51 protein-coding genes (1 of these 51 running past the window's edge) are annotated in these 57671 nt (G+C 62.3%); 27 read left to right on the top strand and 24 right to left on the bottom strand.

What is annotated here, in order from left to right:
• The 7 genes from infB to NKI01_RS12660 form a co-directional block, all read left to right on the top strand.
• Positions 1 to 2175 carry the 3' portion of a translation initiation factor IF-2 gene (gene infB, locus NKI01_RS12690; protein WP_023719561.1) on the top strand. Its footprint begins 393 nt before the window's first position, so 2175 of the gene's 2568 nt are visible here — the last part of the coding sequence; the start codon falls outside the window, past its left edge; it ends in the stop codon at positions 2173 to 2175.
• Positions 2176 to 2299: 124 nt separating this feature from the next.
• Entirely contained in the window at positions 2300 to 2725 is a 426-nt protein-coding gene (gene rbfA, locus NKI01_RS12685; RefSeq protein ID WP_292653998.1) for a 30S ribosome-binding factor RbfA, read from the top strand.
• On the top strand, positions 2725 to 3684 hold the full coding sequence (truB, locus tag NKI01_RS12680; protein WP_352716714.1) for a tRNA pseudouridine(55) synthase TruB: 960 nt from the start codon (positions 2725 to 2727) through the stop codon (positions 3682 to 3684). The genes rbfA and truB overlap by 1 nt, the downstream gene beginning before the upstream one ends.
• A gap of 146 nt (positions 3685 to 3830) precedes the next feature.
• On the top strand, positions 3831 to 4925 hold the full coding sequence (gene corA, locus NKI01_RS12675) for a magnesium/cobalt transporter CorA (protein ID WP_023719558.1): 1095 nt from the start codon (positions 3831 to 3833) through the stop codon (positions 4923 to 4925).
• Between the two features lie 140 nt (positions 4926 to 5065).
• Positions 5066 to 5377, top strand: coding sequence for a 30S ribosomal protein S15 (gene rpsO, locus NKI01_RS12670; protein WP_280940423.1), 312 nt, complete (start codon positions 5066 to 5068; stop codon positions 5375 to 5377).
• 409 nt (positions 5378 to 5786) lie between these two features.
• Positions 5787 to 7934 carry a polyribonucleotide nucleotidyltransferase gene (gene pnp / locus NKI01_RS12665; RefSeq protein ID WP_023719557.1) on the top strand — a complete coding sequence of 716 codons (2148 nt, stop codon included), beginning with the start codon at positions 5787 to 5789 and terminating at the stop codon, positions 7932 to 7934.
• Between the two features lie 104 nt (positions 7935 to 8038).
• Positions 8039 to 9052, top strand: coding sequence for a class I SAM-dependent methyltransferase (locus tag NKI01_RS12660; protein ID WP_352493775.1), 1014 nt, complete (start codon positions 8039 to 8041; stop codon positions 9050 to 9052).
• Positions 9053 to 9088: 36 nt separating this feature from the next.
• Here NKI01_RS12660 and fabI read toward each other — a convergent pair whose 3' ends face one another.
• The 3 genes from fabI to fabA form a co-directional block, all read right to left on the bottom strand.
• Positions 9089 to 9901: an enoyl-ACP reductase FabI gene (fabI, locus tag NKI01_RS12655; protein WP_023719555.1), complete on the bottom strand. Its 813-nt coding sequence runs from the start codon at positions 9899 to 9901 to the stop codon at positions 9089 to 9091.
• Positions 9902 to 9914: 13 nt separating this feature from the next.
• Positions 9915 to 11135, bottom strand: coding sequence for a beta-ketoacyl-ACP synthase I (gene fabB, locus NKI01_RS12650; protein ID WP_352856717.1), 1221 nt, complete (start codon positions 11133 to 11135; stop codon positions 9915 to 9917).
• Positions 11136 to 11256: 121 nt separating this feature from the next.
• Entirely contained in the window at positions 11257 to 11775 is a 519-nt protein-coding gene (fabA, locus tag NKI01_RS12645) for a 3-hydroxyacyl-[acyl-carrier-protein] dehydratase FabA (protein WP_352856715.1), read from the bottom strand.
• A 240-nt stretch (positions 11776 to 12015) separates the two neighbouring features.
• On the opposite strand from fabA, the gene irrA reads away from it, so the two are divergent.
• The gene (irrA, locus tag NKI01_RS12640) at positions 12016 to 12447 is read left to right on the top strand and encodes an iron response transcriptional regulator IrrA (RefSeq protein WP_023676913.1); all 432 of its coding nucleotides are present in this window, start codon (positions 12016 to 12018) and stop codon (positions 12445 to 12447) included.
• Between the two features lie 10 nt (positions 12448 to 12457).
• Positions 12458 to 12817 (top strand): DUF4260 domain-containing protein, encoded by a 360-nt coding sequence (locus NKI01_RS12635; RefSeq protein WP_023719552.1) that lies wholly within the window; start codon positions 12458 to 12460, stop codon positions 12815 to 12817.
• An 82-nt stretch (positions 12818 to 12899) separates the two neighbouring features.
• Here the strand turns inward: NKI01_RS12635 and NKI01_RS12630 are convergent, their stop codons facing one another.
• A complete protein-coding gene (locus NKI01_RS12630) occupies positions 12900 to 13457 on the bottom strand; it encodes an SH3 domain-containing protein (protein WP_023719551.1) in 558 nt (185 codons plus the stop codon).
• Positions 13458 to 13614: 157 nt separating this feature from the next.
• On the opposite strand from NKI01_RS12630, the gene NKI01_RS12625 reads away from it, so the two are divergent.
• Complete coding sequence (locus NKI01_RS12625; RefSeq protein ID WP_352963324.1) at positions 13615 to 14616, top strand: 2-hydroxyacid dehydrogenase; 1002 nt, start codon at positions 13615 to 13617, stop codon at positions 14614 to 14616.
• A gap of 64 nt (positions 14617 to 14680) precedes the next feature.
• Here NKI01_RS12625 and NKI01_RS12620 read toward each other — a convergent pair whose 3' ends face one another.
• The 9 genes from NKI01_RS12620 to NKI01_RS12580 form a co-directional block, all read right to left on the bottom strand.
• Entirely contained in the window at positions 14681 to 15169 is a 489-nt protein-coding gene (locus NKI01_RS12620; protein ID WP_352549140.1) for a GNAT family N-acetyltransferase, read from the bottom strand.
• Positions 15166 to 15927, bottom strand: coding sequence for a molybdopterin-synthase adenylyltransferase MoeB (locus tag NKI01_RS12615; RefSeq protein WP_031194176.1), 762 nt, complete (start codon positions 15925 to 15927; stop codon positions 15166 to 15168). Before NKI01_RS12615 ends, NKI01_RS12620 begins: the two co-directional genes overlap by 4 nt.
• A 76-nt stretch (positions 15928 to 16003) precedes the next feature.
• Positions 16004 to 17152, bottom strand: a complete 1149-nt coding sequence (gene recF, locus NKI01_RS12610) for a DNA replication/repair protein RecF (RefSeq protein WP_352908607.1) — start codon at positions 17150 to 17152, stop codon at positions 16004 to 16006.
• Between the two features lie 25 nt (positions 17153 to 17177).
• A complete protein-coding gene (gene dnaN / locus NKI01_RS12605) occupies positions 17178 to 18296 on the bottom strand; it encodes a DNA polymerase III subunit beta (RefSeq protein WP_023719546.1) in 1119 nt (372 codons plus the stop codon).
• A gap of 199 nt (positions 18297 to 18495) precedes the next feature.
• Complete coding sequence (gene dnaA, locus NKI01_RS12600; RefSeq protein ID WP_031194174.1) at positions 18496 to 20043, bottom strand: chromosomal replication initiator protein DnaA; 1548 nt, start codon at positions 20041 to 20043, stop codon at positions 18496 to 18498.
• An 838-nt stretch (positions 20044 to 20881) separates the two neighbouring features.
• A complete protein-coding gene (gene rpsT, locus NKI01_RS12595) occupies positions 20882 to 21148 on the bottom strand; it encodes a 30S ribosomal protein S20 (protein WP_023676922.1) in 267 nt (88 codons plus the stop codon).
• Positions 21149 to 21308: 160 nt separating this feature from the next.
• Positions 21309 to 22082 (bottom strand): enoyl-CoA hydratase, encoded by a 774-nt coding sequence (locus tag NKI01_RS12590; RefSeq protein WP_352908606.1) that lies wholly within the window; start codon positions 22080 to 22082, stop codon positions 21309 to 21311.
• Positions 22083 to 22105: 23 nt separating this feature from the next.
• The gene (gene mutM / locus NKI01_RS12585; RefSeq protein ID WP_352963321.1) at positions 22106 to 22996 is read right to left on the bottom strand and encodes a bifunctional DNA-formamidopyrimidine glycosylase/DNA-(apurinic or apyrimidinic site) lyase; all 891 of its coding nucleotides are present in this window, start codon (positions 22994 to 22996) and stop codon (positions 22106 to 22108) included.
• The gene (locus NKI01_RS12580) at positions 22989 to 24230 is read right to left on the bottom strand and encodes a phosphopentomutase (protein ID WP_352483230.1); all 1242 of its coding nucleotides are present in this window, start codon (positions 24228 to 24230) and stop codon (positions 22989 to 22991) included. The genes mutM and NKI01_RS12580 overlap by 8 nt, the downstream gene beginning before the upstream one ends.
• A gap of 159 nt (positions 24231 to 24389) precedes the next feature.
• Between NKI01_RS12580 and NKI01_RS12575 the strand changes: the two genes are divergently transcribed.
• Positions 24390 to 25316, top strand: coding sequence for a phosphate/phosphite/phosphonate ABC transporter substrate-binding protein (locus NKI01_RS12575; protein ID WP_023719541.1), 927 nt, complete (start codon positions 24390 to 24392; stop codon positions 25314 to 25316).
• A 28-nt stretch (positions 25317 to 25344) separates the two neighbouring features.
• On the opposite strand, the gene NKI01_RS12570 is transcribed toward NKI01_RS12575, so the two are convergent.
• From NKI01_RS12570 to NKI01_RS12560, 3 genes are all read right to left on the bottom strand, one after another.
• Positions 25345 to 25965, bottom strand: a complete 621-nt coding sequence (locus tag NKI01_RS12570) for a TadE/TadG family type IV pilus assembly protein (RefSeq protein WP_023719540.1) — start codon at positions 25963 to 25965, stop codon at positions 25345 to 25347.
• A gap of 30 nt (positions 25966 to 25995) precedes the next feature.
• On the bottom strand, positions 25996 to 26556 hold the full coding sequence (locus NKI01_RS12565; RefSeq protein ID WP_031194173.1) for a TadE/TadG family type IV pilus assembly protein: 561 nt from the start codon (positions 26554 to 26556) through the stop codon (positions 25996 to 25998).
• 150 nt (positions 26557 to 26706) lie between these two features.
• Positions 26707 to 27129 (bottom strand): pilus assembly protein N-terminal domain-containing protein, encoded by a 423-nt coding sequence (locus tag NKI01_RS12560; RefSeq protein WP_023719538.1) that lies wholly within the window; start codon positions 27127 to 27129, stop codon positions 26707 to 26709.
• A 345-nt stretch (positions 27130 to 27474) separates the two neighbouring features.
• On the opposite strand from NKI01_RS12560, the gene NKI01_RS12555 reads away from it, so the two are divergent.
• From NKI01_RS12555 to NKI01_RS12515, 9 genes are all read left to right on the top strand, one after another.
• Complete coding sequence (locus NKI01_RS12555) at positions 27475 to 27648, top strand: Flp family type IVb pilin (RefSeq protein WP_023719537.1); 174 nt, start codon at positions 27475 to 27477, stop codon at positions 27646 to 27648.
• Positions 27649 to 27797: 149 nt separating this feature from the next.
• Positions 27798 to 28316: an A24 family peptidase gene (locus tag NKI01_RS12550; protein WP_023719536.1), complete on the top strand. Its 519-nt coding sequence runs from the start codon at positions 27798 to 27800 to the stop codon at positions 28314 to 28316.
• Between the two features lie 191 nt (positions 28317 to 28507).
• Positions 28508 to 29323, top strand: coding sequence for a Flp pilus assembly protein CpaB (gene cpaB / locus NKI01_RS12545; RefSeq protein ID WP_023719535.1), 816 nt, complete (start codon positions 28508 to 28510; stop codon positions 29321 to 29323).
• On the top strand, positions 29320 to 30846 hold the full coding sequence (locus NKI01_RS12540; protein WP_023719534.1) for a type II and III secretion system protein family protein: 1527 nt from the start codon (positions 29320 to 29322) through the stop codon (positions 30844 to 30846). Before cpaB ends, NKI01_RS12540 begins: the two co-directional genes overlap by 4 nt.
• Positions 30847 to 30860: 14 nt before the next feature.
• Complete coding sequence (locus NKI01_RS12535; RefSeq protein WP_023719533.1) at positions 30861 to 31595, top strand: CpaD family pilus assembly protein; 735 nt, start codon at positions 30861 to 30863, stop codon at positions 31593 to 31595.
• A gap of 54 nt (positions 31596 to 31649) precedes the next feature.
• The gene (locus tag NKI01_RS12530) at positions 31650 to 32933 is read left to right on the top strand and encodes a CpaE/TadZ family protein (protein ID WP_023719532.1); all 1284 of its coding nucleotides are present in this window, start codon (positions 31650 to 31652) and stop codon (positions 32931 to 32933) included.
• A 29-nt stretch (positions 32934 to 32962) separates the two neighbouring features.
• Positions 32963 to 34471 (top strand): TadA family conjugal transfer-associated ATPase, encoded by a 1509-nt coding sequence (locus tag NKI01_RS12525; protein WP_023719531.1) that lies wholly within the window; start codon positions 32963 to 32965, stop codon positions 34469 to 34471.
• 29 nt (positions 34472 to 34500) lie between these two features.
• The gene (locus tag NKI01_RS12520; protein ID WP_023719530.1) at positions 34501 to 35514 is read left to right on the top strand and encodes a type II secretion system F family protein; all 1014 of its coding nucleotides are present in this window, start codon (positions 34501 to 34503) and stop codon (positions 35512 to 35514) included.
• Between the two features lie 11 nt (positions 35515 to 35525).
• Positions 35526 to 36542 (top strand): type II secretion system F family protein, encoded by a 1017-nt coding sequence (locus tag NKI01_RS12515; protein WP_352483228.1) that lies wholly within the window; start codon positions 35526 to 35528, stop codon positions 36540 to 36542.
• Between the two features lie 116 nt (positions 36543 to 36658).
• Here NKI01_RS12515 and NKI01_RS12510 read toward each other — a convergent pair whose 3' ends face one another.
• Complete coding sequence (locus NKI01_RS12510) at positions 36659 to 37480, bottom strand: tetratricopeptide repeat protein (protein WP_023719528.1); 822 nt, start codon at positions 37478 to 37480, stop codon at positions 36659 to 36661.
• Positions 37481 to 37602: 122 nt separating this feature from the next.
• Here NKI01_RS12510 and NKI01_RS12505 point away from each other — a divergent pair, with 122 nt between their 5' ends.
• From NKI01_RS12505 to pdeM, 5 genes are all read left to right on the top strand, one after another.
• Positions 37603 to 38970 (top strand): leucyl aminopeptidase family protein, encoded by a 1368-nt coding sequence (locus NKI01_RS12505; RefSeq protein ID WP_352963319.1) that lies wholly within the window; start codon positions 37603 to 37605, stop codon positions 38968 to 38970.
• Between the two features lie 69 nt (positions 38971 to 39039).
• Positions 39040 to 39390: a MarR family winged helix-turn-helix transcriptional regulator gene (locus NKI01_RS12500; RefSeq protein ID WP_023719526.1), complete on the top strand. Its 351-nt coding sequence runs from the start codon at positions 39040 to 39042 to the stop codon at positions 39388 to 39390.
• Between the two features lie 30 nt (positions 39391 to 39420).
• On the top strand, positions 39421 to 40281 hold the full coding sequence (locus NKI01_RS12495; protein ID WP_352483226.1) for a C40 family peptidase: 861 nt from the start codon (positions 39421 to 39423) through the stop codon (positions 40279 to 40281).
• Positions 40282 to 40348: 67 nt separating this feature from the next.
• The gene (locus NKI01_RS12490) at positions 40349 to 42871 is read left to right on the top strand and encodes a ligase-associated DNA damage response DEXH box helicase (protein ID WP_352963317.1); all 2523 of its coding nucleotides are present in this window, start codon (positions 40349 to 40351) and stop codon (positions 42869 to 42871) included.
• Positions 42872 to 42885: 14 nt separating this feature from the next.
• Complete coding sequence (gene pdeM, locus NKI01_RS12485) at positions 42886 to 43584, top strand: ligase-associated DNA damage response endonuclease PdeM (protein WP_502895892.1); 699 nt, start codon at positions 42886 to 42888, stop codon at positions 43582 to 43584.
• 6 nt (positions 43585 to 43590) lie between these two features.
• Here pdeM and NKI01_RS12480 read toward each other — a convergent pair whose 3' ends face one another.
• From NKI01_RS12480 to NKI01_RS12470, 3 genes are read right to left on the bottom strand one after another with little or no spacing between them, the layout of a single operon-like run.
• On the bottom strand, positions 43591 to 44526 hold the full coding sequence (locus NKI01_RS12480; protein ID WP_023719522.1) for a dimethyl sulfoxide reductase anchor subunit family protein: 936 nt from the start codon (positions 44524 to 44526) through the stop codon (positions 43591 to 43593).
• Between the two features lie 11 nt (positions 44527 to 44537).
• The gene (locus NKI01_RS12475) at positions 44538 to 45272 is read right to left on the bottom strand and encodes a 4Fe-4S dicluster domain-containing protein (RefSeq protein WP_023719521.1); all 735 of its coding nucleotides are present in this window, start codon (positions 45270 to 45272) and stop codon (positions 44538 to 44540) included.
• Positions 45269 to 48199 carry a molybdopterin oxidoreductase family protein gene (locus NKI01_RS12470; RefSeq protein WP_352963315.1) on the bottom strand — a complete coding sequence of 977 codons (2931 nt, stop codon included), beginning with the start codon at positions 48197 to 48199 and terminating at the stop codon, positions 45269 to 45271. Before NKI01_RS12470 ends, NKI01_RS12475 begins: the two co-directional genes overlap by 4 nt.
• 280 nt (positions 48200 to 48479) lie before the next feature.
• On the opposite strand from NKI01_RS12470, the gene NKI01_RS12465 reads away from it, so the two are divergent.
• On the top strand, positions 48480 to 49382 hold the full coding sequence (locus tag NKI01_RS12465) for a LysR substrate-binding domain-containing protein (RefSeq protein WP_023719518.1): 903 nt from the start codon (positions 48480 to 48482) through the stop codon (positions 49380 to 49382).
• 5 nt (positions 49383 to 49387) lie between these two features.
• Here the strand turns inward: NKI01_RS12465 and NKI01_RS12460 are convergent, their stop codons facing one another.
• From NKI01_RS12460 to NKI01_RS12445, 4 genes are all read right to left on the bottom strand, one after another.
• Positions 49388 to 50644, bottom strand: coding sequence for an Hsp70 family protein (locus tag NKI01_RS12460; protein WP_352963313.1), 1257 nt, complete (start codon positions 50642 to 50644; stop codon positions 49388 to 49390).
• Between the two features lie 107 nt (positions 50645 to 50751).
• Entirely contained in the window at positions 50752 to 51543 is a 792-nt protein-coding gene (locus tag NKI01_RS12455) for a TIGR02186 family protein (protein ID WP_023719516.1), read from the bottom strand.
• Positions 51543 to 52466: a sulfite exporter TauE/SafE family protein gene (locus NKI01_RS12450; protein WP_023719515.1), complete on the bottom strand. Its 924-nt coding sequence runs from the start codon at positions 52464 to 52466 to the stop codon at positions 51543 to 51545. Before NKI01_RS12450 ends, NKI01_RS12455 begins: the two co-directional genes overlap by 1 nt.
• Positions 52467 to 52657: 191 nt before the next feature.
• Positions 52658 to 56512 carry a peptidoglycan-binding protein gene (locus NKI01_RS12445; RefSeq protein WP_352815750.1) on the bottom strand — a complete coding sequence of 1285 codons (3855 nt, stop codon included), beginning with the start codon at positions 56510 to 56512 and terminating at the stop codon, positions 52658 to 52660.
• Between the two features lie 550 nt (positions 56513 to 57062).
• On the opposite strand from NKI01_RS12445, the gene NKI01_RS12440 reads away from it, so the two are divergent.
• Entirely contained in the window at positions 57063 to 57524 is a 462-nt protein-coding gene (locus tag NKI01_RS12440) for a MerR family transcriptional regulator (RefSeq protein WP_023719513.1), read from the top strand.
• The last annotated feature ends 147 nt before the right edge of the window (positions 57525 to 57671 follow it).

Here is a 57671-nt window from a genome sequence, read left to right as displayed (position 1 = left end):
GAGGAGGCCAAGCGCCGCAGCGAGGACGAGGAGCGCCGCCGCCGCGAGCGCGAGGAATCGGCTCGCCGTCAGGCCGAGGAAGAGGCACGGCTGCAAGCCGAGGCTGAATCCCGCCGCCGTGCCGAGGAAGAGGCACGCCGCCGTGCGCCGCTGGCCGCCGAACTGGCGACAGTCGATGACGAGGAAGAGGTCAAGCCGAAGCGGACCGGTGCCGGCGCACCAGTGCGCCGTCTGGTCACGCCCGAAGTGGCGCGTCCGGCCAAACCGACCAAGGGCGAGGAAGACCGCCGCCGCGGCAAGCTGACGCTGAATTCGGCGCTTTCCGACGAGGATGCGCGCGCCCGCTCGCTGTCGTCGATGCGCCGCCGTCAGGAGAAATTCAAGCGCGCGTTGCATAATGAGCCACGCGAGAAAGTCATGCGTGAAGTGATCCTGCCCGAAACCATCACCATCCAGGAGCTGGCGCAGCGCATGTCCGAGCGCGCTGTCGACGTGGTCAAGTTCTTCATGAAGCAGGGCCAGATCCTGAAGCCTGGCGACGTCATCGACGCCGACACGGCCGAACTCGTCGCGACCGAATTTGGCCACACGGTCCGCCGCGTCGCCGAGTCCGACATCGAAGAGGGCTTGTTCAACATCGCCGATCGTCCCGAGGACCTGCAGCCGCGTCCGCCGGTGGTAACCATCATGGGCCATGTCGATCACGGCAAGACCTCGTTGCTCGATGCCATCCGAAATGCCAACGTGGTGTCCGGCGAAGCCGGTGGCATTACGCAGCATATCGGCGCCTATCAGGTCGAGAAGAACGGTAACAAGATTACCTTCATCGACACGCCCGGCCACGCCGCCTTCACGGCGATGCGTGCCCGCGGTGCCCAGGCGACCGATATCGCCATCCTGGTGGTGGCGGCCGACGACAGCGTGATGCCGCAGACGATCGAATCGATCAACCACGCCAAGGCGGCCGGCGTTCCGATCATCGTGGCGATCAACAAGATCGACAAGCACGACGCCGACCCGCAGAAGGTGCGCTCGGAACTGCTGCGCCATGAGGTGTTCGTCGAATCCATGGGCGGCGAGGTGCTGGATGTCGAGGTGTCGGCGACCAAGGGCATCAATCTCGACAAGTTGCTCGAAGCGATCCTGCTGCAGGCCGAAATCCTCGACCTGAAGGCCAATCCGGACCGCACCGCCGAAGGCGTTGTCATCGAAGCCCAGCTCGACAAGGGCCGCGGCCCAGTCGCAACCGTGCTGGTGCAGACCGGCACGCTGATGCCGGGCGACATTCTCGTCGCCGGCAACGAGTGGGGCCGGGTGCGCGCGCTGGTCAACGATCGCGGCGATCAGGTCAAGGAAGCGCCGCCGGCAATGCCGGTGGAAGTCCTCGGTCTGCAAGGTACGCCGCTGGCCGGCGACCGCTTCGCCGTTGTCAACAACGAAGCCCGCGCCCGCGAGATCACCGAATATCGCCAACGTCTGGCGCGCGAGAAGGCGGTGGCCAGGCATGCCGGCCAGCGCGGCTCGCTTGAACAGATGATGTCGCAATTGCAGACCAGCGGATTGAAGGAATTCCCGCTGGTCATCAAGGGCGACGTGCAGGGTTCGATCGAGGCGATCAACGCGGCGCTCGACAATCTCGGCACCGACGAGGTGCGCGCCCGCATCGTCCATGCGGGCGCCGGCGGCATCACCGAAAGCGACGTGTCGCTGGCGGAGACCTCGGGGGCTGCGATCATCGGCTTCAACGTTCGTGCCAATGTGCAGGCGCGTGCGGCCGCGGCTGCGGCAGGCATCGAGATCCGCTACTATTCGATCATCTACAATCTCGTCGATGACGTTAAGGCGGCGCTCTCCGGCCTGCTATCACCGGAGCGTCGCGAGACCTTCATCGGCAATGCCGAGATCCTCGAGATCTTCGACATCACCAAGGTCGGCAAGATCGCCGGCTGCCGTGTCACCGAAGGCAAGGTCGAGCGTGGTGCGGGCGTGCGCCTGATCCGCGACAACGTCGTCATCCACGAAGGCACGCTGAAGACCCTAAAGCGCTTCAAGGACGAGGTTTCGGAAGTTCCGGGCGGTCAGGAATGCGGCATGGCCTTCCAGAACTACGAGGACATGCGCGTCGGTGACGTCATCGAGTGCTTCCGCGTCGAGATGGTAACCAGGACGCTCTGAGTTCGAGCGTCTTGAGTTCGAGCATCTATTGAGACCGGGCGGTGGTCGAAAGGCCGCCGCCCAAACCATATGAGACATGCGGCGCGGTTCCATCCCGCGCTTCACGATTTCAGGACCGAGGAAAATGCCCCGTTCGACCCCGTCAGGCCCATCCCAGCGCATGCTGCGCGTCGGCGAGCAGGTGCGCCATGCGCTATCCGAAACCTTGCAGCGCGGCGAGATCCTCGATCCGCTGATCGAGAACACAGTGGTCTCGGTCTCCGAAGTGCGCATGTCGCCCGATCTGAAGATCGCCACCGCCTTCGTCTCGCCGCTCGGCGCCAAGGATGCCGGTGCGGTGGTCGAAGCGCTCAACAAGCATGCGAAGTTCGTCCGCGGCCGCGTCTCCGGCGCCCTTCGGCAGATGAAGTACATGCCGGAATTCCGCTTCCGGCTCGATACCAGCTACGACAATTTCCAGAAGATCAACGAATTGCTGCACTCGCCCGAAGTGGCGCGCGATCTCAGCGCCGACGACAAAGACAAAGACGACCGGAAGGATAGCGAATAGTGGCGCGCCGCGGCAAGAAGAAGGGCCGGCCGATCTCGGGCTGGCTGGTACTGGACAAGCCGGTCGGCATGGGCTCGACCGAAGCCGTCTCCAAGATCAAATGGCTGTTCCAGGCGGAAAAGGCCGGCCATGCCGGCACGCTCGACCCGCTGGCGTCGGGCATGCTGCCGATCGCGCTTGGCGAGGCGACGAAGACTGTGCCTTACGTCCAGGACGGCGCCAAGGTCTACCGCTTCACCGTCGCCTGGGGCGAGGAGCGTTCGACCGACGACCTCGAAGGCGCGGCGACCAAAAGCTCAGACCTCCGTCCGGCGGAATCCGAAGTGCTGGCGCTGCTTTCGAAATATACCGGCGTGATCATGCAGACACCGCCGCAATTCTCAGCGATCAAGATCGCCGGCGAGCGCGCCTACGACCTTGCCCGCGACGGCGAGACGGTCGACATTCCGGCACGCGAGGTCGAGATCGGCCGGCTCGACCTGGTCGAGCACATGGCCGATCGCACCATCTTCGAGGTCGAATGCGGCAAGGGCACCTATGTCCGCTCGCTGGCGCGCGACATGGGGCGCGACCTTGGCTGTTTTGGTCACATCGCCGAGCTGCGGCGGGTCGAGGTCGAGCCGTTCACGCAGGAAGATTTCGTCACCTTGGCCGAGCTGGAGGCCGCCCGCTTCGGCGAACAGAGCGAGGACGCTTCGCAAGCAGCGGACGCGCCGATCGACTTCGGTGCCATCGATGCACTTCTGGTCGACACCGCCGCGGCGCTCGAATGCTTGCCGCAGGTTGCGATCAGCGACGATGCGGCAACCAAAATCCGCCTCGGCAATCCGGTCATCATTCGCGGCCGTGACGCGCCGGTAGAAGCTGAGGAGGCCTGCGCCACCGCGCGCGGCAAGCTGGTCGCCATCGGCGCCATCGAGCAAGGCATGTTCAAGCCAAAGCGGGTCTTTGTCGGGTAACAGCTGTCGCCCGGCGCATGATCTCCAAACCGGATTCTATTTTGGGAAAGGATCATGCGCTAAATCAACAGGGCTACGGCGTCGTTTGTCGTCCGAAAAGATGCGCTGTGCTGTAGTGCCGTTCGACGCTGCACTCGAGGGGGCACATGGCAAAGGCTGACACGGTCAACAAGCGAGCGGCGCTCAAAACACGGCGGCCACCGGTCGGGGCTTCGCCGGGCACGCTGATCGCCGACCCGGCGGCGCGCCGCTCCGAGCTCAGGCTGACATTGATCTCGCCTGAGAAGTTCAAGACGATCGACAATGCCAGCATCGACGACGTCAACACCCATTGCCACAATTGGCCGATCATCTGGCTCGACTGCACCGGCCTCGCCAACATCCAGCTGATCGAGGAGATCGGCGGGATCTTCAACCTGCATCCGCTGGCGCTGGAAGATGTCGTCAACACCGGTCAGCGGCCCAAGGTGGATTTCTTCGAGGACCATGCCTTTGTCGTCGTCAGGATGATCGACGATGTCACCGCCCATCGTTACGAACAGATCGCCGTCTTCTTCGGCAAGAACTTCGTCGTCACCTTCCAGGAGCGCGAAGGCGACCCGTTCGATCCCGTGCGCAAGCGGATCGCGAGCTCGGTGCCCAACCGCTTGCGCTCGCGCGGCGCCGACTATCTCGCCTATGCTTTGATCGACGCCATCGTCGACAGCTATTTCCCGCCGATCGAGGCTGCCGGCGAATTGGTCGACAGCATCGAGGACCAGATGCTGAACCAGGCGCACAAGCACCAGATGCGGCAGCTTCACGAATTGCGGCGCGACGCCAATGTGCTGAAGGGCGTGCTTTGGCCGATGCGCGACGCGCTGGCGACCATGATCCGCAACGACGTCTCTTATGTGAAGGCCGAAACCAAATTATTCCTGAACGACACGCTGGATCATTCGCTGCGATTGATCGAACTGGTCGAAACCCAGCGCGATATGCTGACCGGCCTGATCGAGATGCACCTGTCGCTCAGCCAGGCGCGCACCAACGACGTCATCAGCTATTTGACCATCGTCTCGGTGATCTTCATGCCGCTCACCTTTCTCGTCGGCGTATGGGGCATGAATTTCGACCCCGACACCTCGCCCTGGAACATGCCGGAGCTGAAAGCCTATTACGGCTATCCCCTGTCGCTCGTCTTCATGGCGATTGTTGCGGTCGGGCTCTACGCATACTTCAAATGGAAGAAATGGCTCTGACCATGCGGAAGTGCCCGTTTATGCAGCAAAAAGCCGGCTTGTGAATTGGGCTGGCCTTTTTGTCGGAATTGCACTATATGCGCCGCAGCTTCGCGCTTTGACGCGTTGCTTGCACCGGCCCCTGCTGGACGACATCCCGGCTGAGGGCGTCCCGTTTCCTCAAACAGACAAGGAAAAACACGATGTCGATTACTGCCGAACGCAAGAAGGAATTGATGGGCGAATTCGCAACCGCCAAGGGCGATACCGGGTCTCCGGAAGTCCAGGTGGCCATCCTTTCCGAGCGCATCAAGAACCTGACCGATCATTTCAAGGACCACAAGAAGGATAACCATTCCCGCCGTGGCCTGCTCGCTCTCGTTTCCCAGCGCCGCAGCCTGCTTGATTATCTCAAGCGCAAGGACGACGCGCGCTATCAGACGCTGATCGAGAAGCTCGGTCTGCGCCGTTGACGAATTGACCGGCGGGTTCTTTCGAGAGCCCGCCGGTCGCGCATTGGAGCATCGGATCATCCAAGGCTCCAATGAAGAAAGCAGAGCGCCGCGCACCGGTTTGGATGCGCAAAGGACGCTCTGAAGTTTTAGATTTGCGCAGGATACTTTCCGAAAACCTGGTTTTCGGGTTCACGCGCAAGGCCAGTCGGATCGATTGGCCAACCCGGTTTCGAAACAGCAGAGGGCCACTCGAAACCGCCCATGGACGGTCATGGGGCAGGATTGCAGGACGCTCGCGCGGCAAATGCGCCGAATAGCCGAGCTTCCCGTTGTCTTGCCCGTGGCTGCCCGAGAAAGGAAGCCAAGGGAAAGGGGCATCCGCGCACGCTGCAACGGCGCGGCCCTTTCCGCATACGAAGGACAAGATATGTTCAATTACCACAAAGTGGAAATCGAATGGGGCGGCCGTCCGCTCATTCTCGAAACCGGCAAGATCGCACGTCAGGCTGACGGCGCGGTGCTGGCCACCTATGGCGAAACCAAGGTTCTCGCCACCGTCGTCTCGATGAAAGAGCCGAAGCCCGGCCTCGATTTCTTTCCCCTGACGGTCAACTACCAGGAAAAGACTTACGCCGCCGGCAAGATCCCGGGTGGCTATTTCAAGCGTGAAGGCCGTCCGAGCGAGAAGGAAACGCTGGTTTCCCGCCTGATTGACCGCCCGATCCGCCCGCTCTTCGCCGAAGGCTACAAGAACGACACCCAGATCGTTGTCACCGTCGTCCAGCACGATCTCGAAAATGATCCGGACATCCTGTCGATCGTCGCCACCTCCGCCGCACTGACCTTGTCCGGCGTGCCGTTCATGGGCCCGGTTGGTGGCGCCCGCGTTGGCTACATTAACGGCGAATACGTGCTCAACCCGCATGTCGACGAGATGCAGGAATCGAAGCTCGACCTGGTCGTCGCCGGCACCGCCGACGCCGTGCTGATGGTCGAGTCCGAAGCCAAGGAACTCGGCGAGGATCTGATGCTCGGCGCCGTCATGTTCGGCCACAGGGGCTTCCAGCCGGTGATCGACGCGATCATCAAGCTGGCCGAAGTCGCCGCCAAGGACCCGCGCGATTTCACCGCGCCGGACTATTCCGCGCTTGAAGCCGAGATGCTCAAGATCGTCGAAGGCGAGCTTCGCGATGCCTACAAGATCACCGACAAGCAGAAGCGCTATGCCGCCGTCGACGCCGTCAAGGCGAAGGTCAAGGCCGCGTTTGCGCCGGCAGAAGGCGAAGAGGCCAAATACACGTCCGAACAGATCGGCACCGTGTTCAAGGAACTCCAGGCCAAGGTCGTGCGCTGGAACATCCTCGACACCGGCTCGCGCATCGACGGCCGCGACCTGAAGACGGTCCGCAAGATCGTCTCGGAAGTCGGCGTCCTGCCGCGCACACACGGCTCGGCGCTGTTCACTCGCGGCGAGACCCAGGCGCTGGTCGTCGCCACGCTCGGCACCGGCGAGGACGAGCAGTATGTCGATTCGCTGACCGGCATGTACAAGGAGAAGTTCCTCCTGCACTACAATTTCCCTCCCTATTCGGTCGGTGAAACGGGCCGTATGGGTTCGCCCGGCCGCCGCGAAATCGGCCACGGCAAGCTCGCCTGGCGCGCCATCCGGCCGATGCTGCCGACCGCCGACCAGTTCCCCTATACGTTGCGCGTCGTTTCGGAGATCACCGAGTCCAACGGCTCGTCCTCGATGGCTACCGTCTGCGGCACCTCGCTGGCGCTGATGGATGCCGGTGTGCCGCTGGCCAAGCCGGTCGCCGGCATTGCGATGGGCCTGATCAAGGAAGGCGAGCGCTTCGCCGTGCTCTCCGATATCCTCGGCGACGAGGACCACCTCGGCGACATGGATTTCAAGGTTGCCGGCACCGCCTACGGCATCACCTCGCTGCAGATGGACATCAAGATCGAGGGCATCACCGAAGAGATCATGAAGATCGCCCTCGACCAGGCCAAGGATGGCCGTCAGCACATTCTCGGCGAAATGGCCCATGCGCTGTCCGGCGCGCGTGCCGAGCTCGGCGAGTTCGCGCCGCGCATCGAGGTCATGCACATCCCGACCGACAAGATCCGCGACGTGATCGGCTCGGGCGGCAAGGTCATCCGCGAGATCGTCGAAAAGACCGGCGCCAAGATCAACATCGAGGATGACGGCACGGTCAAGATCGCTTCGGCCAACGCCAAGGAAATCGAGGCGGCGAAGAAGTGGATCCACACCATCGTCGCCGAGCCGGAAGTCGGTGAAATCTACGAAGGCACGGTCGTCAAGACCGCCGACTTCGGCGCTTTCGTCAACTTCTTCGGTCCGCGTGACGGCCTCGTCCACATCTCGCAGCTCGCCAATGATCGCGTCGCCAAGACCTCCGATGTGGTCAAGGAAGGCGACAAGGTCTGGGTCAAGCTGATGGGCTTCGACGAGCGCGGCAAGGTCCGCCTGTCGATGAAGGTCGTCGACCAGGCCACCGGCAAGGAAATCGCCCGCGATAAGAAGAGCGAAGGCGAAGAAAACGCCGCCTAAGCGGGGTTGCGTTCCGTCGAACGCATAAAGCAATCGAAGCGGGCGCGCCGGAAGGTCGCGCCCGTTTGCATTTCAACAACAGCCTTGCAGTTCAAGAGTGGTGAATGTCCGCCGAGCCGCTGAAGACGCTTTTCCATCCTTTCGAGGCCGGGACCGTTTCCCTGCCGCGAAAGGATGAACGTATTCTTTTTCTCGGTGCCGAGCCCGGCTTTCGCTTGCTCGAAGGCTTCGATGCCAAGCTTCATCTCGTCCAAGGCTTCAGGCCGCATTTTCGCGCCTTGCAGGCGTCCGGCTTCACCGTCACGCCGCAAGTGGAAGGCAAGGCTTTCGACGCGGCGCTAGTGCTCGCTGGCCGCCATCGCGGACAAAACGAGGTGCGCGTCGCAGAAGCGATCGAGCACGTGGCATCAGGCGGGTTGATCGTCGTCGCCGGCGGTAAGGACGATGGTATCGCCAGCCTGCGCAAGCATGTCGGCGCCCTTGTGCCGCCCGAAGGCCACCTGCCGAAGCATCACGGCATTGCCTTCTGGTTTCGCCGGCCGGCCGATACCGTTGCCGCGGCAACGCTTCGCGCCGCCAATCCGGACTTGGTGGTCGAGGACCGCTTCCGCACGGCCCCAGGCATGTTTTCGTTCGACAAGATCGATGCCGGATCGAAGCTGCTGGTCGAAAATCTGCCCAACGATCTGCGTGGCAGCGTTGCGGATTTCTGTGCCGGTTGGGGCTATGTCGCCGCCGAAGTCGCCGCCCGCTCACCCGGCATATCGGCGCTTGACCTTTACGAAGCGGATTTCGAGGCGCTGGAGGCGGCGAAGGTCAATGTCGGCAACACAGGCCTGGAGCCACGTTTCTTCTGGATAGATCTTTTGAGCGAGCCGGTCGAGCACCGCTACGATGTGATCGCCATGAACCCGCCCTTTCACCGCAGCCGGGCGACTGAGCCCGAAATCGGTGCCGGCATGATCCGCGCGGCAGGCAAGGCGCTGAAGCCGGGCGGCCGGCTGTTCATGGTGGCGAACCGTCAGCTTCCCTACGAACCGGTGCTGGCGGCCGCCTTCTCCAGCCATGCGGAGCTCGCCCGCGACGGCATGTTCAAGGTCTTCTCGGCGCGACGCTGAAACGCTGCGGGGCAAGCCGGCGACACGTCGCTCGCGCTATTCCCGCCCGCCGTCGGTTTGCTTCAACTCGTCAAGCGTCGGCATGGACACGATGTGATAGCCGGAATCGACATAGTGGATTTCGCCGGTGACGCCGGAGGACAGATCGGACAGCAGATAGAGCGCTGAGCCGCCGACTTCGTCGATTGTCACCGTGCGGCGTAGCGGCGAGTTGCGCTGCTGGTAGGAGAACATGTGGCGTGCGTCGGAAATCCCGGCGCCGGCAAGCGTCCGCACCGGTCCAGCCGATATGCCGTTCACCCTGATGCCGCGCGGGCCGTAGTCGTTGGCTAGATAGCGGACGCTGGCCTCCAGCCCGGCCTTGGCGACGCCCATGACGTTGTAGTTCGGCATGACGCGGACCGAACCGGCATAGGTCAGCGTGATCATCGAACCGCTATCCTTCATCAACGTGGCGGCGTGACGGGCGACCTCGGTGAAGGAGTAGCAGGAGATCACCATGGTGCGGATGAAGTTGTCGCGGCTGGTGTCGGCGTAGAGGCCTTTCAGCTCGTTCTTGTCGGAAAAGCCGATGGCATGGACGACGAAATCCAGCCCGCCCCACGCCTTGCCCAAAGTCTCGAAAGTCGCGGCGACCGATGCGCTGTCCTCGACGTCGCAAGGCACCACCAGCGATGCGCCCAGTTTCTCGGCGAGCGGCTTGACGCGGCGCCCGAAGGCCTCACCCTGATAGGTGAAGGCGAGATCCGCGCCATGTTCGGACAGTTTGCGGGCGATGCCCCAGGCGATCGAATGATCGTTGGCGACGCCCATGACAAGCCCGCGCTTGCCCTTCATCAATCCGTCCATGGTCGGCAAATCCTTATGCGGAATAGCGCTGGAAAATCAGCGTAGCGTTGGTGCCACCGAAACCGAACGAATTGGACAAAACGGTGTCGATCCTGGCTTCGTCGATGCGCTTGCGCACGATCGGCATGCCTTCGAATTCCGGATCGAGGTTGTCAATGTGGGCGCTCTCGCCGATAAAGCCGCCTTGCATCATCAGGATCGAGTAGATCGATTCCTGCACGCCGGCCGCACCCAGCGAATGACCGGTCAGCGATTTGGTCGACGTGATGAAAGGCATCTTCTCGCCGAACACCTCGCGGATGGCGCCCATTTCCTTGGAGTCGCCAACCGGCGTCGAGGTGCCGTGCGTATTGATGTAGTCGACCGGCGAGGACACCGTTGCGAGCGCCTGCTTCATGCAGCGAGCCGCGCCTTCGCCCGACGGCGCCACCATGTCGTAGCCGTCGGAGGTGGCGCCATAGCCGGTGATCTCGGCATAGATCTTGGCGCCGCGTGCCTTGGCATGCTCGAGCTCTTCAAGAATCAGCACGCCGGCGCCGCCGGCAATGACGAAACCGTCGCGATCGACGTCGTAGGCGCGCGAGGCGACTGATGCCCTGTCGTTGAACTTGGACGACATGGCGCCCATGGCATCGAACAGATCCGACATCGTCCAGTCGAGATCCTCATGACCGCCGGCGAAGACGATGTCCTGCTTCCCCCACTGGATCAGCTCGTAGCCATTGCCGATGCAATGCGCTGACGTCGAGCAGGCCGATGAGATCGAATAGTTGACGCCGTGGATCTTGAACCAAGTGGCAAGCGTCGCTGAAGCGGTCGACGACATCGCCTTTGGCACCGCGAAGGGACCGATCCGCTTGGGACTGCCGTTCTTGATCGTCGTCTCGGCCGCTTCGACGATTGCACGGGTCGACGGTCCGCCGGAGCCCATCACGATGCCGGTGCGCTCGTTGGTGATGTCGGTCTCGTCGAGGCCGGCGTCTGCGATCGCCTGGTCCATCGCGACATGGTTCCAGGCAGCACCTTGCGACAGGAAGCGCATAGCGCGACGGTCGATCATTCCCGACGGATCCAGCGTCGGCGCTCCCCACACCCGGCAACGGAAGCCATGCTCGGCGAAAGAGTCGGAAAAGCTGATGCCGGACCTGGCATCATGCAAGGAGGCCTGCACCTCGTTGGCATTGTTGCCGATCGACGACACGATGCCGAGACCTGTGACTACGACCCGTCTCATTCGCAACTCCTTCCAGCACGGACCTCCGAAACCTGATTAAGTTTCCGGAACGGAACCATGCGCAAATTAAAGTGCTACAGCGTCCTTTAGATGTCCAAGACGTGGCACCGTTGGTCTTCGCTCAGCCGGCGGCCGATTGCTTGGACAGACCGACCTTCAGATCCGTTGCCGCGTATATGGGCTCGCCATCTGCCTTCAGCCAGCCATCGGCGATGCCAAGCACAAGCCGACCGCGCATCACTCGCTTGAAGTCGACGCCATACTCCACCTTCTTGACCGAAGGCGTGACCATGCCTTTGAATCTCACCTCACCTGTCGACAGCGCCATTCCCTTGCCTGGTTCGCCGAGCCATCCAAGGTAGAAACCCGTCAACTGCCACATGGCGTCCAGGCCCAGGCATCCCGGCATGATCGGATTGCCGATGAAATGGCAGGCGAAAAACCACAAATCCGGCTTGATATCGAGTTCTGCGCGGATGAAACCCTTGTCGAACGCACCGCCGGTTTCGCTGATCTCGGTGATGCGGTCGAACATCAGCATCGGCGGATAGGGCAGTTGCGCATTTCCCGGTCCGAACAGCTCGCCGCGGGCGCAGGCAAGCAATTCCTCGTAACCGTAGCTGGATTTCGAACCCGCCATCAATCTCGTCCCCGTGATCGTCCCGGGCGATAGGCGCCCATGCTGGTGGTTTCCTAACACAATCTGTTTCAGGCCGGAAACCGGCGTTTGCGCTTAACCTGCCCGTCTGCCCGGGTCAATGCGCGCTATTGATCGCATTCGGCCGACAGAATATATGTCAGGACACGTCCAATTTCGGCAGATGCTCTATTTCTGCCATTTTGGACGTGTCTGAGACGGAACTGTGGGCGCGACGGATAGATGGATCTGGGTTGCCGGAAGGATAATGTCGCTGTGGACAAGCGGGTTCGCGAAGCCGGTCTGAGGCCGACACGCCAGCGTATCGCGCTGGCCGATCTGCTTTTCGCCAAGGGCGACCGCCACCTTTCGGCCGAGGAACTGCACGAGGAAGCGCTTGCCGCCGGCGTGCCGGTGTCTCTGGCCACCGTCTACAATGCTCTGCACCAGTTCACCCAGGCTGGCCTTTTGCGCATCCTTGCCGTCGAGGGATCGAAGACCTATTTCGACACCAACACCTCCGATCACCATCATTTCTATATCGAGGGCGAAAACAGGATCTTCGATATCGACAGCGGCCCGGTGACGGTTTCCAACCTGCCGGAACCGCCGGAAGGCATGGAGATCGCCAATGTCGATATCGTGGTGAGACTGCGTCCGAAACGCTGCGACTGACCGGCGCCTTATGAATTTCCTGGATTTGACGCTCCGGCTCGAATGGGTCGCCGTCGCGGTGGCGGCTCTTGTCTTCTATGCAATGGCCGGTGCTTCCTGGTGGCTATTTGCAGTGCTCGTCCTGGCGCCCGACCTGTCGATCCTGGGTTACATGGCCGGGCCGCGCGTCGGGGCCGTCGCCTACAACACCTTGCACATACTGGTCTTGCCCGTTCTGCTGGCGCTTTTCGGCAGCGTCTTTGACAATGCATTGGCGACATCCGTTGCGCTGATCTGGATCGCCCACATCGCCATCGACCGCGCCCTGGGCTATGGCTTGAAGCTGTCGAGCAGTTTCCAGGATACCCATCTCGGCCGCATCGGCGGCTAGATCATCCCCGAATTGAAGAACAGCGAAACAAAATGCCGGATCCGGTGCTTGCAGCGCTGGCCTGACCTCCGGTTCGGAAGCGTCAGTTCTTGACCTTTTCGCCGGGATAGGCGCCCCAGACGAGCGACTGGGCGAGCCAGCCGGTATGGCCGTCGAAGGTCATTTCGCACCATTGGCCATCGCAGGACTTGATCGTGCCCATCACCCCCGGTTCGAGGATCGCGATGACGCTTGCATCTTTTGCCGGGTCGTCGAGGAGGTTGATGCGGGCGTCCTTGCCGCGCTGCCAGGGGGCGACGATCGCCGTGCGGCGGCCCGAAAGCAGCGACTGATTGATCCAGCCTTCCGAGCCGTCGGCATCGCGCACGCGGCGCCATGTATCGAACTCCTGGATGATCTCCATCGGCAGGCCTGGTTTCATGTACATCCAATCGACGGAATAGTTGACGCCCGGCCCGACGCGCGAGTTGACGCGGCCGGATTTCAGGCTGACGAAGCGCGGCAGCGGCAAGCCGCTTGGTCCGAGCGTGACGCTCTGGGCGGGGGCCGCGGCACTTTGCGCCATCACCAGTGGGCTATGGATGAGAGCGCCGAGGAATGCTGCACTGAGGGTCAGGCGGAGCGACGCGAAACCAGACACTTTCGTTCCTTTCGGCGCCGGCCCATCGGCCTTCGCGCCCCTTTTTCTTTGTCTTCGGCGGAACCACTTGTTACATGGATGACCGGTACCGCGATCGGCTCTCAGTTTCGCCGTTCTTGGTTAAAGAGGTCTCAACGAGATCGAGTTCGAGGAAACAATGGTAGGCAAAAAGAAGCCCCTCGTCGTCATCACGCGCAAGTTGCCCGACCCGGTCGAGACCCGCATGCGCGAGTTGTTCGACGCCCGGTTGAATGTCGAGGACAGGCCGATGACGCAGCCGGAACTGGTGGCGGCGGTCAAGGAGGCTGACGTGCTGGTGCCGACCGTGACCGATAATATCGACGCGGCGCTGATTGCCCAAGCCGGCGACAAGCTCAAGCTGATCGCCAATTTCGGCAATGGCGTCGACAAGATCGACGTTGCGGCAGCGGCCAAGAAAGGCATCACCGTCACCAATACGCCGAACGTGCTGACCGAAGATACGGCCGACATGACCATGGCGCTGATGCTGGCCGTGCCGCGACGGCTGGCCGAAGGCGCCAACGTGCTGACCGGGGACAAGAAATGGGCGGGCTGGTCGCCGACCTGGATGCTCGGCCGTCGCATCTGGGGCAAACGGCTCGGCATTGTCGGCATGGGTCGCATCGGCACCGCCGTCGCCAGGCGCGCCAAGGCCTTTGGCCTCTCGATCCACTACCACAACCGCCACCGCGTGCTGCCGGCAATCGAGGACGAGTTGGAAGCCACATATTGGGAAAGCCTCGACCAGATGCTTGCCCGTATGGACATTATCTCGGTCAATTGCCCATCGACACCGGCAACCTTCCACCTGCTTTCGGCACGGCGGCTGGCGCTTCTGCAACCGTCCGCTTACATAGTCAACACCGCGCGCGGCGATATCATCGATGAGGAATCGCTGGTCAAGCTCATCCATGACGGCAAGATCGCCGGCGCCGGCCTCGACGTCTACGAGCACGAGCCGGCGCTGAACAGCAAGCTTCTGAAGCTCGCCCACAAAGGCAAGGTCGTGCTGTTGCCGCATATGGGCTCGGCGACGCTCGAAGGCCGCATCGACATGGGTGAGAAGGTGATCATCAACATCCGCGCCTTCTTCGATGGCCATCGTCCGCCCGACCGCGTGCTGCCGCTGCGGGCGTGACCTGCCATCATGCCGGCATGGCCTTGCCGCGGCAACCACGCGTTCGTCTTTGGATAGTGTTGGCTTACGAAAGCGCCTTGCGCATGGTGATTGAGGTCGGCCGGTCGTAGCCCTTGTGCGCTGTCCGTTCGGTTTCGCGAAAGCCGAGGCGGGCGAAGGCAGCGTGGTTTCCGGTCAGTTCGACCCGGGTCTGGAGCTCGATGGCGGCCCGGTTGTGGCTACGGGCAAGATCTTCGACAGCCTGCATCAGCCGCTTTCCGATGCCTTGTCCCTGAAGAGCCGGCACAACCGCGAGCTTTCCGACATAGAGGTCGTCTGCCCGCTCCAGGATGAAGACGCAACCGACGATCTCGCTTTCCTTCAGCGCCAGGAATCCTGTCTCCTCCAGCGCTTTAGCCCTAAGATTTTCGACAGTGAGCCGATGCGCCGAGGACGGCGGATCAATAACGTCTTCCATGAAGGCGAAGGCGCGCATGACCAGTGCCAAGACCTCGTCCCAACGATCGAAGTCGGCCGCAAGCTGCACAATGGAAACGTCGGCAGGCAGGCTCACCGGCTAGTTCGCTTGTAGCGGATCGTGTCGAAGCGTGCCGCCAGTGCATCATAGAGCAGCAGTCGCCCGACCAGCGGCTCGCCAATCCCGGTGATCAGCTTGATTGCCTCCATGGCTTGCAGCGTGCCGATGACCCCGCTCAGCGCGCCGACAATGCCGGCCACCGCGCAGGACGGCACCAGTCCCGGCGGCGGCGCTTCGGGAAAAAGATCGCGGTAGCTTGGGTTCAACGTGCCGTCCGGACCGGTTTCGAACGGCTTCAGCACCGTGACCGAGCCGTCGAAGCGGCCAACGGCGGCATGGACGAGCGGCCGGCTTTCGGCGGCGCAGGCGTCGGCCACGGCGTAGCGCGTCTCGAAATTGTCGGAGCCGTCAACGACGATGTCATAATCGGCGATGAGGGCAGGGGCGTTGTCCGCGGTCAGCCTGAAATTGTGCTCTTCCACGACGACGTTTGGATTGATGCGGATGATCGCCGCCTTGGCGCTGTCGGTTTTCGCCATGCCGACATCGCCCGTGGCGTGGATCACTTGTCGTTGCAGGTTGGAAAGCGAAACGATGTCGTCGTCGACGATACCGAGTGTGCCAATCCCTGCGGCGGCGAGATATTCGAGCACCGGCGCTCCCAACCCGCCGGCGCCGATGACCAGCACCCGCGCCCGCTTTAGCCGCTGCTGGCCGGCGCCGCCGATTTCGGGCAGCACGATGTGGCGGGCGTAGCGTTCGAGCTCTTCGTCGGTGAGGGCGGCTGTGATCATCGCCGGACCATATAACGGAGGAAAAAACTTGTCAGGCGTCAATGCATGCGGCTCAGAAATGCGTCATGGACGAAGTTCAGATGGTCGGCCTGACCTTGCCGTGATCGACGGTCAGGAACTGCGCGCGTCCCTTGAGGCTGTCAAACAACGCGGCATCGGTCCCGGTCATGAAAGCCTGGCAGTTCAGTTCCTCCAGGATCGAGAACAAGGCCGCGCGCCGGCCGCCGTCGAGGTGGGCGGCGATCTCGTCGAGCAGCAGGATCGGCGTCATGCCCGACATCTCGCCGGTTAGCCGCGCATGCGACAAGACAATGCCGACCAGCAGCGCCTTCTGTTCACCGGTCGAGCAGAGTTCGGCCGGCATTGCCTTGGGCCCGTGGCGCACCACGAGATCGGAACGGTGCGGGCCGTCGAGCGTGCGTCCGGCGGTGCGGTCACGGTCGCGCCCTTGGGCAAGCGCACGACGGAACCGTTCCTCGACGTCGACGGCCGGCGAAATGCCGACTTCGCCTTCCAGTTCCCCCGAGATGCCGATGTCGGCTTGCGGAAACGGTCCGTCGCCGGGCAGACGGTCGATCATGGCGGCGAGCAGACGCACCAGTTCGGCACGCGCCGCGGCAATTGCCACGCCGGTCTCGGCCATTTGCATCTCGATCGCATCGAACCAGGCACCGTCGCGCGAACCGTCGGCGAGCAGCCTGTTGCGGCCGCGCATTGCCTTTTCGTAGTCAAGCGCGCGCTGGCCGTGGCCAGGATCGATCGCCAGCACCAGTCGGTCGAGGAAGCGCCGACGATCGGCCGCCGGCCCGGGGAACAGGCCGTCCATGGCCGGTGTCAGCCAGACCACACGCAGCCATTCCAGCATGTCTTCGGCTGAGCGCGCCGCCGCGCCGTTGATCCGCACCCGCCTGCCGCCTTCGCTGTCGCTGCCTGCAATCCCGGTACCGATCTCGACCTGGCCGTCCGGCCCGTCAAGCCGGGCATGCAGCGCAAAGCCACCGTCGCCGCCTTCGCGCGCCACCTCGGCATAGGGTGCGCGGCGCAGGCCGCGGCCTGGCGTGAGCAGCGAGATCGCTTCAAGCAGATTGGTCTTGCCGGCGCCATTGTCGCCGGAGAAAACCACAGCGCCGGGATCAACGTCGATTGCCAACGCCGCATAATTGCGGAAATTCGTAAGTGTAAGCTTACTTATGTAAGTCTGCCGCGGGTTTGCAAATCTGGTCACGACAGCAGATGGCCTCGTTCGGGCCCTACACCCGCATCGGCATCAACACGTAGAGCGCGGTCTCGTCGGCCATGTCGTGGATCAGTGTCGGGGATCCGGCATCCGCCAGCATGAACTTCGCCTCCGTGCCGGTCAGTTGCGCGGCAACGTCGAGCAGGTATTTGGCGTTGAAGCCGATTTCGATCGGATCGGACGAATAGTCGGCTGCCAGTTCTTCGGTGGCGCTGCCTGAATCCGGATTGTTGACTGCAAGCGTGACCTGGCCTTCGGCGATCGAAAGCTTTACAGCCCGGCCGCGTTCGGACGAAATGGTCGAAACGCGATCGACGGCAGCGGCGAAACTCTGACGATCGATGATCAGCTTCTTGTCGTTGCCGGTCGGAATGACGCGCTGGTAGTCCGGGAAAGTGCCGTCGATCAGCTTGGAGGTCAAGATGACGCTGCCGATGGTGAAACGGATCTTGGTGTCCGACAGCTCGGTGGTCACCGCAATGTCGGGGTCGTCGACCAGCTTCTGCAACTCGCTGACCGTCTTTCGCGGGATGATGACGCCAGGCATGCCCTCGGAGCCCGCTGGTGCGTCGATCTCGGCGCGCGCCAGCCGATGGCCGTCGGTCGCGACCGAGCGCAGCTTCAGCTTGCCGCCAGCCTCGTGCGTGTGCAGATAGATGCCGTTCAGATAATAGCGCGTCTCCTCGGTCGAGATGGCGAACTGGGTCTTCTCGATGAGGCCCTTTAGCCCGAGGGAATCGAGCCGGAAAATATGCGAGAACGACCCGGCTGAAAGCTCGGGAAAGTCGGACTGCGGCAGGCACTGCAGGCGGAAGCTCGAGCGCCCCGACGTCACCGTCATGGCGTTGCCGTCTTCGTCGGTCTTCAGCGCCACCTCCGCGCCGTCGGCAAGCTTGCGCACGATGTCGTAGAGCAGATGCGCCGGAACCGTCGTCGCCCCGCCACGCTCGACCTTTGCCGGCGTTGCTTCGGTCACCTCCAGGTCGAGGTCGGTCGCCTTCATTTCAAGGCTGGCCCCCTCGGCGCTGAGCAGCACGTTCGACAGGATCGGAATGGTGTTGCGCCGCTCGACCACGCGGTGAACATGGTTAAGCGACTTCAGGAGATTTGACCGTTCCAGGATAACACGCATGACGAAACAGGCTCGCTTGAATGAATGAACGGGTCTCCGGCAAGCGGCGCCCCGCGAAAGGTCTGAACAGGCTCAGAATCTGCGTAAACTGACAGGAAAAACCCGGCAAACGCAAGCCCGCGCCACCGGTTCGGGCCGGCTGCACGGGCTTTCTGGGGATAAAAAGGCCGAAGTCCGCGAGCCGGCGTTTTTCGCGCCGTCAGGCCTGGTCGTTGATCAGCCTTCTCAGCAATTCGAGTTCCTGCGCCAGTGTGTTGTCGACGCCTGAAAGATCCTCGATCTTGCGCACGGCATGCAGCACCGTCGTATGGTCACGGCCGCCGAAACGCCGCCCGATCTCCGGCAGCGAGCGCGGCGTCATCACCTTCGACAGGTACATGGCGACCTGCCGTGGCTTGACGATGGTGCGTGTGCGCCGGTTGGACAGAAGTTCAGTCTTCGACACGTTGTAATGGCGTGCGACGATGCGCTGAATGTCCTCGATACGCACCCGCTTCGGCTCGCCGGAACGATAGATGTGGCCGAGGATCTCGTCGATGCGGTCGATGGTGATCTGCGGTTCGAAGGATTGGCGAAACAAAAGCTGGTTGAAGGCACCTTCGAGCTCGCGCCCGCTGCCGGTCACCGTGCGGGCAACGTGATTGAGGATCTCTTCGGAAATATCGAGCGACACATCGTCGAGCTTGGCGGTGGCAAGCCTGAGCTTGAGCATACCGATGCGCATGGCGAAATCCGGGGCCGACATTTCCAGCGCGACGCCGCCGTTGAGGCGCGAGCGGACGCGCGGCTCCAGCGACTCCAATTCCGACGGCGGCCGGTCGGCAGCGACCACCACTTGCTTGGCGCTGTCGAGCAGCATGTTGATCAAATGGCAGAATTCATGCTGGATCGACTTGCCCTGCAGGAACTGCATGTCGTCGATGATGAGAAGGTCGATGTCGCGAAGCTGTTCTTTCAGCGTCAGTGCGTTGTTGTCGCGAATCGCGGTGGCGAACCGCCACATGAAATATTCAGCCGTCAGATAGACGACCCGCGATTTCGGGTTCTGCTTCAGCGATTCTGCGGCGATCGCCTGCAACAGATGCGTCTTGCCCAGCCCAACCGTCGCGTGAAGAAAGAGCGGATTGAAGCGCACCGCGCTCGACTGTGATTCCGCGACCGCCTTGGCAGCGGCAAAAGCCACTCGGTTCGATGGTCCCTCGATGAAGGAGGTGAAAGTGTAGCGTGGATCGAGCGGCGAACCGAGCACATTGTGCCGGAACTCTGTCTCTGCCGGCATTCCTGGGCGGGGTGCCGGGACCCGCTCGACCCTGCTGGGGCTCGCCGTGCCCGCAGAGAGAGCGGTTTGCGTCTGCCTGGTCATCTTGCGTGCCGGGGCCACTTCCGGCTCGACGCTGTTGCGGCCCTGGCGTGTGGCGGTGCGAACGACGATCTCGATCTTGAGGATCTCCGGATCCTCGTGCTTCCACAACTCGGCGATGAGATCGAGATAGTGGCCGTTGATCCATGAACGCAGGAATGCGGTTGGCACCGAGATGCGGACAATGCCCTTGGAGGATTCAGCGACCTTCATGCGCCCGAACCAGCTCGAATAGACCTCGGTTCCCAGACGCGCCTTCAGCTGGGCCTTGACCCGATCGAACTTCTGTTCAGCTTCATTGGAAGCCGCCATGTCGTTCCTTCCGATTAACGTTCCAGGAAATGGGAGGTCGCCCGTAAGCTCCCTTTCGATGCCGCCGCTCTGCATGATCGAGTTCCTTGTCTCTTGTACCTGTTTTCCGCCGGGGATGCGCCTCCTGCATCCATGTTTCCGGCGACCGTGTCTTCGCTGCGACACCATCGCCACCGCCGGCTGATGAATCGCCTCGTTATCGGTCCGGCGCCGAAGTGCCGATCCGCCTTGGTCATGTCAGGGCAATAAAATGCCGTCCGGCGAAAAACGCCGGCGCACCGTCGACCTGCCATGTACAATTACGCCAGTCCCCTACCGTATCAAAAAGACAAACCAACCCCGTCCGCGGAGTTGAATCCGCGTTGTAAACTCTGCCAATTTGAGCTGGCCGGTTTCAGGCTGGTCAAGGGCCAAGGGCCCGTCCCTTCGATGGACAGACATTACCGAAATCGCTGTGGATAGGGCAAGGCCACCCCTAACGGATTTTTAAGGAATCTGACTAGCAAGGGACGGTTCGGACGCCATGCAGCAACAGTTGATTTTGACAAAGCCATTGTGATTCAAACCCTTTTCCGGCGAATATGAAAAAGGCCACACAACGCGAAATTTTCTGAAATAATTCACTTGACAGCCAATTGTCGCCTATCGACCGCAGCCGATGTGAACAAGCTGTGGATCACCATCTGTAAACTGCTGAAAAGAAACGGTAATCTGTGACGCTCGGAAATTTTCGCATTGGCGGTTTCGAAGGCTGCGAATATCAGCGGGCATGTATATGCCGGCAAAGCATTTCGAACTTTGAAATGCACGCGGAGCGCCGTTTTGCGGGCTTTCTTTTAAGTACTTGCCGGCAAACGAAAAAACCCGGCGCGATCGGCCGGGTTTGAAGAAGCGCAGTTCAGGAAAAGGTATATTAGGCCGACAGCACCTTGACCCGTTGGGCCAGCCGCGACACCTTGCGCGATGCAGTGTTCTTGTGCACCACGCCCTTGGTCGCGGCCCGCATCAATTCCGGCTCGGCCACCTTGAAGGCAGCCTGTGCGGCCGCCTTGTCGCCAGCCGCGAGCGCCTCTTCGACCTGGCGGATGTAGGTCCGGACGCGGGAGCGACGGTTCTTGTTGATCGCTGCGCGACGGGCGATCTTGCGCGTTGCCTTTTTGGCCGAGGAGGTATTGGCCATGGTGCCTCTCTTCTGATCTGGTGGGCGCTTGCGGGATACCGCGGGGCGCAAAAAACAAACGGGCAGCCACAGGGCCGCCTCGGTTGGTGCGGCTTATAGTTCAGCTTTTCCGGCGCGTCAACGCTGCGGCGCTTTCTTTTTGGCCGGTGCCTTCGTCATCTCATCGGTTCGTGAAATTCGGCTTCCGCTTGCCGGTGAAGGCCGCCATGCCTTCCTTCTGGTCGTCCAGCGCAAACAGCGAATGAAACAGCCGGCGCTCGAACCGCAGGCCCTCGGTGAGCGTCGTCTCATAGGCGCGGTTGACGGCCTCCTTCGCCATCATCACCGATGGCAAGGAAAAACCGGCGATCTTGGCCGCTGCCTTAAGCGCTTCCTCGATCAACTCGCCGGCTGGCACGACGCGCGAGACCAGGCCGGAACGCTCGGCCTCGGCTGCGTCCATCATTCGCCCCGTCAGGCACATATCCATCGCCTTCGACTTGCCGACGAAGCGGGTCAGGCGCTGCGATCCGCCCATGCCGGGCATGACACCCAGCGTGATCTCGGGTTGGCCAAACTTGGCGGTATCGGCGGCGATGATGAAATCGCACATCATCGCCAGTTCGCAGCCGCCGCCCAGAGCGTAGCCCGCCACCGCCGCGATGATCGGCTTTCGTGCCCGCGTAAATTCTTCCCAGCCGACGAAGAAATCCTGCAGATAGGCATCCACATAGGAGATCGACTGCATTTCCTTGATATCGGCACCTGCGGCGAAAGCCTTTTCCGAACCAGTGATGACCATAGCGCCGATGTCGGCATTTGCGCCCATGCTGTTCACCGACGCAACCAGTTCCGCCAGCACTTGTGAATTCAGCGCATTGAGCGCTTGCGGCCGGTTCAGCGTAATCAGCCCGATCTTGCCGCGGGTCTCGACGATGATGGTTTCATAGCCCATGCTTGCTCCTCCTCGCTTGTGTTTCAAGCCTGACAGGTCCGGCAGTGGAAGGTTGAGCGACCGCTTTGCACGATACGCTCGATGTGCCCGCCACAACCAGGCTTGGAGCAGGCCTCGCCCTCGCGACCATAAACCGCGAAGGAATGCTGGAAGTAGCCCAGCGATCCATCGGTCTGCATATAATCGCGCAACGACGAGCCGCCGGCGGCGATCGCGTCGGCGACGACCGAGCGGATTGCTTCGGCCAGGCGTTCGCTCTGTTCTCTGGCTTTCTTGCCGGCTCTCGCGAGCGTGCCCGCTTTGCGCAGCGGTGACAGGCCGGCCCGCCAAAGCGCTTCCGAGACGTAGATATTGCCTAGCCCGGCGATCAGCCGTTGGTCGAGAAGTGCCGCCTTCAGCGGTGACTTGCGACCTTTCAGCAGCGAAGCGAGCAGAGCGCCGTCCAGTGCATTGCCTGTAGGCTCGACACCTAATCCCGCCAGCATCGGATGCATGTCTGGCTCGTCTTCCGAAAACAGCATGAACCCGAAGCGGCGCGGGTCGTTGAAGATCACGCGAGAGCGGACGCCGGCAGGTGATGTGATGTCGAAGACGACGTGATCGTGAGCGGTGTTTTTCGAACGTTCATAGTGGAACGCGCCGAGTGTTGCACTCTCGTCGGCCGTTTCGACGCGAAACGAACCCGACATGCCGAGATGGCAGATCAGCACCGGGCCGTTGTCCAGGTGCATCGTCAGATATTTGGCGCGGCGGCCGAGCGCTGCAATCGTCTTGCCGGTCAGCCGCTCCGAAAATCTCTCGGGGAATGGAAACCGCAAATCGGGCCGGCGTGCCTCGACACCGACGATGCGGGCACCTTCAAGGACCGGCTGCAGACCGCGCCTGACTGTCTCGACCTCCGGCAGCTCAGGCATGGCCGCTTATCGTGGCATGGAAGGAGGTGCCGTATGGGCCGGGCGCCAGCCCGAGATGTTCGGCCACGGTTTCGCCGATGTCGGCAAATGTCGTCCTCAGTCCAATGTCCGCGCCTTTGAAACCCGGCCGTGTGCCGATAACCGGAATACGCTCGCGTGTGTGGTCGGTGCCGCGCCACGTCGGATCGTTGCCGTGATCGGCGGTCAAAATGAGCAGATCGCCTGGCCTCAGCCGCGCGAATGCCTCCGGCAGGCGCCGGTCGAAAGCTTCGAGTGCGGCGGCATACCCCGCGACGTCGCGCCGATGTCCGAACTCGGTATCAAAGTCGACAAAGTTCGCGAAGACGAAGTCGCCGTCGCGGGCATCTTCCATGGCGCCAAGCGCTTTGTCGAACATCGCCATGTTGCCGGCAGCCTTGCGGACTTCCGAGATCCCCCGATGGGCGAAGATGTCGCCGATCTTGCCGATTGCGATAACCCGGCTGCCGCGCGCCGTCAGCCGGTCGAGCAGCGTCGGTTCCGGCGGCGGTACGGCATAGTCGCGACGATTATGCGTTCGCGCGAACGTGGCGGCGGTTTCACCGATAAACGGTCGTGCGATGACGCGCCCGATATTCAGCGGATCGACCAGCCCGCGCACTATCTTGCAGAAGTCGTAAAGCCGTTCCAGGCCGAAATGAACCTCATGCGCGGCGATCTGCAGGACGGAGTCGACCGAGGTGTAGCAAATCGGCTTGCCGGTGCGGATATGGTCTTCGCCGAACCGTTCGATGATCTCGGTGCCGGGGGCATGACAATTGCCGAGAATGCCGGGCACCTTCCCTTCACGCACCATTGCTTCGGTCAACTCGGCTGGAAAGGCGGGAATCGTGTCGGGGAAGTAACCCCAGTCGAAACGGACCGGCAGGCCGGCTATTTCCCAATGGCCCGATGGCGTGTCCTTGCCGCTCGAAACCTCCTGTGCCGCGCCGTGAAAGGCGGCGGCAAACTCGACGCTGCCGCCATTCTCGAACCTGAAACCCGTCGCCGTTGCCGCGGCATGGCCGAGGCCGAGCGATAGCATGTTTGGTACAAGAAGCGGTCCGCCACGCAGGCCTCCGCGATCGGCGCGGCCTTCCGCGCAGGCCTGCGCGATGTGTGCGAACGTGTTGGAGCCAGTGTCGCCATAGCGTTCGGCGTCGGCCGCGCCGCCGATGCCGAAGGAGTCAAGGACAAAAAGGGAGGCGCGTGCCATCAAAGGTTCATCATTGCCTGGGTGTTGACTCAGACATAGGGTTCCGCGCTGCCGTTGGCAATTCGGAAACCCGAACGGCACGGCTTGGCGTGCTGGTCCGGGAGAAACGAATCGCGGCATGGTCGATCTGCCGATCGAAATGCGCGGCATGGAGCTCGCATGAGGCCTGCCCTGAAAGCATTCGCTGCCGTACTGGCCTTGCTGCTGGATGCATCTTGCGCGAACCTGGCGCGTGCCGATTGGCGCGATGATATCGGAACGTTCCGTATCGGTATCGTCGCCGAGCCTGGCGCCGGCAACACCGTTCCAGGTCTGGCGCTGCTGACCGACGCCTATACCAAAGCGCTCGGCATGAAGGTGGAGTTTGTCGTTGCCCGCGACTATACGTCGTTGATCGAGGCGCAGGCCAATGCGCGGATCGAATATGCAATCTATTCGGCAACCGCCTACGCCGCCGCCTCCGAACGGTGCGGATGTGTCGAACCTCTCGCGGCGCCGCTCGATTCCGGCGGCGCCATCGGCATCCGCTCCGTACTGCTGACGCGCGACGGGAGGGTTCCCGATCTGATGGCCATGGCAGTCCATCGGGTCGTCATGGCGCCTTTCGACAGCGTCGGTGGTGCTTTGTTGCCGCTTGCCGGGCTGGCTGCAGACGGGGTCAACGTGGCGGAAGATGCGCCGTTTTTGACCCACGCCAATTCGGCTGCCGCAGCTGAAGCAATGCTGGTCGAGGGCGAGGCCGATGCCATATTCGGCTGGATCCCGGCTGTGGCAGAGGGACGGCCAAATCCTCCTGGCGGCACGGTGGCGAGGCTCGAGGCCGCAGGGCTCTCGAAATCGTCGCTTCAGGTCGTATGGACCTCAGGCCTGCTGCGGTATGGTCCGCACGCCGTCCGCAGCGATCTGGACCCCGAAGCCAAGCGCCGGCTCACCGTCTTTCTCACCAATCTCAGATCAGCCGCGCCGGACATTTACGATCTTCTGGAGCCGAGACACTCCGGCGGGTTCGCCGTTGCCGGTCCGAGGGATTATGTGCTGGCTGCGGCCATCGTGCACCTGGTCTCGGCCCGCGGCCGCACGCAATAGCTACAGCCCGGTTAGCGGGCTTCAGGCGTCAGCAATCGCTGCACGGAATGGTCGGGCTCCTTCGCGGCCGTAGATAATAAGTTTCCGCCATCGATATCGAATTGAAGGCCGAGCTCAACCCGAACCGGCTTTGGCCATCCGCCGACCAGGTGATGATTGGCTTGTAGGCGAGATCGCTTTCGACCCGAATGAGGAAAGTGCCTTTGATCTTGAGCGCGCTCGGGACCGTTGTGGCGGAATCCTTGATGGCGTCGACGCTAGAGACACCATCGACTACTTTGCGCGACCACACGACCAAGACTTTCGGCGTCGTCTCGTCCGTGACCTGTATCGCCGTAATGATGATCTTCGGTTTCGAACGATTATAGGGCTGAAGCGTGGAACTGCCGATCGCGATGATGGCATCGAGATCGGCCGCCTTGATGGTCTGCTGCTGCGTGACAAGGTCCGCTACCATGCTGCCGATGCGGCTGACCTTCTTGCTGGTCTCGATGGCTTGCGAGGCTTCCATGGTCATAAAGTACATGATCAACAGGACAGGCACGATGAGGGCAAACTCGACAGCCGCAATACCGCGGCGGTCCGAGCAAAGCCGGACTGCTCTTGTACAAATCTCTGCGATGCCCAGCTGTGCCCCCGCACGAATCATGGCTTTGCCCTTTTCAAGCGACTAGGTGGTTCAGTTGTCGAACGGCTCGTTCTGCCAAGTGATCGAAGCGAAATGCAGCGTTTTGCCGTCCTTCAGATTGGCCATCGACTTGGCCATGAAGTCGGTCATCACCGGCCATTTGTAAAAAACCCGCAGCATGTTTCTCGACTCTGCCAGGCCTGGTGCGACGGTGAAGGTCTGTGTGCTCGTGCCCTTGGTCAACACGACGTCGCCATCCTGGATCTTGAAACCGGCCAGCGCCGCATCGGCGAAGGTCGGATATTCGCGCAAATCCACCAGCAATCCGGGACAGGTCTTGGCGACCATGATCTCCAACTTGGTGCAGATCATATCCCGCAGCTTGGTCCCGGACACATCGGCCGGTCTTAATTGGCCGGTACGCAGTTGGCGCGCGATGTCGTCTGTGGCGTTTGCCATCACTTCTTGTGCGGCAAATGAAATACAGCTCTCCAGGATGGCGAAGACAAGAAGCGCGAATGGAATTGCAAGCATGGCGAATTCGATCGCCGTGCTTCCGCGTCGGTCGCCCAAAAACCTTCCGGGAAAACCTGCTCGTCCTGCCTTGCTCATGTCCTCTACCCGCCGATTCCAGTTCTGCATCGGATCCCACCATTAGTCGGAACCGATTGAAGTCCGGTTGGAATGACCGTTAAATTCGGCGGAAAGGCCTTAACCAGGCAATAACCGAAGCGTTCCCGCAAAGGTGGAGAAGTCGGCTAGCTAATGCCCGGCGCTCATCTCGGCCTCAGAGGCCTTCTCGGCATCGCTCTTGTACGAGCTTTCGCAATATGGCGCGCAGGACATGGTCTGTACTTCGGCACGCCGATAGATGCGCACCGACGACGCTGCCTGGCGCACGACCGTTATTTGCTCATCGACGATCGGGTTGCCCTCCTGATCGAGGACGACAAGATTGGTGACGCCAAATCCCTTGCCGGTCAGTACGATCGTCGATGCGTCCTGCACGGAGGCGTCAGCGATCGCCGGATTGCCGACGACAATCGTATCGGCGGCGCGCGACAATTTGACGATCTTTGCCTGGTTCATCGTGACCTCGATGCCGGCGCCTGCCTTGGCTGGAACGGCGAAAGCCGCTGCGGCAAGAACCACGGCAATTGGAAATGACGATCTCGGCCCGGCCATTGAGGCGCTCCCCGGCAACAAACTGTTCAACAGAACATGAACGAGATTGGTGAACCAACCGTTAAGCGGCTGGAGTTCAGGATTAAGCCGGAACCGGCATTGGGCTAGCAGGCACGGCTCAAACCTCTTTGCCGAATTGCGCCTTTTGCGCCCTTTGTTAGCCTGTGGACCCAGTGGCCGGTATTTTAGTCCTGGGTTAACTACGCAATGTCATCGAAGCGGGAAAGGAATCGGTAAGCCTGTTTATTAAGCCGATCGAAACAGCTTCCGCTTACATTCGCAGCATCCGATCAGCCATCAAGAGAAGTTGACGGAAGTGCTGTAACAATTGGAGTAGGAGCTCGAATGTCTAACCTCATCGCACGTTTTGTGAAGGACGAATCCGGCGCGACCGCTATCGAATACGGTCTGATCGCCGCCCTCATCGCGCTCGCCATCATGGTTGGCGCCGGCTCGCTCGGCAACGCGCTGAACGCCAAGTTCGACAAGATCGCCAGCAAGGTCAACGGCGTCAATTAAGCTACGCGGCCAGTCACTTTTCAAGAACAGGGGCCGCTCCGTTGCGGCCCTTGTTGCATTATAGTAACAAAACACTTTGAAGTCTCATCAGTCGTTAATAGAATGTGCCTAGGTTAGGCCAGGTACAATTTGACCACAGGCGCGCGTCCATGCTTGAAGCCGTGATCTTCGTCGTCTTTCCGTTCTGCATGCTTTTTGCCGCGATCTCCGACATGCTGTCGATGACGATCGCCAATCGCGTGCCTGTGCTGCTTGTGGTTGTCTTCGCCTTGGTAGCGCCTTTGACCGGCATGGATTGGGCCACCTATGGCTGGCATTTCGCCGCCGCCGGCCTGGTTCTCGCGGTGACGTTCGGCCTGTTCGCGCTTGGCGGCATGGGCGGCGGCGACGCGAAGCTTCTGGCCGCCACTGCCATGTGGATGGGACTGAATGTCCATCTCATCGAATATCTCGTCGCCTCGACATTCATAGGCGGCTTGCTGACGCTTGCCATTCTCGCCTATCGAAAATCGCTGCTTGCCGCCGTCACAAGCCACAATCCGTTCCTGCGCCATTTCGCCGATGACGCGACCGGTGTTCCGTACGGCATTGCGCTTGGCATTGGCGGTCTGCTTACCTATCCGGACTCGCCGTTAATGGCCTGGGCTCTCGCCAGGCTGGCGGGCTGATTTGCGTTACTCCGTTTGCGCCGGGCCTGGCGAGTTGGCGACGTCTTTCCTTCGGGCCGCGCTTGGTCGCTCTAATTTATGTAAACGTTAAATTAATCACGATCGTAAGTATAACATTAACCTTGTTTTGACGATTGCCGCTGCAAAGTCCGGCTTGGCCAGGTGGTTTGCCAAGGGCGAGGTTCGGACAGATGCCAGCATCCCGATTGATTATTCTAGGCGTGGCGATAGCCGCGGCCGGAGGTGCAGGCTATGTCGCGAAGAACATGGTCGCGCCTCCGCCGCCTCCGGTTGTCGATTCCGGCCCCCAAGCGCCGGCGATCGCGCTGCAGGACGTGCTTGTCCTTTCCGGCGATGTTCCGATGGGCAGTCCGCTAGAGAACAACATTTCCTGGGAGTCATGGCCGTCCGCCGGCATCAACGCAAATTTCATCACCCGCGCCGCCGAGCCTGAAGCGCTGGATAAGCTGAAGGGCGGCGTCGCGCGCGTGGCGCTGTATGCCGGCGAGCCGTTGCGGCGCTCGAAGTTGATCGGTGAGGGGCAAAGCTTCATGTCGTCGATCCTGCCCTCCGGCATGCGGGCTGTCGCCACAAGCATCTCGGCCGACACTTCGGCCGGTGGCTTTATTCTTCCCAACGATTTCGTCGACGTCATCATGACCCGCAGAGCCGATACCGCCAATGGCGGTAGTCCGGGCTTCACGACCGAGACTATCCTCAAGAACATTCGCGTCCTGGCGATCGACCAGACCATTCAGGAGGATGAGGAAGGCAAGAAGACCAGGGTCGGCCAGACCGCCACCCTGGAACTGACGCCGCAGCAGTCCGAGATCATCACCGTCGCTCAGCAGATGGCGGATCGCCTGACATTGGCACTGCGCTCAATCAAGGACAGCCAGGACAAGAATGTGGGGGAGGCCGACTACCTGGTTTCCGGCAATGGTCGGCGCGGAACGGTGCGGTTGATCAAGTCGGGCGAAGTTTCCGAAGTGGGGGCGAGGAAATGAAGCTAAAAACCAAACTGCCGGTCACCTTGGCTGCGGCGATCGGCCTGTTTCTCCTTGGAACGAATGCGTATGGCACTCTCGATGCCCATGCGGCGAACAATGCCAGGGTCACAGCCTCGACGGCCACCCAGCGAGTGAAGCTCGGGCTCAACAAATCGGTGGTCATCGACCTGCCGAGCGATGCCTACGATATTCTCGTTGCCAACCCCGCGGTAGCCGATGCGGTGACCCGCACCGCCAGGCGCATCTATCTATTCGGAAAGGCGGTCGGCGAGACCAACATCTTCGTCTTTGGCCCGAATGGCGAACAGATCGTCAGCCTTGATCTGGCGGTCGAACGCGATGTTGCCGGGCTGGAGGACTATATCAAGCGCTTCATCCCGTCATCGGAGATCAAGGTCGAGTTGCTGAACGACAATGTCGTTCTGACCGGAACCGTTGACACTCCGCTGGACGCCAAGCGTGCGCAAGACCTGGCGGAGATCTTCGTCTCAGGCGGCGAAGCGACCACGGGTCAATATTCGCAGACCGCTGCCGGCGGCTCCGCCGATGCCGGCGTCGACATCAACAATCCGGACACCGAGCGCCGCGTCAGCAAGATCGTCAACCTGCTGCAGATTATCGGCGACGACCAGGTGACGCTCAAGGTGACGGTTGCCGAAGTCAGCCGCTCGGTGATGAAGCAGCTCGGCGTCAACATGATCGGCAGCGGCAGCAGCAACGGCATCAGCTGGAGCGCGTTAAGCGACAATTTCACCGGTTTAGGCAAGTCGCTGTCGAACTCGGGCCTCTCTATCAGCAGCTCGACGCTGCAGGCCTATATCAACGCCATGGAACAGTCCGGCGTCATGAAGACTCTCGCCGAGCCAACATTGACGGCCGTATCCGGCGAGAAGGCGACCTTCAAGGTCGGCGGTGAATATAACATGGTGACCGGCGTTTCCGAAGCCGTCTCCAACGACAACCAGACAGGTCTGAAAACCTATTCAGTCGAGAAGATCGAATATGGTATTGGCCTGGAATTTCAGCCGGTGGTGCTGTCTCCCGGCCGCATCAGCCTGAAAGTCAGGACGTCGGTCTCCGAGCCGACAACGGAAGGGTCAGTATCTTATTCCGAAGGCGTAAAAAGCCTTGGCATGAACGCCCTGTCGCTTCGCAAACGCTTGGCCGACACGACGGTGGAACTGCCTTCGGGCGGCTCGATGATGATTGCCGGGCTCGTCCGCGACGATGTCAGGCAAGCCGTCAACGGCTTGCCTGGCCTGACAAAGATTCCAGTGCTCGGCGCGCTCTTCCGCAGCAGGGATTTCGTTCGCAACGAGACCGAGCTCGTCATCATCATCACGCCCTATCTGGTGAAGCCGGTGGCGCGCAACGACCTTGCCAAGCCTGACGACAATTTCAACGCCGCCAGCGACGGGGCCGCCATGTTCCTTGGACGCGTCAACCGCGTCTACGGCACCATGCAGACCGACAAGCCCAACGGCCGTTATCACGGCGTTGTCGGCTTCATCTACAAGTAAGCGGGGAAGCGGACATGTCTCAGTCAGCATCGAAGACAAAGGCGATCACCGCGATGCGGTCGGTCCATTTGCGAATCTGGCGGCCCGCCGTTCCCATCATGGCGGTCGTGATGGCGGCATCACTGGCCGGCTGCGCCAATCGCGACAGCGTCACGGTCGGTGCCATACCGGACGACTATCGCACCACCCATCCGATCGTCATCGCCGAGAAGATCCAGAAGATCGATCTTCCGGTCGGCGCCGGCGACCGTGGCATGACCAGATTCCAGCGCGACACGCTCCTGGGCTTTCTGGACGGATACGACAGGAGCGCGGCTCCGGTGCTGACGATTGAGGTCCCGAGCGGCTCGGCTAACGAAATCGCAGCGGCCGCGGCCGGCCGCGATTTCGCCAGGCTTGCCATAGCCAGCGGCATCAGCCGGAAGCGGATCGCCGTGCGGTCCTATCAATCCGTTTCGGCCGAAGCGTCCGCCCCGGTCCGTGTCGCCTACGTCTCGGTGAAGGCTCAGACGGACAAATGCGGGCGCTGGCCGGAAGACCTTCTGGAGACTTCGGAAAACAAGCATTATGCCGATTTCGGCTGTTCGTACCAAAACAACCTTGCCGCCCAGATGGCCAATCCGGCCGATCTGATCGGGCCGCGCAAACAGACTCCCATCGACGCGGCAAATCGGAGCGCGGTGATCGACGTCTATCGCGACCGAGGAATTTCGGACGAACTCCTCGGCAATTCGGAAGTCGAATATTAACGAGTGTTGAGGCTCAACAGACCTAAGCCGCGCAAGTCACTGAAAGAGATGACAATGAGCAATCTTGCCTATGACACAGAGGTAGCAGGCGGCGAAACCTCGGAGCAGGATATTGCCGCGATGCAGGCGTTGCGGCCGATCCCGCGCATTTCGATCCAGGCGTTCTGCGAGACCGAAGGCGTAGCCAATCCGGTCGAGCGCGCTGGCGAGGATCGCCGTATGGCCAAGGCCCATCTGAAGGTGCATATGGGGGGCATCCCCACCGCTATCGAATTCTACCAGTCTGCGCCGACACCGAACCTGATCCTGCTTGAATCGCGCAGCGAGCCGAAGCTGTTGCTGGAACAACTCGCCCAGCTCTCCGAGCACTGCGATCCGACCTCCAAGGTGGTGGTTGTCGGCCATTACAACGATGTCGGCCTGTATCGCGAACTCATCCGTTCGGGCATTTCCGAATATGTCATCGCCCCGGTATCGATGGCCGACATCGTCAGCGTGGTGTCCTCGATCTTCGTTGATCCGGAAGCTGAGCCGATCGGCCGCTCGATCGCCTTCATCGGCGCCAAGGGCGGCGTCGGCTCCTCGACAATAGCCCATAATGTGGCTTGGGCCATGTCGTCCCTTTTCAAGTCCGAAGTGGTTGTCGCCGATCTCGACCTCGCCTTCGGAACGGCCAACATCAATTTCGACCAGGACCCGGCGCAGGGCATTGCCGAGGCGGTCTTCTCGCCGGAACGCGTCGACGAGGTCTATCTCGACCGGCTGCTCGCCCAATGCGCCGAGCACCTGTCGCTGCTTGCGGCACCTTCGACCCTGGAGCGGGTCTACGATTTCGAGCCCGACGCCTTCACCCAGCTTATCGACATAGCCCAGCGTAGCGCGCCGCTCCTCGTGCTCGATGTTCCCCACGTCTGGGCCGGCTGGACCAAGAACACGCTGGTCAAGGCCGACGAGATCGTCATCACGGCGACGCCCGAACTGGCCAATCTGCGAAACACAAAGAACCTGGTCGACATGCTGAAGCGGCTTCGTCCAAACGATCCTGCGCCAAAGCTTGTGATCAACCAGGCCGGTGTGCCGAAACGTCCCGAGATTACGCCGTCCGATTTCTCCGAATCGCTCGGCCTTTCGCCGATGTCGGTCATCCCGTTCGAGCCGCTTTTGTTCGGAAATGCCGCCAACAACGGACGTATGCTCGGTGAGATGGATGCCAAGAGCCCCGTCGTCGCCACGATCAACGAGATTGCCCATGTGCTGACGGGGCGCAGCGAAATCAAGGTGAAGAAAAAGGCTGGCCTCGGCAACCTGCTCGGCAAGCTTTCGCGCAACAAGAAGTGATGCCGCAGCGGTGGAATTGGTAAGCAATCATGTTTGGTAAAAGAGGCAGCGACGACGGCAACCGGACCATCCCGGAATTCCGTCAGCCAGCACCCGCACCTGCCGCGCCGGCGGCCGCGAACCCTGTGGAAGCGGCGGTAGCTGCCAGGCCCGGGGCGCTGCCGCCATCCGGCGCGCCTGCAGGGCCGGCGGTTCGCCGTGCGGTCGAGCCGCCGCCATTGGCGCCGGAGCCGAAAAGGATTCAGCGTGAGCGCAGCGAGAGCTATTACGACACCAAAAGCCAGGTCTTCTCCGCACTCATCGACACGATCGATCTGTCGCAGCTCGCCAAGCTCGATCCCGAAAGCGCGCGCGAGGAAATCCGCGACATCGTCAACGACATCATCGCGATCAAGAACTTCGCGATGTCCATCGCCGAGCAGGAAGAGCTTCTCGAGGATATCTGCAACGACGTCTTGGGCTACGGGCCGCTGGAGCCACTGCTTGCCCGCGACGATATTGCCGACATCATGGTCAATGGCTCCAAGAACGTCTACATCGAGGTCAACGGCAAGGTCGAGCAGACCGGCATCCGTTTCCGCGACAACCAGCAGCTCCTCAACATCTGCCAGCGTATCGTCAGCCAGGTTGGCCGCCGCGTCGATGAATCAAGCCCAATCTGCGATGCGCGTCTTCCTGATGGCTCCCGTGTCAACGTCATCGCACCGCCCTTGGCCATCGACGGCACCGCCCTTACCATCCGCAAGTTCAAGAAGGACAAGCTGACGCTCGACCAGCTGGTCAAGTTCGGCTCGATTTCGCCGCAAGGCGCCGAGATTCTCAAGATCATCGGCCGCGTCCGTTGCAACATTGTCATTTCGGGCGGTACCGGCTCCGGCAAGACGACGCTGCTCAATTGCCTGACCAACTATATCGACCGCGAGGAACGCGTCATTACGTGCGAGGACTCGGCTGAGCTGCAATTGCAGCAGCCACATGTGGTGCGTCTCGAAACACGTCCGCCCAACCTTGAAGGTGAGGGCGAAGTGACCATGCGCGACCTGGTCAAGAACTGTCTGCGCATGCGGCCCGAGCGCATCATCGTCGGCGAGGTGCGTGGACCCGAAGTGTTCGACCTATTGCAGGCGATGAACACCGGCCATGACGGCTCGATGGGAACGATCCACTCGAATAGCCCGCGCGAATGCCTCAACCGTATAGAGTCAATGATCGCCATGGGCGGCTACACGCTGCCGCAAAAAACCGTACGCGAAATTGTCGTCGGCTCCGTCGACGTGATCATACAGGCTGCACGCCTGCGCGACGGATCGCGGCGCATCACCCACATCACCGAGGTGATCGGCATGGAAGGCGACGTCATCATCACCCAGGACATCGTTCTCTATAACATCAAGGGCGAGGATGCGAACGGCAGGTTGCTGGGCGAGCACGTGTCGACCGGCATCGGCCGTCCGCATTTCTGGGAGCGCGCCCGCTACTATGGCGAGGAGCAGCGCCTAGCCGTTGCACTCGAGGCGATGGAGAAACGCGCTGACTGATCCGTCTGGAAGCGTGGGGGCCAGGGTCGATGTTCGGGATTGACAGCACCGTATTGGCATTCGTCGTGCTCGCCGGCTTCAGCGCCGGCGCAGTGGCCTATGCTTTCCTGTTCAATCGGATCAGCACCGAGAAGCAGGTCGGCAAGCGGCTTGAATCGATCAAGACCGCCGAGACGGATCGTTCCGTCGTCAAGGCTTCGCGCGATCGCGTGGCGGAAGCGGCCAAGCGTCGCAAATCCGTCCAGGATTCGCTGAAGGATCTCGACCAAAAGCAAAAGTCCAACCAGAGCCTGGTCAAGAAACCACCGCTGAAGATCCAAATCCGCCAGGCCGGCATGAAGGTCTCGATTGAGCGCTTCTATGTCTATTCGGCGGTCTGCGGCGTCGTCTTGACGGCTTTGGTCTATTTCATCGGCGCACCGCTGCTGGTCTTGCCGGCTGCGCTGCTGGTCGGTGTCTTGGGTCTGCCGCGCTGGTTCGTCTCGTTTCGCCGCGCACGCCGCGTCAAGGCGTTTCTCAACGAATTTCCGAACGCGCTCGACATCATCGTGCGTGCAGTAAAATCCGGCCTGCCGCTGAACGACGCCGTGCGCCTGATCGCCAATGAATCCCCCGAGCCGGTCAAGACCGAGTTCCGCCGCATCGTCGATTCGCAGCAAATGGGTTTGTCGATCCCCGACGCGGCCATGCGCATGCCCGAAACGATGCCGTGCACCGAGGCGAGCTTCTTCGGCATCGTCATCCAGATCCAGTCTCAGGCCGGCGGCAATCTTTCCGAAGCGCTGGGCAATCTTTCGCGCGTGCTTCGCGACCGCAAGAAAATGAAGGCCAAGGTCCAGGCGTTGTCTATGGAAGCCAAGGCATCCGCCGTGATCATCGGCGCGCTGCCTTTCGTCGTTGCCTTTCTCGTCTATCTGACGAGCCCGAACTACATCATGCCCCTCTTTACCACCAGCACCGGCCATCTGATCCTCGGTTGTTCCGGCGTCTGGATGTCGATGGGTATCCTGGTAATGCGCAAGATGATGAACTTCGAAGTCTAGGATTCGCGCGTATGACCGATCACGTCATCAGAACTCTCACCGACCCGTCCCTGCTGATCGCACTGCTGGTCGGCATCGCGGTGTTTGCGACGGTCTTCACGCTGCTGCCCGCCTTTGGCGGGAACCAGCTCAAGGCGCGCATGAAATCCGTGGCGCTGGAGCGCGATGAGCTGCGCGCCAAACAGCGCGCGCGGCTGGCAGTCGAAGCCGACCGCCGCCGCAAGGGCCTGCGCGAAGAGCAGTCGGTCGGCATGCGCAATATTGTCGATCGCCTGGATCTCAGGCGTGCGCTGGCGGACGAAGGTACCTTGCAGAAATTGAAAGTGGCGGGTTTTCGCGGCCAAAATCCGCTGACGCGCTTCCTTTTTTTCCGCCTCGTCCTGCCCTTCATCGGCTTTGCATTGGCGGCCATATATCTGTTCGTGCTTGGAGGACTGCCCGAGCAGCCGCTTTTCGTGAAGCTGTTCGTCTGCATCGTGGTTGCCTATGCGGGGTTCTACGCGCCGGTGCTCTACGTCAACAACCGTGCGACCAAGCGCAAGCAGTCGATTCAGATGGCGTGGCCGGACGCGCTCGACCTGTTGCTGATATGCGTCGAGTCCGGCATGTCGGTGGAAGCAGCGCTTCGCAAGGTCGCCGATGAGATCGGCGCGCAATCGGTGGCATTGGCGGAAGAATTCATCCTGACCAATGCCGAACTTTCCTATCTGCAGGAGCGCAAGCAGGCGTACGAGAACCTTGCAAGCCGCACTGGCCTCGAATCCGTCAGGTCGGTGTCCCAGGCGTTGGTTCAGGCCGAGCGCTACGGTACGCCCGTGGCGCATGCGCTGCGCGTGCTTGCCGCTGAGAGCCGCGACATGCGCATGAATGCCGCCGAGAAGAAGGCGGCCGCGCTGCCGCCGAAGCTTACCGTGCCGATGATCCTGTTCTTCCTGCCGGTGCTGTTCGCCATCATTCTGGGTCCCGCCGGCATCCAGGTGAGTCAGCGCGGCATCTTTGGCGACCAGCCGAAATCGAGCAGCCAGTAGCCCAAGCGGCGTCGCCACAAACGCTGCTACGATTCAAAGCCGCGCTGCCGGTGTCGCGCGGCTCCTTGCGTTTGACATGTTGCGGAATTCTCGCGCCGGTTCGGCGCTCGAAGCGGTCAGTTGGTGGCAGGCTTTGCCTTGTCCTGCTCCTTGAGCTGGCTCCAGGCATTCTGCTGCGCCAGCATCTGGCGAAGGTAAGCGACGTTGGCCTGCGCCTGTTCCGGCGACAGCTCTTGTGAGGCGATCTTCTCGGCCTCGTCGAAACGTCCTTGCAGACCGACGACCAGCGCTAGGTTCTGGCGGACGCGACTGTCGGCATTCGGCTGCTGGGCGGCCGAGCGCATATAGGTTTCGGCCGTGCGCAAATCGCCTTCCAGCACGTACGACATGCCGAGATTGGAAAGGATCGACGGTTCGTTCGGCTTGAGGTCCAGCGCCTTGCGATAGTCTTGACGCGCCTCGTCCTTTTGGCCGAGCTGGTCGAGAATGGCAGCTTCCGCCGATACAAGTTTCCAGTCAGGATATTCGGGCGTCTGCGCGCGGCGCACGGCATCGAGAGCTGGCTCGAACTGTCCGTTGGCGGCAAGCGCCTTGCCATAGGCGGCGAGCACGTCGCGGTCCTTCGGCAAGGCAATCGCCAGCTTGCGCATCACCGCAAGCGACTGGTCGGCGTCACCGTCCATCTGCAGCGCCGCGGCATAGTTTGTCGCGATCCGCTTGTCGTTGGGGCTTTTCGAGTAGGACTGCCCGAGCGCCATCGTGGCGTTGTGCAGTTCGCCCGCCGACATTGTTTCCAGCGGCTTGCCGCTTGGGCGAGAAATCGAGCCAGTCGTCAATTTGCTGGTTCCGCAGCCAGCGACGCTTGCGGCAAGCACCATCATCAACGCCGTGGTGATCAGCCTATTTGCGCTGGCGTTCATCCTGCGGTCGGTCGGCATCGGCACCAGGGCTCCGTTCATGCGCGTGACCATTTGCGTGGTCATCTTCCCTCCCGCAGAAATATTCTGTTAACCCTAACGGAGAGTTAAGAAATGCCGACTCAGAAGCCGGAGACCAGCGAATGCCTGTTGAACTCGTCGAGAAAAAATTGAGCAATGCGCTGCCGGTCCATTTGGTGGCGAAGGATGCGCAGGCGGCGGCGGGCCTTGAGCCATCCTCAGTCGCCTGGGCCAAGGCCAACGGCTTTTCCGGCGAGGCCGGCAGGACGCTGGTTGTGCCTGGCGACAACGGTGCGATTGCCGGAGCCCTGTTCGGCACCGGCGACGACGAGGGTGCAATGGCCGTCGGGGCACTGGCGAGAGCCTTGCCCGAAGGCGAGTGGCGTCTTGCGTCCGCACCGGCCAAGCCGGAGCTTACGGCACTCGCGCTGGCACTCGGCGGCTATGTCTTCACCCGCTATGGCAAGAAGCCCGGCAGGACGCTTCGCTTCGCGCTGCCGTCCGGCGCCGACGCCGCTCGCGTCAGACGCATCGCCGATGGCGTTTTCCTGGCACGCGACCTGGTCAACACGCCGACCAGCGATATGGGTCCCGGCCAGCTGGAGAATGCCGCCCGGACCTTGGCCGCGACGCACAAGGCTGAAATATCGGTGACCAAGGGCGACGATCTTCTCGCCGCCAACTTTCCGATGATTCATGCCGTCGGTCGCGCTTCGGCCGACGCGCCGCGCCTGATCGACATGATTTGGGGGCCGAAGAATGCCCCCAAGATAACGCTGGTCGGCAAGGGCGTCTGCTTCGACACAGGCGGCCTCGACATCAAGCCGTCCTCGGGCATGCTTTTGATGAAGAAGGACATGGGCGGCGCTGCCAACGTGCTGGGCCTCGCTTCCATGATCATGGCCGCCGGGCTGAAGGTCCGGCTGCGCGTGCTCATCCCCGCTGTCGAGAATTCGATAGCCGGCAACGCCTTCCGTCCAGGCGATGTGCTGGTGAGCCGCAAAGGCATCACCGTCGAAATCGGCAACACCGACGCTGAAGGGCGGCTGGTCCTCGCCGACGCCTTAGCCTTGGCCGACGACGAGGAGCCGCAGATGCTGGTCGATATGGCAACACTGACAGGCGCTGCCCGTGTTGCGCTCGGCCCCGACCTGCCGCCCTTCTACACCGGTGACGAGGCGCTTGCATCCGAGCTGGCGGACGCCTCCGTTGCGGTCGAGGATCCGCTATGGCGCATGCCGTTGTGGAAGCCCTATGACGCCAAGCTGGCGTCGAAAATTGCCGATATCAACAACGTCACGTCGGATGGTCTCGCCGGCTCGATCACCGCGGCGCTATTCCTGAAGCGCTTCGTCCAAAAGACCGCCAGCTGGGCGCATTTCGACATCTTCGCCTGGAACCCGTCGGACCGCCCGCACGGCCTTGCCGGCGGCGAGGCGCAAGGCATCCGGGCGCTGGAGCGTGTCATTTCGAACCGCTTCGGCGGATGATGTCTCGGCATAGCCGACGAAGGTGTTGACTGAAACGGAACCGAAACAATTTTCCGTCATGCTGGACGGATGTCGATTATCATGCGTCCAAGTCAGGCCTTGCGACTGTGGCAGCAGGTGGTGCTGTCGCAGGTGCGCGACGACGCACCCGATCTCACCATGCGCCAGACGGCGATCCTGTTCACCATCTATCTCGATCCGCCGCCGCACACGGTGCGCGGTCTGGCTGCCCGCCTCAATGTCACCAAGCCGGTGATCACCCGTGCGCTCGACACGATGGGGGCGCTGAAGTTGGTGTCGCGCCACCGCGACGAGCTCGACAAGCGCAACGTGCTGGTCAGGCGCACAGTCGAAGGTGCGCTCTTTGTCGAACGCTTCGGCGATGTTATCATTGCCAGAGCCCAAGAGCTGCCGATTTGACCAAATTGTCCATTTGAACGAGTTGCCGATTTGACCGCCAGGGATGCCCGCCTCCATGCCTTCCGCTCCGATCTCGCCGATGCCAGGCTGAGAGGCGAGGTCGCCGCCGACCGGTTCGTCGCCGGCCGGCCGGCTCGCATCACCGCTTCCGTGGCCGACATCCGCAAGGCGCCACGGCCGAATGCCGGTGTCAACACACAGCTTCTGTTCGGCGATGACATTCTCGTCTTCGAGGACGCAGAAGGCTGGGCCTGGATCCAGGGCGAATGCGACGGCTATGTCGGCTATGTCGCCGACACGGCGTTGGGCGCTCGGGACCATGCGCCGACCCATATCGTTTCGGTGCCGCGCACCTTTCTCTATCCAGGACCCGACTTGCGCTTTCCGGTGAGCGGGCAATTGTCGATGGGATCATTGGTGACGGTGACGGGCTCAGCCGAAACACGCGGCACGCATTATGCGCTGTTGCCGTCCGGTCAAGCGGTCATCTCGGGTCATCTCAGGCCTGTCGCCGAGGCGGCCGCCGACTACGTTGCTGTTGCCGAGAGCTTTCTCGGCACGCCTTATTTGTGGGGCGGCGCCTCGGGCTTCGGCATCGACTGTTCCGGTCTCGTGCAATTGGCGATGCGCATGGCCGGCAGGCAGGTGCTGCGCGATTCCGACATGCAGGCGGCAACCATCGGCGAGCCGCTCGTTCCGGGGCCGGACTTTTCCGGGCTTCAGCGCGGCGACCTGGTGTTCTGGAAAGGCCACGTCGCTATCATGACCGACGCCGAGACGATAATCCACGCCAATGGCCACACCATGCTGGTATCGCGTGAAGGACTGAGCGAAGCGATCGCCCGTATCGGCTATCTCTATGGCGGTCCGACGGGGTTTCGCCGGCCGTAACGCGAATCGATCACCTTTTGTTCTGATTCTGCTTGGCGATCGCGCGCCGCCGCGCTACCTCTGACGCGTGACAGAGCAGCCGCGCCTTGCCGAACAGAAAGCCGCCGTCGTCCTGCCCGAGCCATTCGTCAAATGGTTTGCGGAAAAAGGCTGGTCGCCGCGCGCCCATCAGATCGAATTGCTGGCCAAGGCTCAGGGCGGGCAGTCGGTATTGCTGATCGCCCCGACCGGCGCCGGCAAGACGCTGGCCGGGTTCTTGCCATCGCTGACCGAACTGGCCGGCCGGCCAAGGAGAAGGCCAGGGCAGGCGCATCGCGGCATCCACACGCTGTACATCTCGCCGTTGAAGGCGCTGGCCGTCGACATCGAGCGCAATCTCGGCAAACCCGTCGAAGAGATCGGGCTGCCGGTTACTGTCGAGACGCGCACCGGCGATACGCCCGCACACAAGCGCCAGCGGCAGAAGCTGGCGCCGCCCGACATTCTGCTGACCACGCCCGAGCAATTGGCGCTGCTGATTGCCGCGCCCGACGCCAGGCGCTTCTTCGAGGACCTGCGCTATGTCGTACTCGACGAACTGCATTCGCTGGTGACCTCGAAGCGTGGGCACCTCCTGTCGCTTGGCCTGGCCCGGCTGCGCTCGTTTGTGCCCGCCCTGCAGATGATCGGCCTGTCGGCGACGGTCGCCGAGCCCGACGAATTGCGGCGCTGGCTGGTCAGCCAGAATCCACCGGGGCCGATGGCCGAACTGATCGTCGTCATTGGCGGCGCCAAGCCCGAGATCTCCATTCTCGATTCGGAGGAGCGCGTGCCGTGGGCGGGACATTCGGCCCGCTACGCAACGCCGGAGATCTACAACGAGATCAAGCGCCACAAGACAACCCTGCTGTTCGTCAACACGCGCAGCCAGGCGGAGCTGCTGTTCCAAGAGTTGTGGCGGGTCAACGAGGACACCTTGCCGATCGCGCTACACCATGGCTCGCTCGACGTCGCCCAGCGCCGGCGCGTCGAGAAAGCGATGGGCGAGAACGCCTTGCGTGCCATCGTCGCCACCTCGACGCTCGACCTCGGCATCGACTGGGGCGACGTCGACCTGGTCGTCCATGTCGGCGCGCCGAAAGGTGCCAGCCGGCTGGCACAGCGCATCGGTCGGGCCAACCACCGTATGGACGAGCCGTCGAAGGCGATCCTGATCCCGGCCAATCGCTTCGAGGTGCTGGAATGCAGGGCGGCGCTCGACGCCAATTATCTGGGCGCCCAGGATACGCCGCCGCTGGTCAATGGCGGGCTCGACGTGCTGACGCAGCACGTGCTGGGCTGCGCCTGCGGTGCGCCGTTCCAGGCCGATGCGCTGTTCGAGGAAGTGCGAACGGCAGCACCCTATGCCGATCTCGACCGGCCGACATTCGATCGCGTCATCGATTTCGTCGCCACCGGCGGCTATGCGCTGAAGAACTACGAACGCTACGCCCGTATTCGTCTCAACAAGGACGGGCTGTGGCGGGTGTCCAATCCTCGCGTCGCTCAGCAATACCGGCTGAATGTCGGCACCATCATTGAAGTGCCGGCGCTCAACGTGCGCTACGTCCAGGCCGGCAGCAGAGGCGCGGCTTCGCGTGGCGGTCGGGTTCTTGGCAAGATCGAGGAGGCGTTCCTCGAAACGCTGACGCACGGCGACACCTTCATGTTCGCCGGCAAGGTGCTGCGCTTCGAGGGCATCCGCGAGAGTGAGTGCTTCGTCTCGAACGCGCCGGGCAGCGACGCCAAGGTGCCGTACTATGGCGGCGGCAAATTCCCACTTTCGACGTACCTAGCCGAACAGGTGCGCGCCATGCTGGACGATCCGCAGCGCTGGAAGAAGCTGCCGGAGCAGGTCGCCGACTGGCTACGTTTCCAGGCCGACAAGTCGGTGCTGCCGAAACGCGACGATCTGCTGATCGAGACCTTTCCGCGCGGCAACCGCTACTACCTGGTGGCCTATCCGTTCGAGGGCAGGCTGGCGCACCAGACGCTGGGCATGCTGCTGACCCGCCGCCTCGACAGGGCGGGAGCCAGGCCGCTCGGCTTCGTCGCCACCGATTATGCGCTTGCCATATGGTCGCTGGCCGATATGGGTCACATGTTCAGGGCGAAGAAACCGTCGCTGGCTGCGCTCTTCGATCAAGATATGCTGGGCGACGACCTCGAAGCCTGGCTCGCCGGCAGCTGGCTGTTGAAGCGCACCTTTCGCAATTGCGCGCTGATCTCGGGATTGATCGAGAAACGCCACCCGGGCCAGGAGAAGAGCGGCCGCCAGGTGACCGTGTCGACCGACCTCATCTACGACGTGCTGCGCAGCCATGAGCCCGACCACATCCTTTTGCAGGCGACGCGGGCCGATGCCGCGACCGGTCTGCTGGATGTCAGCAGACTTGCCGAGATGCTCTCGCGCGTCCAGGGTCGAATCATGCATAAGAATCTCGAGCAGATATCGCCGCTCGCCGTGCCGATCATGCTTGAGATCGGCAAGATGCCGGTGCACGGCGAGGCCGATGAGACGCTGCTGATGGATGCAGCCACGCTGGTCGAGGAGGCCATGGGGACGAAATGACTGTGGCGCTGGCAATGGCTGCGACTCTGGCGGATACGGGCGCCGTCCGTATCGCTGGCGAACGCGCGATCTGCGACCGCCGCGGCGTGCTCTATTTTCCCGAATTCCGGCTTCTGGCCGTATCCGACCTGCATCTGGAAAAAGGCTCCTCACTGGCCAGGCGCGGCACGCTGGTTCCGCCTTACGATACCGGCGCCACGCTGCTCCGGCTGCAGACGGTGATTGCCGATTATCAGCCTGCGATAGTCATCAGCCTGGGCGACAGTTTTCACGATGGCGGCGGCGCCGCGCGCATGCACGCAAGCTTTCGCGAAAGGCTGGAAGGGCTGATGGTTGGGCGCGACTGGTTCTGGGTCGCCGGCAATCATGACCCGGAAGCACCGGCCGACCTGCCGGGCGACACCGTGCGCGAGCTGGCCATCGGCTCTCTGCTCTTCCGGCACGAGCCTTCGGCGGTAAGGGTGGAGGGCGAGATATCAGGCCATCTGCATCCTTGCGCCCGCATCGTCCAGCAAGGCCGTTCGGTGCGGCGGCGCTGCTTTGCCGGCGATGGCGGCCGCATGATCATGCCGGCCTTCGGCGCCTACACCGGTTCGCTCAATCTCCTTGACCGCGCCTATGCCGGGCTGTTCCGCCGCGAAACGCTGATGGCCTATATGCTTGGCACTGAGCGCATCTTCGCGATTTCCCACTCGATGCTCAGGCCGGGCTGAGCTGCCCTATCGTCCGTAATAGAGGGTAACAGTGTGCTTGGCCTCGGCGAAGAACAGCCAGCGCTCCACCAGCATGCCGGCGAGTTGGGCGATTGCGGAGAGTATCGACGAAGCCGCCGCAAAGGGCCACGGCAAGGCAAACGCCGCAATCAGCAGCAAAGCGGGCAAGGCAAAGGCCAGAGCCTGGGTGATCAGCCGCAGCTTTGCGCTGTGCTTGCGTGCGATGCGAAAGCCCATTTCCTTGAGCAGATAGTTTTCCTCGGTATGCGGCCATTCCATCGACCGCACCGTGCCGCCGGAAAGCCCGGTTGCGGTGTTGGCATTGGTCGGGATCTCCAGCCTATCATTGTATCGCCAGGTCGCCAGCTTCAAACCCCAGCCAAGCGCGGTCAGCAACAGGGCAGCCGCCAGAAGCATATTCGAGCCTGCCGCAAATCCCTGCAGCAGGGCGTTGAGCAGTACGCTGCCGGTCATCGCCGAAAAGATCAGATAGCCGGGCAGGGTGAAGCGGCTGTGCCATTGGGCGATCGGCTTCAACGACGCGTAGATCATGCCGGTGGTGCAGACGGTTGCGACCGCGCCGATGGCAGCGAGCAGCCCGGCGACAGCCACCCAGCCGCTCGTACGGCCGAGGACCACCCAGCCAATACCGAACAGTCCCGCCGGCACGAAGGTGGCGACCGAGGCAACGCCTTCGCGCGACAGCCATGAGCTACGCCATTGCGAGAAGGCACGCCAGGCGCGTTCGGGCCGGCCGAGATGGCCGGCCGAGGACAGCAGGCCTGCCGAGATCAGGCCGAGCGACAGCCCCATGCCGGTGAGGCCAAGCCAGAAATCGGGCGGGATAAAGCCCTGTCCGGCCAACACGCCAAGCAGCGCGAGCAGGCCGTAACCGGCGCCCGTGGCGGTGGTGAAAAAGACGACGGAGAAGGCTGGATGCATGAAGGCGCGGGTCAGTTCGAAAGCATGCGGTCGACCCAGCCAAGGAAACCGCCTTCGGCTCGCATCGGCTGGAGCGCCTGTGCCGGCACCGATGCGGCGCGATTGGTGTGGGCGCGTGGCGGCAGATATTTGTTGGTCGGCCTGTAGCCCATCTCCGGCATCAGGTCGACACCGCCGCGCTCCGCCACCAGTTGCGAGATAGCCGATGCCGGATCGCCCAGATCGCCGAAATGCCGCGCGCTGGTCGGGCAGGCGGCAACGCAGGCCGGCACGCGGTCTTCCTCCGCCAGATTGTCGTTATAGATGCGGTCGACGCACAGCGTACATTTCTTCATCACGCCGACATCCGTGTCGAATTCGCGCGCGCCGTAGGGGCAGGCCCAGCTGCACAATTTACAGCCGATGCATTTGTCCTCGTCGACCAGCACGATGCCATCCGACGCCCGTTTGTAGGAGGCGCCGGTCGGGCAGACCGTGACGCACGCCGGTGTCTCGCAGTGCAGGCAGGAGCGCGGGAAATTAACCGTGCGCCCACCCATCTCGGTCATGTGCTCATAACTGTGCACGCGGTTGAACCAGACGCCGTCGACATTGCCGCCATAGGGGTCGATGTCGGTTAGCGGCGCCATATGGCCGCCGGTGTTCCATTCCTTGCAGGCGGTGACGCAGGCCTGGCAACCAACGCAGGTGTCGAGGTCGATGACCAGGCCGAGCTTTTTGTCGGTGTGGGCGGGAAGGCAAGTCATTCGGCAGCTTCTCTCTCCCGACGGAATTCGGCGCCGAAACTGAGCTTGTCGGGCGAGGGCTCGAAGTGTGGCGGCTGCCGGAACCGCTCGAATTGCGGCTCGGTGAAGCCAGCTTCCTCGGCCGCGCATTTGACGATGCGCACGCGCAGGTCGAACCATGCCGCCTGGCCGGTGACAGGATCGGAATTCGAATAGCGTTTGCCATTCGCATCGGCAGAGGTCTGGTCGCCGATGATGTGGTTGAGCAGGAAGCCGCGATTGGATTCGGCCGCGTCATCCTTGAGCCCCCAGCTGCCGCGCCGTTTGCCGATCGCGTTCCAGGTCCACACCGTATCGGCGTTGACGCCGTCGATCAGGCTGATCTGCCCCTTGACCTTGCCGTTGATGCTCTCGATCCACACCCAGTCGTCATCGACAAGCCCGAGGCTGGCGGCGGTCCGATTGTGCACGAACAGCCGGTTCTGGCTGGTGATCTGCCTTAGCCACGCATTCTGCGCGCCCCAGGAATGGTACATGTGCATCGGCCGCTGCGTCAGCGCGTGGAGCGGATAGGCTTGGCTATCGACTGCAGCCTCTTCGAAGGGCGCGTACCAGAACGGCAGCGGATCCATATAGGTCTCGATACGGCTGCGCTCCGCCTCCGGCGGCAGCACCCCGCCATGGCCGCGCGCCGCAAGGCGAAAGCGCTGCATCGGCTCGGAATAGAGTTGGAAGACGATCGGCTCGGCCTTCGGGATGAAGCCCATGCTCTCGGCGAATTCGAGATAGGAGCGGTTGGCCATCTTGTAGTAGCGCTGATCGGCGGCGAAATCCTGGTGCCAGAAGCCGCCATTATCGATGTAGCGCTGCAACTGGTCGGGATTGACGTCGCCCTTGCCGACCGAGGCCCCGTCCTTGCCGCGCCAGCCGGCGAGCGGACCGACACCTGGCGTGCGCTCGTGATTGACGATGTAGTCGGCATAGTCGCGGTATTTGGCGGAACCATCGTCGTCGACGAAGCCGGGCAGGCTGAGCCGCGCGCCGAGTTCGATCAGCACCGTCTGGAACGGCCTGACGTCGCGATCCGGCTCGACGACGGGATGGCGGATGGCGTCGCCCGGCCCGTCGGCGTGGCTGATCGGCCGATCGAGCAAACTGATACAGTCATGACGCTCGAGATAGGTCGTGTCCGGCAGCACCAGATCGGCAAAAGGTACGGTCTCGGAATAATAAGCGTCGGAATAGATGATGAACGGGATCTTGTACTCACCCGACGCATCAATATCGGTCAGCATGGCCATCGTCTCGACGGTATTCATCGACGAGTTCCAAGCCATGTTGGACATGTACATGAACAGAGTGTCGATCGTGTAGGGATCGCCGGCCCAGGCGTTACGGATAACCGTGTGCATGAGCCCGTGTGCGGCCAGCGGCGCATCCCAGGAGTAGGCCTTGTCGATACGGATCGGTTTGCCGCCTTCGTCGATCAGCAGGTCCCCCGGTCCGCAGACGAAACCGAGCGGCATGCCCTCGAGCGGCGTCATCGGCTTCACATTCTTGCCGGCTGGCTTCGGACCCGGCGGTGCAGACCGTGGATAAGGCGGTTTGAAGCGAAAGCCGCCCGGCACGTCCACCGTGCCGAGAAGCACCTGAAGCAGATGAATGGCGCGGCAAGAGTGAAAACCGTTCGAATGGGCCGAGATGCCGCGCATCGCATGCATCGACACTGGCCGGCCCTTGATGGTCTCGTGCCGGCGGCCGGCCCAGTCCGTCCACGCCACCGGCAATTCGATTTGCTGTTCGAAGGCGACATGAGCGAGTTCGGCGGCGATCCTGCGGATGGTATCGGCGGAGATGCCGCACCGGTCAGTGACCGCCTCGGGTGAATAGCTCTCATCCAGATAGCGGTCGGCGACGAGTTGGAAGACCGGCACGCAACGGCGGCCGTCGACGAGAAAGCTGCCGGTCAGTGCGGGCTTCGCGTCGGCGTCACTGGCATTGACTGGCATCTTCGCCACCCTGTCCCAAGCCAGCGGATTGCCGTCGCCGTCGCGCATGAACAGCCCATCATCGGCAGCACCAGGCTCTTGAATGACGAGAAGATGGGCGTTGGTGTAGCGCAAGAGGTAGTCGAGATCGACACGGCCGGCCTTCAGCAATTCGTGGACGAGCGCAAACACGAACAGGCCGTCGGTACCGGGCCGGATGCCGATCCAGTCGTCGGCAATTGCATTATAGCCGGTGCGGCAGGGGTTGATCGAGACCACCTTGGCGCCGCGCGCCTTGAGTCTGCCGAGGCCGATCTTGATCGGATTGGAATCATGGTCCTCGGCAACCCCGAACAGCATGAAATACTTGGTGTTGTCCCAGTCTGGCTCGCCGAACTCCCAGAACGAGCCGCCGATCGTGTAGAGGCCGCCGGCCGCCATATTGACCGAGCAGAAGCCGCCATGGGCGGCAAAGTTCGGCGTGCCGAACTGGCTCGCCCACCAGCCGGTCAGCGATTGCGACTGGTCGCGCCCGGTGAAGAAGGCGAGTTTCTTCGGATCGGTTCGGCGGATATTCGAAAGCCGCTTCGTCGCGATCGACAAAGCTTCCTCCCACTCGATCTCGCGGAACTCACCCGAGCCGCGCGGGCCGGTGCGCAGCAGCGGCTTCTTCAGCCGAGCCGGGCTGTAGTGCTGCATGATGCCGGCGCTGCCCTTGCCGCACAGCACGCCACCGTTGACCGGATGGTCCTTGTTGCCGTTGATGTAGCGGACTTTGCCGTCCTTGATGTGGACGTCGATGCCGCAGCGGCAGGCGCACATATAGCAGGTGGTCTTGGCGATGCTGTCGGAGACATCAGGCGAAGTATCGACGCCGTCGCCTTCGGCGGGCGCGCGCGTATCGGCAAGCGGCCGTTGGGATGGTGCTGAGTTGGCGCCGCGCAGCGGTTTGTTGGTCATGATCCGGCGATGTTGTTGCGTTCCGCGGCCTTGGCTCTCGTCTTCGGGCCTGGGCCGCGCATGTAATGCTGTTCCGGCCGATAGCGTTCACCGACGAGCCGCCACCGCAGGCTGCGGGTCCAGTGCGTAAACACGGATTTGAACAGCCTCACCAATTTCTACCCTCGACTGTTCTGGCGCGACTTTTTTCCAATTTCGGGCTAAAATTTAGAACAAAGCAATCAATCTGTCTAACAACTTGCTCTTGTAATTCCAATCGGATTTGCTTCTTAATGCTGGCATGACTCTGGACCAATTGCGGATCTTCGTCGCCGTCGCCGAACGGGCGCACATGACCAAAGCGGCCGACTTGTTAGGTATTTCACAGTCGGCCGCGTCCGCCGCCATCCGCTCGCTCGAACAGCAGCACGGCGTGCAGTTGTTCAACCGAGTGGGCCGCAATATCGAGCTCGCCGAGACCGGACGCCGGTTCCTGCCGGAGGCCAAGGCGGTTCTCGAGCGGGCGGCGGCCGCCCACAACGTGCTGGAGCATGTCTCGCAGACGATATCAGGCAGTCTCTCGATCGCTGCCAGCCAGACCATCGCCAGCTATTGGCTGCCGCGCCGGCTCGCTTCTTTCCACGAAGCCTATCCTGCCGTCAGGCTGAGCGTGAGCATTGGCAACACCAGGCAGGTCGAGACCAATGTACTTGATGGCGCAGCCGATTTTGGCCTGGTCGAGGGGCGCACCGAATCCGACATTTTGCGGCGTGCCAAGGTCGATATCGATCGCATGATGCTGGTCGTGGCGCGCTCGCACCCTGAGATCGCGGAAGTTTCGCCTGGGCATCCCGACCTTGGCGGGCTTCGCTGGATCATTCGCGAAGGCGGGTCGGGCACGCGCGAGGCGCTGGAGGACCTTGCCCGACGCGACGGGATTTCGTTCGCGGACCTACAGATATTCCTGGTATTGCCGAGCAATGAGGCTATTCGCCAGGCGGTCGAGGCCGGCGCCGGCGCCAGCATCATTTCGGAACTCGTCGTCGCGCGCGCGGTCGCCGAAGGCAGTCTGCGTTCCGTGCCGATCGATCTGCCGAAGCGCGAATTTGCCATGATCACGCATCGCGACCGGCAGCCAAGCCTGGCCCAGATGGCGCTCAAGGCGCATCTCGGCGGCAAAGCTGAGAGAGCCGCGCCGCTTTAAGCCGATCAGGCGAACTTCCGCTGTGCGTCGAGCGCCAGCCCAAGCCCGACTGAGCCGAACACATCGCCTTCGATAACCGACGCCTGCGGCACCAGAGCCAGGATCTGCTGCCTGGCCAGCGGGATCGCGGTCGATCCGCCGGTCAGGAACACCGCCGTGATGTCGGAGGGCTTCACCTGCGCGTCGCGGACGGTCTGCTCGACGGTACCTGCAACGCGCTCAATATCCCGAGCGATAGTGGCTTCGAGACCTTCGCGCGTGATCTCTGCCGTGAACCTCACCTCCGGTAGCGCGACCTCGATACCGGCCGACGATCGGTCCGTCAGCTCGATCTTGGCCCTTTCGACCAGCGCCGCCAGCGCGTGGCCGTAACGATGCTCGACGATATGGATGAAGCGCTCGACCAGGTCTGCGCGCTCCGCCTCGTAGCAGATCTGGCGCAGATGCGTCATCGCCCTTGCGGTGTAGACCAGGTTGATGCGCTGCCATGTCGCCAGGTCGATGAAGTAGCTCGCCGGCAGATTGCGCTTGCCGTCCTTGGTTGACGTCAGATAGCCGAGCTGAGGCATCACATGGGCGATGCTCAGCAGCCGATCGAAGTCGGTGCCGCCGATGTGGATGCCGCGGCTGGCCAGGATATCGTCTTTGCGGTCGAGCGAGCGGGCGCGCTCGGGCGAGACCCGCACGATCGAGAAATCGGACGTGCCGCCGCCCATGTCGATGATCAGCGCCAGTTCCTCGCGCGTCACCTTCTGTTCGTAGTCGAGTGCCGCCGCGATCGGCTCGAATTGGAAGGCGATGTGCTTGAAGCCCTGAGCGCGAGCGGCATTTTCGAGTTCGTGCTCGGCCTCGGCGTCGGCCCCGGCGTCGTCGTCTACGAACTGTACCGGCCGTCCGATTACGGCGCTTTCGACTGTGTCGAGGGCGTTTTCTTCGAGCTTCTTTTTCAGGTGGCCGACAAATAGGCTGACAATTTCCATGAAGCCGATCGAGCGCGCCTTGATGCGCGTCTTTTCGTGAGCGAGCGAGCTGCCGAGAACGCTCTTCAGCGAGCGCATCAGGCGGCCTTCGATACTGTCCGTATAGTTGGCGATGGCGCGTCGCCCGAAATAGGTGCGGTTGTCCTCGAAATTGAAGAACACCGCACTGGGCAGAGTGACTTGGCCGTCTTCCAAGGCCACCAGCCGCGGCTGCCCGTTCCTGACCACGCTCACGGTGGAATTCGAAGTGCCGAAGTCGATACCGGCAAATGCTGGTCGCATCGTGCGTTCCTATATTCTGATTTGGGGAGCAGCAGCTCGTGCCCGGTCGGACCGGGGATCGCGGTCTAGCCCATACCCTCGGAAAGGGAAACCACTTTTACGAGAGTTCAGTCTTTCCTGAAGACCAGTCTTCCGAGCCAGCCTGTCAGCATGGCCAGCGATACGGCAAAGACACCGTAGAGGAAGGAGTAGTCGTGGGCGACGCGGAAGATCGACTGTTCGAAACCGGACTTGCGGATTTCGAGCTGGGCGGAGCTTTCCTTGATGAACAGGCCGCTCTTGAACAGGAAGGCGCGCGCCTTGTGGGTGCCGACCGGAACGTTGGGAGCGAGCCTGACGGTGGCGCGGAACAGGTTCTGCGACAGGAACTGCACACCGCCGACATTCTCGCTGTAGAGGCCTGTTGCCGCCTTGCGCTCGCGCAGCGCGGCGGTGAACTCCTCGATTGTCGCCGGGCTGTCCTCGGCGTCGGCCGGCTGCAAATAGAGGTTGGAGGCGCCAAGCGACAGCTGCTTGTAGCTGTTCGGATCGGTGACGTCCTGCAGCGGCCGCGTCGTCGCCACAGAATAGGAGACAGGTACGTTTTCGAAGGTCTCCGACTCCAGATTGACCCAGACGCCGAGCACCCGGTCCTTGCGGCGCACGACGACCGGTCGGGCCGGGCCTTCCAGCACAACGATCACGTCGTAGCGCCCTTGCCGTGCGACAAGCGGATCGGCATTTTCCAGCGATCCGAAGATGGTCAGGTCGGCGCCGGAAAAGCCGGCGGTAATCGAGACATTGTCGGTGGAAAGGCCGATCTGGATGTTTTCGGTTAGTGGCGTCTGTGCCTTCGCCGCTGACGCCGCGGCCAGCAGCGACAGCAAGGCGGCGGCCGCGAGCGTCCTCAAGCCAGCCATCAGCTCAGGCCCACGCCGGACAGCGAATAGAGATTGGGAGGCGTGACGAAAAGATCGATGGCGAGCCGGATGGCGACCGCCAGCACAAGCAGCGCCAGCAGCGCCCTGAGTTGTTCGCCCCGCAGCCTCTGACCGGCCTTGGCGCCATATTGTGCGCCGGCGACGCCGCCTGCCATCAACAGGAAGGCGAGCATGACGTCGACCGTCTGGTTGGTGGTGGCGTGGACCAGCGTGGTGTAAGCCGAGGTGAAGATGATCTGGAACAGCGAGGTGCCGATGACGACGTTGGTCGGCACTTTCAAAAGGTAGATCAGGGCCGGCACCATGATGAAGCCGCCGCCGACGCCCATGATCGACGATAGGAAGCCAATCGCCGCGCCCAGCCCAAGCACCGGAATGACGCTGACGAAGAGCTTCGAGGCCCTGAACCGCATCTTCAGCGGCAGACGGTGGATCCAGTTGTGCTGGCCGGATTTCTTCAACACCGGTGCGGCGCCGCTGCGGGTGACGCGCAGCGCATTGATACTCTCGACCAGCATCAGCCCGCCGACAGTGCCGAGCAGCACGACGTAGAGCAGCGAGATGAACAGATCGAGCTGGCCGAGTCGGCGCAGGAACGCAAAGACATAGATGCCGCCGGTCGAGCCGACGATGCCGCCGGCCAAAAGCACGCCGCCGAGCTTGAAGTCGAGCGTGCCGCGCTTCATGTGCGACAGGGCGCCGGAGAAGGAGGAAGCGATGACCTGGTTGGCGCCGGTGGCGACCGCAATCGCGGGCGGTATGTTGTAGAAGATCAGCAGCGGCGTGATGAGAAAGCCGCCGCCCACGCCGAACATGCCCGACAGGAAACCCACCGCTGCGCCCATGGCCAGCAGCACGAAGACGTTAACGGAAATTTCCGCGATCGGGAGATAGATGCCCACCCGTCAGTCTCGATCAGTTTGCCTCCTGGCGAATGCAACCGTTGCGGGCATTTTGCGTCAGAAGGCTATCTCGTTCTTGCGCCGGCCGGGCGGTGAAGTCAAACTTCGTCGCACCGCCGAAACAAAAAACAACTCAATCAGTTAACAGGCAAATCTGTGGCAAGGGCGTCGCGGAAACGACGCATCCGCCGTTATTTGCGCGCGAGCAACGCCTTGACCAGCTTTTCGTCGATCGCGCCGGTTGCCTTCATGTCGTTGTCGGTCTGGAAGGCCATGATCGCGTTCTTGGTTTTCCGGCCCATCATGCCGTCGGGATTGCCGGCCTCGTAGCCGTTCTTGTTGAGGATGCGCTGGATGTTCTGGACCGCTTTCTTCATGTCGATGCCGGCCGTCGTCTGCGGTGTGCCGTCCTGCCACGATTCAGGAATGTCGGCCGAATTGGCGGCTGGATCGAGCGGCTTGGCCTTCCACAGCTCGGCCGCGGCACGCGTACGCTCCAGCTGCTCGGGTCTCAGGGCTTTGGCGATCTCGTCGCGCTTGGCCGCCGCATCCTTGTCGCCGGTCTTGGCGACGAGCGCGAACCATTTGTAGCTCTCCTCGAGGTTCTGCTTCATGCCGACGCCCTTCGCCGCAAGGATGCCGAGATTGAACTGGCTGTCCTTGACGCCGAGGTCCGCCGCCGCCTGGAACCAGCGCGCTGCCGATTCATTGTCGGTCACGCCATCCGCCGCCATCGCAAACAGCACGGCCAGATTGTGCATGGCGCTGGCGTTGCCCTGCTCTGCGGCAAGCTGGTACCAGGTCTTCGCTTTTTTGATGTCGCGTGCGACGCCGATGCCCTTCTCGTAGAAATTGCCGATGCGGTATTCTGCCGGTGCGAAACCGAGATCGGCAGCTTTCTCGTACCATTTGGCCGCCGCTGCCATGTCTTCCTTGACGCCGCGCGACTCGGCGTAGCGCGAGCCGATCTCGAACAGTGCCTTGGCGTCGCCGCCGGCCGCTGCATCGCGCAGGGCGGCCGGACCGACACCGGCCGGAACCTCGATCTTGGCAACGCTTGCCGCGGCAGCATCTGCCGGCGGCACCGTGCCCGTCGTGTCCTGCGTCGCAGCTGTGGTGGTAGCAGGCGCGGCAGCCATTGGCTCGGCGTCGCTGGCCGTCGCCGCTGCCGGTGCGGGCACTGCGGCCGTGGCGTCTGGCGCCGCCATGTCAGGGGCTGCCGCGGGGGCTGTCGATGCCTCGGTTGCCGGTGTGGCGGGGCCGGTTTGCGCCGCCGTGTCGTCCTTGGTCGTCGCTGCGGACGGCTCTGCCTGCCTGACGATGGAGGACGGCGCGCTATCCTGCGCTGCCGTCTGCGCGTCCGCCTTCGGTTCGCTGGCAACGCTGGCCAATGCAGTCTCCACCGGCTGTGCGGCCACAGCCGGCGCCGCGTCATTGTTGGCGACTTCGACCGGATCGGAGAAGAAGGCTTTGCCCAGTTGCAGGCCGGCAAGCGCCAGCATGATGGCAATTGCCCCCATCAGGATCGGCTTGCGCCGCGCCTTGAGCAGGTCGCCTATCCTGAGCGCCTTGACCGGGCCTTTCATCGTCGACTGGCGCTTAAGGGCGTCCGCCTCGGCGGCCGCCGCTTGCGCAGCCCGTCTGGCTGCCGCGATGAAGTCCGATTTCGCCGCTTCGGCGCCGCCTTCGCGGGCCAGCTGCCCGCGCTCGTCGCGCACACGTTTCATGATGGCGCTGAGGTCGGGGGCGCCGGAGCCGGGTTCCAATGGCCGATTGGCGACCTTGGGGTCGAGCGGCTCGTCGAGATCGACGCTCGGTATTTCGACGCTCGACGCCGAGCCGGCAAGCGGCGGCATCTCGGCCTCCTTCTTGCCCTTCAAGGCGCGCGCCAGCCCGCCTAACATCGATTTCCTGCCGCCGCCCTGCTCGGTTTTTTCATGCGTCGTGTCTGAACCGAGGGCCGCCAGGGCGGCTGCCGCGGCCGCCTCGGCCGGCGTACGCGGACCTGGCTCGTCGCGCACGAGCGCCGCGGTGCGACCGTCCAGATCGGCCATGTTGCCCGTTAACGGCAGCGGCTGGTCGATGTCCATCGACGGTGCGTCCTGCACCGAGATCTTGGATGCCCGGCCGAAGCGTTTGCTCAACTCTGCGCTTGCCGGTTCGCCGGTCTCCAGGGAACCTAGCCTGTCAACAATCTTGAGCAGCGTGTCGTGGATAGCCTCGAACGTCCTTGAATTGCGCTCGTCCGAACGGCGCGTCAGCGCCTCGAGCGTCTTCAGGTCCTGGGCGAGGCCGGTAACGGCCGCCGTGTTGGCGCTTGATCCGGCCAGCGAGCGGACGGCGCTCTCGGCCGCCTCGCGCGCCGCGCCGAGGATGGAATCGCGGGTTCCGGCCAGCGACTTCTCGATCTCGTTGAGGCGCGGGCTGATGTCGTCGAATTCCGGCAGCGGCGTGCCGGGCTTGGAAAGATGCGCCGTCAGGCCCGCGACCTGCGCTTCGAGGCTGCGGATCAACGCTGGGTCGATGCTGGCGACCTGTGCCGCGGACGAATCCAGCCGGCTTGAAATGTCTTCGAGCCGGCTCTCCAGGCCGCGGATCGCCGCCTCGCTGGCGGGATCTGGAACGCGCGTCTCCATCCGCTTGGCCAGCGCGGTGAAGCGGGCGTCGATGGCATCCATGATGCCGGCGCTGTCGACCTGCGGCATGCGCTGATCCAGCCTGTCGGCGACTTCGTCCAACCGGCGCTCAAGGTCGCGAAACAGCATGTTGCCTTGTTCGATGGCGTCGCCCTGGCGACGTTCCATCATGCTGGACAGCACATCGAAGCGCTGCTCGAGCCCCTGGAAGATGTAGTCGGCGTCGGGCATGGCAGGTGCATGGTCGATCTTGTCGGCGATAAGCGCGACTTGCCTGGCAAGGCGCTCCATAGCTTGTTCCGGCAGATTGGCTCGGCCGGCCAGCTCATCCACGCGGCTCGACAATGTGTTGAGACGGTCGATGACCTCCCGGCCCGGACGATCCTGCGACACTTCTTCGATTTGCTGGGCCAGTGAATCGATCCGCTTCTCGATGCGTTCGAAGGGCTCGGGGTCGAACGAATTGGCTTGCGCGGCAACCGTCGAGGCGACGATCGCGCGGGAAATCTCGTCGAGCCGCTCGTCGATCTGACTGAATGTGTCGCTGCCGCGATTGTCCTGCTGGCGGGCGAAATGGTCGACCGCTCCGGCAAGCATGCGGACCTTTTCCTCCAGCGAGCGCAGCGACAGCGATTCCGGCAGATTGCTGACGGCATTGCTGATCTGTTCGAGCCGCTCGGTCAGCGCCGACAGGCCGGGCGCGTCGGAGCGCTTGCGCTGATCGGCGTCGACGCGGTCCTCGAAGGCGCTCCAGCGGCGGTCGAAATCGTCCCAGCGGCGGCCCACTGCCTGCACGCTCTCCTCGCGCGCCAGCGTATCGAGAGCTGCCTTGACCTGCTCAAGCTCGAGCCGCAACATATTGACGCTTCTGTCGTCGCTTTTTTCGGCCAGCGTCTGGATGGCGCCGGAAAGCCGCTCGAATTCGACGCCGAGTTCGGCGCTGCCCTTGCCGCCGCCATTTGACTGGTAGGCTCGCTCGATATTCTTGCGCAGTGCGTCGAACTCGCGTTGCAGGCCGGAGGTCATCTGCTGGCGAAGCTCTTCGCGCAGGCCGCGCAATTCGCCAGCGATCTTGCCGGCTAGGGCGACGCCGTCCTCCTGGCCGCGCACCCGGTCGATATCGCGGGCGATCGCCTGGTAGTTCTGGTCGACGGCCGCCGCTGGACCTTTCGGCCGCTGCGCGTCGCGTGGGTCCTCGTACCGGCGCTGCTGGCCATAGGGTTGGGCACTAGGATAGCGCGGTTCTGCCGCTGGTCGGCGTGGACCGGGATGGCTTGCAGTCTCCTCGCGCGTCCGCTCCAGTCGCTGCTCCAGCGTTTCCAGGGAACGGTTGAGCTCTTCAAGCGTCGTGTGCGGCCTGCGCTGCCTGCCGGCGTTGAGTGTATCGAGATAGGACCGCTTGCTGTTCATCAATGCGCCCGTTTCAGAATTGCTGGCTTTCACCAGGTTCCTAAAGTCCTGCCGGGACGAACGCGACTGCTTGGCTTGTTGCAGTGGAAGACGAGCTTCCCGGGTCTTACCCGCGCTCCGAAAAACCGTGAAAAATTCAATACAGGATAAACACGGGTAACCGACATGCGCACATTTCGCCCCAACGTGGTAAACAACGCGTTAACCAAGCTTAAGAAGTTGCAACTTTGTCGACTGGCTGCGGACGGCGCCGGGTGTCTTTTTGGACGCACAAAAGACGCTGTAGAATTTTGATCAGCCGCATGATCGCTCCCGAAATCGGCCACGACTTTTAGGTTATCCACCGGCGCTGCGGCATAAAGTTCCAAGCCCAGAACGCTCTTGCGTCGTAACGCGGCTATCGATATAGCATTGACGTAAACGTAAACGAGCGGATTACGCCGTTTGCGATTTGTTTGTTGAAACCACGAGTGGAAGCACGCCCCCGCTTTCACTCAGGCGACGCAAGGTCCGCGACCGCGACGCCACCAGACGGGGAAAGCCAGTGACCATGAAACTTATTTCGCCCGGCCAAGCCGCGGCCAATACCAACGATATGTCGAGCGAAGCCGGTGAAGAGCTTGTCCGCATCGGCGAAATGGCCAAGAAATACGGAGTGACGCTGCGCACGCTGCGTTTCTATGAGGACAAGGGTCTACTCAACCCGCAGCGTGACGGCTCAACCCGTCTCTATACACGCCGCGACAGGGCCCGGCTGAAACTGATCTTGCTCGGCCGCAAGGTCGGGTTCTCGCTGCGTGACGTCAAGCAGATGATGGACCTCTACGATCCGAACGGCTCCAACACCAAGCAGTTGCGGTTGGCGCTCGACAAGTCGGAGAAGCAGCTTGCCCGCCTGCAGAAGCAGCGGGCGTTGATCGATGACGCTATCAGCGAACTGAGTGCCTCGATGTCGACCGTCCGGCAAATGCTGATCGAGCGCTCGGCGCCGCAGGCCAGCGTGGCGAGCTAAACTAAACCTGCCGATTTCTGATGAATGAGAACCGGGGGGGGGGGGGGGGGGGGGGGGGGGGGGGGGGGGGTGGGGGGGGGGGGGGGGGGGGGGGGGGGGGGGGGGGGGGTGGTGGCGGGGGGTGTTGGAAGAGGTTTGGGGAGGGAG

Origin of the sequence: Mesorhizobium sp. M0815 (assembly GCF_040319995.1) — a bacterium.
Classification (GTDB): domain Bacteria; phylum Pseudomonadota; class Alphaproteobacteria; order Rhizobiales; family Rhizobiaceae; genus Mesorhizobium.
The sequence above is the reverse complement of the archived record's forward strand: the minus strand, read 5'-3'. Positions and strand labels throughout refer to the sequence as shown.

Bases quoted from the DNA above. Each gene is read 5' to 3' on its own strand.
- rbfA (WP_292653998.1), top strand. From the start codon at position 2,300: ATGCCCCGTTCGACCCCGTCAGGCCCATCCCAGCGCATGCTGCGCGTC.
- corA (WP_023719558.1), top strand. From the start codon at position 3,831: ATGGCAAAGGCTGACACGGTCAACAAGCGAGCGGCGCTCAAAACACGG.
- pnp (WP_023719557.1), top strand. From the start codon at position 5,787: ATGTTCAATTACCACAAAGTGGAAATCGAATGGGGCGGCCGTCCGCTC.
- NKI01_RS12660 (WP_352493775.1), top strand. From the start codon at position 8,039: ATGTCCGCCGAGCCGCTGAAGACGCTTTTCCATCCTTTCGAGGCCGGG.
- fabI (WP_023719555.1), bottom strand. From the start codon at position 9,901: ATGGACGGATTGATGAAGGGCAAGCGCGGGCTTGTCATGGGCGTCGCC.
- fabB (WP_352856717.1), bottom strand. From the start codon at position 11,135: ATGAGACGGGTCGTAGTCACAGGTCTCGGCATCGTGTCGTCGATCGGC.
- fabA (WP_352856715.1), bottom strand. From the start codon at position 11,775: ATGGCGGGTTCGAAATCCAGCTACGGTTACGAGGAATTGCTTGCCTGC.
- irrA (WP_023676913.1), top strand. From the start codon at position 12,016: ATGGATCTGGGTTGCCGGAAGGATAATGTCGCTGTGGACAAGCGGGTT.
- NKI01_RS12635 (WP_023719552.1), top strand. From the start codon at position 12,458: ATGAATTTCCTGGATTTGACGCTCCGGCTCGAATGGGTCGCCGTCGCG.
- NKI01_RS12625 (WP_352963324.1), top strand. From the start codon at position 13,615: ATGGTAGGCAAAAAGAAGCCCCTCGTCGTCATCACGCGCAAGTTGCCC.
- NKI01_RS12615 (WP_031194176.1), bottom strand. From the start codon at position 15,927: ATGATCACAGCCGCCCTCACCGACGAAGAGCTCGAACGCTACGCCCGC.
- dnaN (WP_023719546.1), bottom strand. From the start codon at position 18,296: ATGCGTGTTATCCTGGAACGGTCAAATCTCCTGAAGTCGCTTAACCAT.
- dnaA (WP_031194174.1), bottom strand. From the start codon at position 20,043: ATGCAGAGCGGCGGCATCGAAAGGGAGCTTACGGGCGACCTCCCATTT.
- rpsT (WP_023676922.1), bottom strand. From the start codon at position 21,148: ATGGCCAATACCTCCTCGGCCAAAAAGGCAACGCGCAAGATCGCCCGT.
- NKI01_RS12590 (WP_352908606.1), bottom strand. From the start codon at position 22,082: ATGGGCTATGAAACCATCATCGTCGAGACCCGCGGCAAGATCGGGCTG.
- mutM (WP_352963321.1), bottom strand. From the start codon at position 22,996: ATGCCTGAGCTGCCGGAGGTCGAGACAGTCAGGCGCGGTCTGCAGCCG.
- NKI01_RS12580 (WP_352483230.1), bottom strand. From the start codon at position 24,230: ATGGCACGCGCCTCCCTTTTTGTCCTTGACTCCTTCGGCATCGGCGGC.
- NKI01_RS12575 (WP_023719541.1), top strand. From the start codon at position 24,390: ATGAGGCCTGCCCTGAAAGCATTCGCTGCCGTACTGGCCTTGCTGCTG.
- NKI01_RS12570 (WP_023719540.1), bottom strand. From the start codon at position 25,965: ATGATTCGTGCGGGGGCACAGCTGGGCATCGCAGAGATTTGTACAAGA.
- NKI01_RS12565 (WP_031194173.1), bottom strand. From the start codon at position 26,556: ATGAGCAAGGCAGGACGAGCAGGTTTTCCCGGAAGGTTTTTGGGCGAC.
- NKI01_RS12560 (WP_023719538.1), bottom strand. From the start codon at position 27,129: ATGGCCGGGCCGAGATCGTCATTTCCAATTGCCGTGGTTCTTGCCGCA.
- NKI01_RS12555 (WP_023719537.1), top strand. From the start codon at position 27,475: ATGTCTAACCTCATCGCACGTTTTGTGAAGGACGAATCCGGCGCGACC.
- NKI01_RS12550 (WP_023719536.1), top strand. From the start codon at position 27,798: ATGCTTGAAGCCGTGATCTTCGTCGTCTTTCCGTTCTGCATGCTTTTT.
- cpaB (WP_023719535.1), top strand. From the start codon at position 28,508: ATGCCAGCATCCCGATTGATTATTCTAGGCGTGGCGATAGCCGCGGCC.
- NKI01_RS12540 (WP_023719534.1), top strand. From the start codon at position 29,320: ATGAAGCTAAAAACCAAACTGCCGGTCACCTTGGCTGCGGCGATCGGC.
- NKI01_RS12535 (WP_023719533.1), top strand. From the start codon at position 30,861: ATGTCTCAGTCAGCATCGAAGACAAAGGCGATCACCGCGATGCGGTCG.
- NKI01_RS12530 (WP_023719532.1), top strand. From the start codon at position 31,650: ATGAGCAATCTTGCCTATGACACAGAGGTAGCAGGCGGCGAAACCTCG.
- NKI01_RS12525 (WP_023719531.1), top strand. From the start codon at position 32,963: ATGTTTGGTAAAAGAGGCAGCGACGACGGCAACCGGACCATCCCGGAA.
- NKI01_RS12520 (WP_023719530.1), top strand. From the start codon at position 34,501: ATGTTCGGGATTGACAGCACCGTATTGGCATTCGTCGTGCTCGCCGGC.
- NKI01_RS12515 (WP_352483228.1), top strand. From the start codon at position 35,526: ATGACCGATCACGTCATCAGAACTCTCACCGACCCGTCCCTGCTGATC.
- NKI01_RS12510 (WP_023719528.1), bottom strand. From the start codon at position 37,480: ATGCCGACCGACCGCAGGATGAACGCCAGCGCAAATAGGCTGATCACC.
- NKI01_RS12505 (WP_352963319.1), top strand. From the start codon at position 37,603: ATGCCTGTTGAACTCGTCGAGAAAAAATTGAGCAATGCGCTGCCGGTC.
- NKI01_RS12500 (WP_023719526.1), top strand. From the start codon at position 39,040: ATGTCGATTATCATGCGTCCAAGTCAGGCCTTGCGACTGTGGCAGCAG.
- pdeM (WP_502895892.1), top strand. From the start codon at position 42,886: ATGGCTGCGACTCTGGCGGATACGGGCGCCGTCCGTATCGCTGGCGAA.
- NKI01_RS12480 (WP_023719522.1), bottom strand. From the start codon at position 44,526: ATGCATCCAGCCTTCTCCGTCGTCTTTTTCACCACCGCCACGGGCGCC.
- NKI01_RS12475 (WP_023719521.1), bottom strand. From the start codon at position 45,272: ATGACTTGCCTTCCCGCCCACACCGACAAAAAGCTCGGCCTGGTCATC.
- NKI01_RS12470 (WP_352963315.1), bottom strand. From the start codon at position 48,199: ATGACCAACAAACCGCTGCGCGGCGCCAACTCAGCACCATCCCAACGG.
- NKI01_RS12465 (WP_023719518.1), top strand. From the start codon at position 48,480: ATGACTCTGGACCAATTGCGGATCTTCGTCGCCGTCGCCGAACGGGCG.
- NKI01_RS12460 (WP_352963313.1), bottom strand. From the start codon at position 50,644: ATGCGACCAGCATTTGCCGGTATCGACTTCGGCACTTCGAATTCCACC.
- NKI01_RS12455 (WP_023719516.1), bottom strand. From the start codon at position 51,543: ATGGCTGGCTTGAGGACGCTCGCGGCCGCCGCCTTGCTGTCGCTGCTG.
- NKI01_RS12445 (WP_352815750.1), bottom strand. From the start codon at position 56,512: ATGAACAGCAAGCGGTCCTATCTCGATACACTCAACGCCGGCAGGCAG.
- NKI01_RS12440 (WP_023719513.1), top strand. From the start codon at position 57,063: ATGAAACTTATTTCGCCCGGCCAAGCCGCGGCCAATACCAACGATATG.